The organism is Acidimicrobiales bacterium (assembly GCA_035512495.1).
Classification (GTDB): Bacteria; Actinomycetota; Acidimicrobiia; order Acidimicrobiales; family CADCSY01; genus DATKDW01.
This window is the reverse complement of the sequence record DATKDW010000034.1, coordinates 1-45984: the sequence shown is the minus strand read 5'-3', so window position 1 is coordinate 45984 and position 45984 is coordinate 1. Positions and strand designations below refer to the sequence as shown.

Genomic DNA, 45984 nt, shown 5'->3' with positions numbered 1-45984 from the left:
GAGCGGGTAGGGCACCCAGTGACGTCAACGGCCCCCGTCCATCGTCCGGCGGCGGATCCGGGCGTGGACGGGGACCGCGGCCGAGCGTAGGGCCGCCGCCGCAGCGGTGCGTGGACCCGCCCGCCGGTAGCGTCGCGACCGTGTGCGGCCGCTTCACCTCGACGACGCCGATCGACGACATCGTCGGGCACTTCGGCGTCGAGGAGGTGCGGGCCGACGACCTCGGCCCCCGCTACAACGTGGCGCCGACCGACCCCGTCTACGCCGTGGTGGAGGTCGACGACCGGCGGCGGCTCGGCGTCATGCGGTGGGGCCTGGTGCCGTCGTGGGCCGACGACCCGAGGATCGGGAGTCGCATGATCAACGCCCGGGCCGAGACCCTCGACACCAAGCCGGCCTTTCGCCGGCTCCTTGCCCGCAGGCGCTGCCTCGTACCGGCCGATGGGTTCTACGAGTGGCGCCCGGCCGTTGGCGGCGGGCGCAAGCAGCCGGTCCACGTCCGGCCACGGGGCGGGGGGCTCCTCGCCCTCGCCGGGCTCTGGGATGTCTGGCGTGGTGAGGGCGGAACGGACCGGTTGGTCAGCTGCACGATCATCACCACCGAGGCGAGTCCCGAGCTCGCCGAGCTGCACGACCGCATGCCGGTGGTGCTCGAGCAGGGGGCCTGGGACGCCTGGCTCGACCCGAGCCACGACGAGCCGGGCGCGCTCGGGGGACTGCTGCGGCCGAGTGGAGGCTTCGAGCAGGTGGAGGTCACCACGGCGGTGAACGACGTGCGCAACGACGGTCCGGAGCTGCTCGCACCCGCGGGGGCCCAGGGCACCGAGTCCTAGACTCCGACCATGGCGACACCCACTGGTGGACCGACCGAGCCCCTCGAGCCGGCCGCCCCGACCGTCGTCGCGGTGGCGGAGGGCGAGAGCCGGATCCTCACGGTCCCCAACGCCATCTCCGTGGTCCGGTTGCTGTGCATCCCGCTGTTCCTCCTCCTCCTGTTCGGTCGTGAGGAGCGCGTCCAGGCGGCGCTGCTGCTCGCCGCGCTCGGCGCCACCGACTGGGTCGACGGCTTCATCGCCCGCCGATGGGACCAGGTCTCCGAGCTCGGCAAGCTCCTCGACCCCATCGCCGACCGCATGCTGCTCGTCGTCGCGGTGGTGGCGATCCTCATCGACGGCTCGGTCCCGGTCGTGGTGGCGGTCCTGACCATCGCCCGTGAGTCGGTGGTCTTCGCCATCGCCAGCGTGCTCGCCCTGGCCCGGGCAAAGCCGATCCCGGTGAGCTGGTGGGGGAAGGCCGGCACCTTCGGCCTGATGTTCGCCTACCCGCTGTTCCTCGCCGGGGCATCGGAGGCAACGTGGGCGGGGGCGGCCACGGTGCTGGCGTGGGTGTGCGTGGTGCCGGGGCTCGTGCTCGGCTACCTCGCGGCCGCGCTCTACCTCCGTCCCGCGCGTGACGCGTGGCGGATCGCCCGCGTGGGCGACGACGCCCGCGGGGTAGGTTCGTCGGCATGAAGGCCGTGATCATGGCGGGCGGCGAGGGCACCCGTCTCCGACCCCTCACCTCGAACCAACCCAAGCCGATGATCCCCCTTGCGAACCGGCCGATGATGGAGCACATCGTCACGCTGCTCCAGCGGTACGACTTCGACGACATCGTCGTCACCGTCGCCTTCATGGCGAACAACATCAGCAACTACTTCGGCGACGGCTCCGAGTTCGGCGTGCGGATGGTCTATGCCACCGAGGAGTCACCCCTGGGCACGGCGGGCTCGGTCCGCAACGCCATGGACGAGCTCGACGAGCGCTTCCTGGTGATCTCCGGCGATGTGCTCACCGACATCGACCTGAGCCGCGTCGTCGAGTCCCACGAGGCCACCGGGGCGCTGGCCACCATCGGTCTCACCGCCGTCGAGAACCCCCTCGAGTTCGGGATCGTCATCACCAACGAGGACGGCTCCATCGAGCGGTTCCTCGAGAAGCCGACGTGGGGGCAGGTCTTCAGCGACACCGTCAACAACGGCATCTTCGTCCTCGAGCCGCGCATCTTCGACTACATCCCCGCCGACCGACCGGTCGACTTCTCCGGCGAGGTCTTCCCCGAGCTGCTCGCCAAGGGGGAGCCGATCTTCGGCCATGTGTCGGAGGGCTACTGGGAGGATGTGGGGACCCTGGAGGCCTACACCTCGGCCCACCGGGACGTGCTCGACGGCAAGGTCGACCTCGACATCGAGGGCTTCCGTCTCGACGGCGGGGTGTGGCTGGGGGAGGGGGCCGAGGTCCACCCAGACGCCCGGATCGAGGGGCCGGTCGTGATCGGGAGCCACACCCGCGTGGAGGCCGGTGCCCGCCTCGGCGAGTACAGCGTCCTCGGATCGAACGTCATGGTCCGCCACGACGCCGAGGTCGAGCGCAGCGTCATCCACGACGGCTCCTACCTCGGCAACGGCGTGCGGGTGCGCGGCGCGGTGATCGGGCGGTCCTGCGACCTCCGACCCGGCGCCCGGTGCGAGGAGGGCGTCGTGGTCGGCGACGAGTGCTTCGTCGGAGAGCGGGCGGTGCTCAGCTCGGCGGTGAAGGTCTACCCGTTCAAGACGGTCGAGGCTGGGGCGGTCGTGAACTCGTCGCTCATCTGGGAGAGCCGAGGGTCGCGGAGCCTCTTCGGGCGCGACGGGGTGTCGGGCCTCGCCAACGTCGACATCACGCCGGAGCTGGCCACCAGGGTGGCGATGGCCTACGCCACCACCCTCAAGAAGGGCGCCACCGTCACCACTTCCCGCGACTCGAGCCGCTCGGCGCGGATGCTCAAGCGAGCGGTGATGGCCGGGCTCAACGCCGCCGGCGTGTCGGTCGACGACCTTGAGGTGGCGCCGGTGCCGGCAACCCGGTTCCATGTCCGCTCCCAGCGCTCGCAAGGTGGGATCAGCGTCCGCCTCGTGGCCGGCGACGCCCAGTCGGTCGTGCTCCGCTTCCTCGACGAGTGGGGCACCGACCTCGACGAGAACGCCACCCGCAAGGTGGAGCGCCTCTTCGCCCGGGAGGACTTCCGGCGGGTCTTCCCCGGCGACATCGGCGACATCGGGTTCCCGCCCCGGACGATCGAGTACTACACCGCCGCGCTGACCAGCGTGGTCGACACCTCCGCCGTCCGGGCCAAGCGGTTCAAGGTCGTCATCGACTACTCGTACGGCACCACCGCGTTCGTGATGCCCAACGTCCTGGCCAAGCTTGGCGCCGAGGTGCTGGCGGTGAACCCCTACGCGTCCACGGCATCGGCGGCCAGCTTCGACCGGGACGCCCGGGCCGGCGAGGTCGCCGAGCTGGTCCGCTCGTCGGGCGCCCACATGGGCGTCATCATCGACGCCGGCGGTGAGCACCTCACGATCGTCGACGACGAAGGCCAGGTCCTGACCGACAGCGAGGCCCTCCTCACCTTCGTCCAGCTCGTCGGCCGGACCACGCCCGAAGGGTGCCGCGTGGCAGTGCCCGTCACCGCCACGTCGGCGGTGGAGCCGCTGGCAGCGGCAGTCAACGCCGAGGTCCTGCGGACAAAGCTGTCCACGTCCGCGCTCACCCATGCGGCCCTGGCGGACGGCGTGGCCTTCGCCGGGAGCCTCGATGGTGGGTTCGTCTTCCCCGAGTTCCTCCCGGCCTACGACGCCATGTTCTCGTTCGCCAAGCTGCTGGAGCTGTTGGCCCGCACCGGCTCCCGCCTCTCCGAGGTGGTCGCCGACCTGCCGCGCACCCACGTGATCCACGAGACGGTGTCGACTCCATGGGCGCAGAAGGGCGCGGTGATGCGAGGGCTGGTGGAGTCCGCGGAGGGCGAGGTCGAGCTCATCGACGGGATCAAGACGATCAGGGATGGGGGGTGGGTGCTCGCCCTGCCCGACCCGGAAGAGCCCGTCACCCACGTCTGGGCCGAGGCGGGGAGCAACGCCGCCGCCCGCCAGATGATCGAGGAGTGCGCCCGGCGCATCCGCATGCTGATCCGGTAGCGGTCGGCGCGCGGGCCCTCAGGCTCGACCCGAGGTCGAGCGTCACACCGACGCGGTAACGTCGTCGCCGATGGAGATCCCTGACGACCTGCGCTACTCGACCGATCACGAGTGGGTCCGCCTCGAGGGCGGCTCTGCCCGCATCGGCATCACCGACTACGCCCAAGACGCCCTCGGCGACGTCGTGTTCGTCCAGCTTCCCGACGTCGGCGCCAGCGTCACTGCTGGTGCCGCGGTCGGGGAGGTCGAATCCACCAAGTCGGTCTCCGACATCTACGCCCCGGTGGCCGGCACGGTCAGCGCCGTGAACGTCGACCTGGCCGATGCACCACAGCGCCTCAACGAGGACCCCTACGGTGAAGGCTGGATCTGCGTGATCGACTTGGCCGATGCCGCTGTCGTCGACGACCTGCTCGACGCTGCCGCCTACCGGACCCTGCTCGAAGGCTGATGCCCGGTCCCGCCGGCGAGGAGAACGATGCCTGAGGTCTTCTGCAACCAGTGCGGACACGCCAACCCGCAACACGCCAACTTCTGTTCGTCATGCGGACAGACCATGGCGAGCCGTGGCGAGGACCACACCCAATCGCAGTCGGTGCCCATCAGCGACGACCCCGGCAACGACCACGACGTCGCCGTTGCCCTCGACGAGCTCGAGAGCGGGCAGGGCCTCTTGGTGGTCCGGCGGGGTCCTGGGTCGGGGTCCCGCTTCGCGCTCGACCGCGACGTCGTCTCGGTGGGCCGCCACCCCCAGAGCGACATCTTCCTCGACGACGTGACCGTCTCGCGCCGCCACGCCGAGGTCGTGCGGGTCCCGGAGGGCTACGAGGTGCGCGATGTGGGCTCGCTCAACGGGACGTACCTCAACCGTGAGCGCATCGAGTCTGCGCCCATGTCCAACGGCGACGAGCTGCAGGTCGGGCGGTTCAAGCTGGTGTTCCTCGCCGCCGGCGACCCGCCTCCTTCGGACGAGGCGTGAGCGCCACCGAGAGCGGCGACGGGCCGGACGGCGCCGACCGCAGCTTCCTCTCGATCGGTGAGGTCCTCGACCTGCTCAAGGGCGAGTACCCCGACGTCACCATCTCCAAGATCCGCTTCCTCGAGAGCCAGGGCCTCATCGACCCCGAGCGGACGCCGTCGGGCTACCGGAAGTTCCACCAGCCCGACGTCGATCGCCTGCGCTGGATCCTCCGCCAGCAGCGCGACAACTTCCTGCCTCTGAAGGTGATCAAGGAGAAGCTCGAGACCAACGGTGACGGCGAGCCCGAGCCGGGCGGGCCGGCCACCGATGGCGACCAGCCGGGGTCGGATCGCGGCGTCGAGCCGCCGGCCGTGCCCAACCCGGCAACGTCCTCCGTAGGCGCGGCGACCGGGGCCTCGGCGTCGACGGGCCGGGGCGGGCCGCTCGAGCAGGACCTGACGTCCACGTCGCTCACCCGCGACGAGCTCCTCCACGCCAGCGGGCTCACCGAGGGCCACCTCGCCGAGCTCGAGCGCTACGACATGGTCGCCGGTCGGGCAGTCGCCGGCCAGGTGTACTTCGACGGCGACGCCCTCGTCGTCGCCCGGCTCGCGGGGTCCTTCGCCAAGCACGGGGTCGAGGCTCGGCACCTGCGGATGTTCAAGACCGCCACCGAGCGCGAGGCCGGCTTCTACGAGCAGCTCGTGGTCCCGCTCATGAAGCAGCGCAACCCGGTCGCCCGCAGCCAGGCCCGCCAGACCCTCGTCGAGCTGGCGCGCCTCGGTGAGTCGATGCGCGGGGCCATGCTCCGCCAGGCGCTCCGGGAGCACACCGAGGGCCACTGAGGGCGCGGTTGGGCGCCGTGTCGAGATCGGGGTGGGGCGGTAGGGTCGGTCCGTGGCGCAGATGGAGCTCCTCGGGGTCCGCCTCGAGCTGCCGGCGAACAACCCGGTGGTGCTGTTGCGGGAGCAGGGCGGGGACCGTCGCGTCCTCCCGATCTACATCGGGCCGGAGGAGGCCAAGGCCATCGCCCTGGCGCTCGAAGGGGTGACCCCGCCCCGGCCCATGACCCACGACCTTCTCCGCGACGTGATCGAGGCGCTCGGTGCCACCGTGGTGAGCGTCACCGTGACCGAGCTGCGCGACAGCACCTTCTACGCCGAGCTCGAGCTGCACCTCGCCGGTGCGGTGTACCGGGTGTCGAGCCGCCCGTCGGACGCGATCGCCTTGGCCGTGCGCGTCGACGCCGCCATCTTCGCCAGCGAGGAGGTGCTCGACGACGCCGCCGGCCCGGTGGCGAGCGACGAGCCCGAGGAGCAGGACCAGATCATCGACGAGTTCCGCGAGTTCATCGACCAGATCAGCCCCGAGGACTTCGAGAGCTGAGCGCCCCGCGCGACCGTTGAGGTGCGCGACCGTTGACGCGCGCGACCGTCGGCCGTATCATGACAAGGCTGTAACTACGGCGGTGTGGTCCGACAGCGACCAGGCCCGGGCAACGTGAGGGGATCCGGATGAGCGACGAGGGGTACCGCGGCCCGCAGGTCTGCGCCATCGTGGGGATCACGTACCGCCAGCTCGACTACTGGACCCGCACCGACCTCATCCGCCCGTCGGTGGCTGACGCCAAGGGGAGCGGGACCCAGCGCCGCTACTCGTACCGGGACCTCCTCGAGCTGAAGGTCATCAAGAGCCTCCTCGACGCCGGGGTGTCGCTGCAGTCGGCCCGCAAGGCGATCGACTACCTCCGGACGCACCTGGGAGAGGACGTGGCAACCGCCAACCTGGTGATCAACGGCTCGGGCTCCATCCTCGCCCGCAGCGGTGAGGAGATCGTCGACCTCGTCCGCAAGGGCCAGGGCGTGCTCAACATCGTCCCCCTCGCCGGGGTCAAGGAGGAGGTCGACGCCGCCATCCACGAGCTCCACCCCGAGGCGCCGGCCGGCGAGGACGGCTCGGCCGAGGGCCCGGACGCAGCCGCCGCCCGCTAACGGGTCCCCCCATCGCCGCCGGTAAGGTCGGGGGCGTGACGCTGGCCTCTCCCCTCGACGCCGTCCACCGCGGCCTGGGGGCCAAGATGGTTCCCTTCGGCGGGTGGGAGATGCCCCTGTCGTACCCCTCAGGGACCCTGGCCGAGCACCGGGCGTGCCGCGACGACGCCGCGGTCTTCGATGTGAGCCACCTCGGCACCGTGCGCTGCACGGGGCCCGGCGCCTTCGCCGCCCTGCAGGCCACCCTCTCGAACGACCTGACCAAGATCGGTCCCGGGCGTGCGCAGTACACCCATCTCCTCGACCCCGCCGACGCCTCGGTCGTCGACGACATCATCGTGTGGTGGGTCGACGAGGAGCGCTTCGACGTGGTGCCCAACGCCTCGAACACCGAGCGCGTGGTGGCAGCGCTCGGGGGGGTCGACGTCACGTCGGAGCGCGCCGTGCTCGCCGTACAGGGCCCCGGTGCCCGTCGACGGCTGGCCGGGATGTGGGAGGAGGCCGCCGGCGTCGGTCGCTTCCGGGTGGCCGAGGTCGCGTGGCGCGACGTCGGCTGCGTGGTGGCCGGCACGGGCTACACGGGGGAGGACGGCGTCGAGGTGGCGGTCCCTGCCGAGGCTGCCGGCGAGCTCTGGGCAGCCCTGGTCGATGCCGGCATCACACCGGCGGGCCTGGGCGCGCGCGACACACTGCGCCTCGAGGCCGGGTTGCCGCTCCACGGCCACGAGCTCGGCCCCGGGATCACGCCCCTGCAGGCTGGCCTCGGGTGGGTGGTCGGTTGGGACAAGGGAGACTTCCCAGGACGGGCACCGCTTGCGGCAGAGCGGGAGCGCGGTCCGGCCCGGATCCTGCGCGGCATCGAGCTCGACGGCCGGCGCCCACCCCGGGAAGGCCAGCACGTCATGGCCGGCGGCGCCATCGTGGGCGTGGTCACGAGCGGGAACTTCTCACCCGTGCTCGAGCGTGGGATCGCGCTGGCCTTCGTCCGTCCCGAGCTCGAGCTGGGCGCTGGGGTCCACGTCGACCTACGGGGCACCGCGGCCCCCGGTCGCATCGTGGCGCCTCCCTTCGTCCGCCGCCGCCAACCCAGCGAGGCCTGATGGCGCACTACGTCCCCCACACCGACGACGAGATCGCCACGATGCTGGCCTCGATGGGCCTGACATCGCTCGACGACCTCTTCGAGACCATCCCCGAGGCGCTGAGGCTGGTGGCCGACGAGGGGCCCGACGGCCGGGAGCGTCACCTCCGGATCGCCGACGGACGATCGGAGTTCGAGGTGGTCGACGAGCTCGGCCGGCTCGCCCGTCGCAATGCCGGGGGACTCGTCTGCTTCGCTGGGGCCGGGGCCTACGACCACGAGTCGCCCGCCGCTGTCCGCCGCCTTGCGTTCCGCTCCGAGTACGTCACGGCCTACACGCCCTACCAGCCCGAGGTGGCCCAGGGCGTCCTGCAGGCGCTCTTCGAGTACCAGACGATGATCGCCCGCCTCACCGGCCTCGCCGTGGCCAACGCCTCCCTCTACGACGGCGCCACCGCCTGTGTGGAGGCGGCCAACCTGGCGGTGGCGGTCACCGGTCGCCCGACCGTCTGGGTGAGCCGGGGCGTCCACCCCAGGTGGCGCGAGACGATGCGGACCTTTGCGGCCGGGACCGGTCACCGCGTGGTCGAGGTCGACCTGGCTGACGGCCGCACGGCGTGGCCGGACGGCGCCGACGGCGAGACGCCCGGCGCCGTGATGGTGGCCACCCCCAACCACCTCGGGTGCATCGAGGACCTCTCCGCCGCCCGCACCGTCGCCGACGAGCACGATGCCCTCCTCGTCGTGGTCGCCGACCCGGTCAGCGCCGGCCTGCTGCAGACCCCGGGCTCGCTCGGCGCCGACGTGGTGGTGGGGGAGGGGCAGCCGCTCGGCACCCCGCTCTCGTTCGGCGGCCCGTACCTCGGGCTGTTCACCTGCCGCCTCGACCTCGTACGGCGTCTTCCCGGCAGGCTCGTCGGCGAGACCGTCGATGTCGATGGCCGGCGGGCCTACGTCACGACGCTGCGCACGCGCGAGCAGGACATCCGGCGGGAGAAGGCGTCCTCCAACGTCTGCACCAACCAGACCCTGATCGCGGTCGTCTGCGCCATCCAGCTCGCCTGGCTCGGTCCTGCGGGTCTCCGGGAGCTGGCGCTGCGGTGCGCCCGCGCCACCCGCTACACCCGCGAGGCGCTGTGCGCCATCGACGGCGTCGAGCCGCTCGTCGACGCGCCGACCCTGCGAGAGTTCGCCGTACGCCTGCCCGTGGACCCGACCACCGTGGTCGACCGCCTGGCCGAAGAGGGCTTCCTCGCCGGGGTCCCTCTCGGCGACGAGTACGGGACCGGGCTCCTGGTGGCGGCCACCGAGCGCCGCACCCGGAGCGAGATCGACGCCTACGCCGCCGCCTTCGAGAAGGTGGTTCGCTGATGGCGGCGCCGGGCGGTCGGGCCACCAGCATCCCGCTGATGGGCCGCGACAACGAGGCGACGATCTTCGAGCTCTCGGTCACCGGCAGGGCGGCGTGGTCGTTCCGCGACCAGGACCTGCCGGAGTGGGAGGCCGCCGACCTGATCCCCGCCGAGCACCTCGCGCCTGAGCCCCCCCTCCTGCCTGAGGTCTCCGAGCGCGACCTGGTCGGCCACTTCACCCGCCTGTCACACCGGCAGTACTCGGTCGACCTCGGCGCCTACCCGCTCGGGTCGTGCACCATGAAGTACAACCCGAAGCTCTGCGACGACGTCGCCGAGCTCGTGGGGCTCACGTCCACCCACCCCGCGGCACCGGACCACCTCGTCCAGGGGTGGTTGGAGCTCTACCACTCGCTGGCGGCATCGCTCTGCGAGATCACGGGCATGCACGACGCCACCCTGCAGCCCCCGGCAGGAGCGTCCGGCGAGCTCACCGGCCTCCTGCTGATGCGGGCGTGGCACGCCGATCAGGGCCGCCAGCGCACCAAGGTGATCATCCCCGACTCGGCCCACGGCACCAACCCGGCATCGGTCACCCTCGGTGGCTACGAGACCGTGACCGTGCCGAGCGACGACCGGGGCTGCGTCGACGTGGCCGCCCTCCGTGCCGTGCTCGACGAGGACGTCGCCGGGATCATGCTCACCAACCCGAACACCCTCGGGCTCTTCGAGGAGGACATCGTCGAGATCGCCGCGGCCGTGCACGAGGTCGGTGGGCTCCTCTACTACGACGGCGCCAACCTCAACGCCATCCTCGGCGTGACCCGCCCGGGCGACATGGGGTTCGACATCGTGCACATGAACCTGCACAAGACCTTTGCCGTCCCCCACGGGGGCGGCGGGCCCGGCGCCGGCCCCGTGGCCGTCTCGGCCCGGCTGGCCCCGTACCTCCCTGGCCCGATCGCCGTCCAGGTGGAAGACGGCTCGTACGCCTGGGCGACACCGGAGCGTTCCATCGGGCGGGTGCACGGCTGGTACGGCAACGCCCTTGCCCTGGCCCGGGCGTACGCCTACCTCCTGGTGAACGGCGGCGACGGGCTCCGTCGGGTGGCCGAGGGAGCGGTGCTCAACGCCAACTGGATCCGTCATCGCCTGCGGGGGGCCTACGACATCCCCTTCGACCGGCCCTGCATGCACGAGTGCGTCGTCTCGGCGTCGAACCTCAAGAAGCGCGCGGGTGTGAAGGCGCTCGACGTGGCCAAGCGCCTCCTCGAGGAAGGCTTCCACTCGCCGACGGTGTACTTCCCCCTGATCGTCGACGAAGCCCTGATGATCGAGCCGACCGAGACCGAGTCACCCCAGACCCTCGCCGCTCTCGGCGACGCCCTGGTCGCCATCGCCGAGGGAGCCTCCGAGGACGATCGGGCCGCGCCCCGCACCGCGCCGGTCCGACGGGTCGACGAGGCCCGCGCCGCGCGGACCCTCGTCCCAACCTTCGACGCGCGGCCCGCGACCGAGGAGGAGCCATGAGCGACGTCCCGCCCCAGGAGCCACCCACCGGCGGCTACCCATCTCCCGGACCACAGGGGCCCCCGCCGGCCCAGGGCCAGCCGCCTGCCGCCACGCCGCCTCCGGGCTGGGGCCCGCCGCCGCCTCCCGACTACGGGGTCCCCGGCTACGCGACCTCGAACGCGGGGGACGCCGGGTTCTTCGGCTCGCTCTTCGACATGAGCTTCTCGAGCTTCGTGACCACCAAGCTGGTGAAGATCATCTACGTCCTGGCCATGGTCGTGATCGGCCTCATGGCACTCGCGCAGGTGATCGTCGCCGTGGCCTCAGGCGAATCGGGTGCCATCGTCGCCTCGCTGCTCTTCGTCCCGCTCTTCGCACTGCTGGCCCTGATCTGGACCCGGGTGGGCCTCGAGCTGGTGATCGTCGTGTTCCGCATCGGCGAGGACGCGAGGCGGACGGCCGACTCCCTCGCGCGGCGCTCCGGGTAGCGGGCCGGCCGTCCCCCGGTTCACTCGAGCAGGTCGGGCTGCTCCCTGACGATGCGTTCGTAGAGCGGCTGGAAGCTGAACCAACCGGCGATCTGGGAACCGACCTGGCCGGCGGTGATGGTCGCCTGCTCCTCGTCGATGAGCACGGGGGTCCCGGCCGCCTCGGCGAGGAGCTGCGCCTGGCAGGACCGCTCCATGGTGATGAACCACCAGACCGCCTCGTCGACCGACTGGCCCACCGTGAGCAGTCCGTGGTTACGGAGGATGACGGCCTTGTTGTCGCCGAGAGCGTGGGCGATCCGCTTTCCCTCCTCCACGTCGAGCACCACGCCGGTGTAGTCGTCGAAGAGGCTGTGGTCGCCGTAGAAGGCGCACACGTCCTGGGTGATCGGGTCGAGGAGTCGGCCGAGGGACGACCACGTCTTGCCGTACACGGAGTGGGAGTGCGCCGCGGCCACGGCCTCGGGCCGGGCGGCGTGGACCTGGGAGTGGATGGCGAAGGCCGCGGTGTTGACCGGACGGTCGCCCTGGACGACCTCTCCGTGGTGATTGACGAGGATCAGGTCCGACGCCCGGATGTGGCCGAAGTGCATGCCGAAGGGGTTGACCCAGAAGCAGTCGTCGTGCTCGGGGTCGCGGGCGGTGATGTGGCCGGCGACGCCTTCGTCGAACCCGAACCGGGAGAACAGCCGGAAGCCGGCGGCGAGGCGCTCCTTGCGATGCTGGCGCTCCTCCTCGACCGTCTCGAAGCTCGGTGGACGGTTCATCTTCAGCTCAGCCACGGGTTCCTCCGGCGCTCGACGTGGCGCCAAGCCTACCGTCGAAGGATGCGGTGGGCTCGTCTGCTCGGGGGCGCACCGCCCGCTCGGGGCGCGCCATCATGGCCCGGTGCTGACTCCCTCCGACGACCTGCCGATCCACCAGACACCGGCGCCGATCGCCACGCCGGCCACGGGTGATCCCAACGCCTACGACCGCTACTTCTTCGGCGGCCTCCACACCGACGGCGAGCGGTCGTTCGCGGCCGCCATGGGCCACTACCCCAACCGCGGGGTCGTCGACGCCGCCTTCAGCGTCGTGGCCGATGGGGTGCAGCGCTCGGTCTTCGCCTCCGGGACGATGAGCGCCGACCGCCGCACCGAGGTCGGACCGATCCGGGTGGAGGTCATCGAGCCCCTCAGGACCATCCGTCTCGTCGTGGGCCCGAACGACCACGGGATCGAAGCTGACCTCCTCTACCGGGCTCGCACCGGTGCGGTGGAGGAGCCGCGCACCATCCGCCACGCCGGCAGCCGGCTGGTCATGGACTACACCCGGCTCACCCAGTGGGGTCGGTGGGAGGGAGAGGTGGTCGTCGACGGCGAGCGGACCGTCGTGGATGCCGACACCACGGTCGGCACGAGGGACCGCTCGTGGGGGATCCGCCCCGTGGGTGAGGCCACTCCGACCAACCTGGCGCCCTCGGCGCCCCAGCTGTTCTGGCTCTGGGGCCCGGTGCACTTCGACGACCGCTGCAGCCACCTGGCGGTCTTCGAGGAGGCCGACGGCCAACGTTGGCTCGAGTCGGCCGTGGTCGTCCCGGTGCTGTCGAGCGGAGACGCACCCACGTGGGGGGTCGACCTCGGCATCGAGCGCATGGTCGGCCTCGACCATCGCCTCCAGTGGCGGCCCGGCACCCGTGAGATCGCGTCGGCTGAGATCACGATGCGACGCCGGGACGGGACCACGGTCGACCTCCGCTTCGAGCCCCTCTCCACCTTCCGGATGCGGGGCCTCGGCTACATGCACCCCCACTGGGGTCACGGTCGTGCCCATGGCGAGCTCGAGGTGGGGGGCGAGTCCCTCGTCCTGGCCGATCTCGACCCGGTCGACCTCCACAACATCCACGTGCAGACCGCCTGCCGGGTCACGATGGAGGGCCGCACCGGGATCGGGCTCCTGGAGCAGCTGGTGATCGGGGAGCACACCCCGAGCGGCCTGCACGGGATCCTCGACGGCCACCAGCCCGGGTGAGGGTCGCGCTCGATGGCCGGGTCATCTGGTTTGTTTCCCCAATTTTGATGAGGCTGAGCCGTTGTGACATGCCTACCGTCACCGCATTCGCGGCGGGCGTCGTCGCGCGACCGGACACGGAGTGACAGATGAACGTGCGCAGGGGAATGTGGGCGGCGGCGGCAGCGGTGACGCTCCTTGGCCTGGTGGGGTGCGGTGACGACGACGGTGAGACGACCGGGGCGAGCGACACCACCGTTGCCGGGGACGAGCACCAGGAGTACTGCGACGCCTCGGCTGCGCTCGACGAAGCGGACGGGCCGCCGACGGCAGATCAGGTGAACGACCTGGTGGAGATCGCCCCGGACGACATCCTCGACGACGTCGAGCTCGCCGCCGAGCGCTACTCAGAGCTCGGCATGGACGCCTTCGCCGACGGAGAGTTCAACCAGGCCATCGAGCGGGTGGAGGAGTGGGAGGCTGAGAACTGCGAGGGGCGCGAGGAGGACGAAGAGGAGGAAGCCGAGCCCCAGGAGCCCGAGGAGGGCGCCGCCCGAGTCGAGCTGACCGCCACCGAGTACGCCTTCGAGCTGTCCGGTCCGGTCGCGTCCGGTCGCACCGCGCTGGTGTTGACCAACGACGGCGAGGAGGACCACCACATCGACATCGTGCGCTTCAAGGAGGGCACGACCAAGGAGGAGGCCGAGGCCGCGGCCGAGGAGGGCCCATCTGCCCTCTTTGGCCTGATCGAAGAGGACACTGACTTCGGTGGACCCACCACGAGCACCGATGCCGGGCCGGGCGAGCAGGCTGTGCTCAACCTGGACCTCGAGCCTGGTCTGTACGGGATCGCTTGCTTCGTCAGCGCAGCCGACGGCCAGCCCCACTTCTTCAAGGGCATGTTCACCATCGTCGAGGTGTCGTAGGACCTGAGGGATGACCGAGCCGGCAGCGGTGGTGCACGACGAGGTCGTGTCACCGCTGCCGGACGTCCCTGCGGCCGAGCGAGACCGGCTTGCTCGGGCCTTCGGCGACGCCGCAGTGCACGCCCACGCCCTCCAGCACCTCGGCGCGTTGCGGGCCGTCGAGGTGCGCGGCGCCGAAGCCCCGGCGACGGCGGTGGAGCGGTTGCGGGTGGTCGCATGGAACGTGGAGCGGGGCCGGCACCCCGAGGCTGTCGCTGAGGTCATCGCCGGCACCGGTGCCCAGGTGGCGCTGCTCACCGAGCTCGACGTGGGGATGGCCCGCAGTGGGCAACGTCACACCCCTTCGGTCATCGCCGACGCCCTGGGCCACGGCTACGCCTTCGGCGTCGAGTTCGTCGAGCTCGGTCTCGGGGGCCGCGACGAGCGCGAGGAGCTGGCCGGTCAGCGCAACGAACGGGGCCTCCACGGTGCCGCGGTGCTCTCGGCGCTGGAGCTGCGGCGCCCCATCCTCGTGCGCTTCGACACTGGAGGGGCCTGGTTCACCGAGGCGTGGCGAGCCGAGCCGCGGGTGGGTGGGCGCATGGCGGTGGTGGCGACGGTGCCGTGGGGGACGGAGGAGCTGGTGGTGGTGTCGGTGCACCTCGAGAGCCACGGCGACCCCGACGGGCGAGCCGCCCAGATGGCGAGCCTGCTGACGGCCGTCGATGGCTATGCAGGCGATCGTCCGGTGGTGGTGGGCGGCGACCTCAACACGTTCTCGGCGGCGGCGCTGGAGATGTACAGCTCGGCCCTGCGTCGTGGGTTGGCAGTCGAGGCTCCTGACCGCTTCGTCGATCCCGTGTCCCACGAGCCCCTGTTCGGGGTCGCCGCCCGCCACGGCTATCGCTGGCAGGACGCCAACGTCCGGGCCACCACGCAGCGCACGGGGCCGTCGGGATCGCCGAAGCCGCCCCTCATGCACCTGGACTGGATCCTCGTGCGAGGGGTGGAGGTCGAGGCTCCTGCCATCGTGCCGGCGGTCGGGCCCGCCGGCACCGTGTTGTCCGACCACGACGCCGTGGCGGTGACGATCAGATCGGGCGGTCGCCCTTGACGGTGATGCGGCGCATGTGGCGTCGGTGGCCCTTGTAGTCGTGCAGCGCGTAGTGCTGGACGCTGCGGTTGTCCCACATGGCGAGGGAGCCGGGCTCCCAGCGGAAGCGGCAGGTGAAGGCCTCCCGGGTGGCATGGGTGAAGAGGAAGCGGAGCAGCGCCGCCGACTCCTCGTCCCGCATCCCCTTGATCCCGATCGTGAAGGCCCGGTTCACGTAGAGCGCCTTGCGTCCGGACTCCGGGTGGGTCCGGACCACCGGGTGCTCGACCACGCCATCGACGCCCTCGGCCTCCTTGGTGCGCATCGATCGGGACTGCGTCGAGTACCCGCCGGCGCGGTACTGCTGCCCGGCGGAGTGGAGGCCGACCAGGCCGTCGAGGATGTTCTTCATGGCGTCGGAGAGGGCCTCGTAGGCGGCGTGCTGGTCGGCGAAGAGCGTGTCGCCCCCCGCGGGCGGGACCTCCACGGCGTAGAGGATGGAGCCGAGGTCGGGCTCCTCCAGGAAGGTGACGTCGGTGTGCCAGCCACCTCCGAAGTTGGCTCGGTCGTCGGCTTCGGTGATGACCTCGATGACCTCGGGGTGGGCGTCCATGCCCTCCACGAAGGGGTGGGTGTCGAGCTCGCCGAAGTGGCGGCCGAAGGCGACTTGCTGGGTGGGGGAGAGGGACTGGTCGCGGAGGAACAGGACGTGGTGGTCGATCAGCGCCTTGCGCAGCTCGGCCACGACGGCCTCGTCGAGCGGCCCCGACGCGTCGACCCCCGTCACCTCGGCACCGAGGGTGCCGGTGGTGGGAGAGACGCCGATGCACTGGTAGGCCGATGTGGTCTGCACCGCGGTCATGGGGCCCACGCTAGCGTCGGGCTGGCAGGTCTCTCCTGCCCCGGACCGCCAGACGTGAGAGGCTACGAGCCGAGGCGAGGGACCCGTGACCGCCCGTTCGCGGGTAGGGGACCACAGGACGCGAGCCATGGAGGGGAGACCAGTGGAGCGAAGGTGGGGTGTGGTGGCACTTCTCGTGGCAGCAGTGCTGCTGACAGGCGTGGTCGCGGTCTACATCGTCAACCAGGACGACGAGGTCGAGGAGGTGGCGCCTCCACCTCCTCCTCCTCCCGACGAGCCGGGCTACTGGCTGGTGGACGCACAGGGCGGTGTCTTCGCCTCAGGGGCGGCGCAGTCCGCCGGCGATCGCGCCGGCGAGCCGCTTGCGGCGCCGATCGTCGACATCGCCGCCACCCCTGACGGTGACGGCTACTGGCTCGCGGCCGCCGACGGCGGCGTGTTCGCCTATGGCAACGCGACGGCGTTCCCGCCGCCCGCGCCGCTGCCGTTGGGTGCGCCGGTGGTCGCCGTGGTCGCCACCCCGACCGGTGACGGCTACTGGTTGGCGAGCGCCGACGGGGGGGTGTTCGCCGTCGGCGACGCGCAGTTCTTCGGCGGGCGGGCCGGCGAGCCCCTCGCCGGCCCGGTGGTCGACATCGCCGTCACCCCCGACGGTGACGGCTACTGGCTCGCGGCCGCCGACGGCGGCGTGTTCGCCTACGGCGACGCAGACGCCTTCCCGCCGGCCGTGCAACCGGGCGAGTCGGCGTCACCCATCGTCGCCATGGTCGCCGCTGCGATCCCGGCGCAGGTCGATGCTCCGGTCCACGACGGCACGTGACGACTCACCGCTCCGACGTCGCGGCCACGGTGGTCCCCTCCACTCGTTGAGGTGTCGACTCAGAGCCGGCCGAGCTCGCTGGCCAGCTGGTCGAGGCCCATGCCGCCGAGGTCGAGGGCAGCGCGGTGGAACTCCTTCAGGTCGAAGGCGGCACCGAGGCGCTGACGGGCGGCCTCCCGGCTGTCGAGCCACACGCGCTCGCCGACCTTGTAGGAGATGGCCTGGCCGGGCATGCCGAGGTACCGGTCGACCTCCGAGGCCATGAAGTCGCTGGGGAACCGCGAGCGCTCGATCACGAACGGCAGGGCGAGCTCGGGGGTCCACGTCTCTCCGGGGTGGTAGGGCTCGTCGTCGGGGATGGGGAGCTCGAGGTGCATGCCGATGTCGACGATCACCCGCACGGAGCGCATGGCCTGGCAGGTGAGCTGGCCGAGCTCGAAGACCGGGTCGTCGAGGAACCCGAGCTCCTGCATCAGGCGCTCGGCGTAGAGCGCCCAGCCCTCGGCGTGGCCCGACGTCCCGCTGGCCAGGCGCTGGAAGCGGGTGAGGGTGTCGGCGAGGTAGCGCACCTGGGCGATCTGCAGGTGGTGACCGGGGACGCCCTCGTGGTAGCAGATCGACACCTCCCGCCACAGCGGGAAGCGGGTCTTGCCAAGCGTCGGGTACCAGGTGCGTCCGGGACGGCTGAAGTCCTCGCTCGGGCCCGTGTAGTACATCGCCGCCGCGCCGCCCGGCGGCGCGATCATCGCCTCGCAGCGGCGAAGCGGCTCGGCGATCTCGAAGTGGACGCCGTCCATCGCCGCGATCGTCGAGTCGATCAGGTCCTGGTTCCAGCGCTGGAACTCCTCGACACCGTCGATGGCGTAGGACGGGTCGGCCTCGACGTGGGCGATCACCTCCTCGAGGGTGGCTCCGGGAAGGATCCGCCCCGCCACTTCGAGCATGCGGTCCTCGACTCGCCGGAGCTCGGCCCAGCCCCAGGCGTAGGTCTCGTCGAGGTCGAGGTCGGTCCCGTTCATGGCCCGCGCCCACGCCTGGTAGCGGTCGCGCCCGACCGGGTCGTGCGGGGTGGCACGCGGCGCGTACGACTCGCGGAGCCACTGCCCGAGGCGCCGGTACGCGTCGGCGGCCGCGGCGGCCTCGGCTGCGAGGGACTCCGAGGGGCTCCTCCGGCCAAGCGTCACCCAGAACCCGTCGTCGCCGTGGCCCCAGGCGTCGCACTGCAGGGCGCATGCGAGGGCCTGTCGGCGGGCGACGACGTGGTCGCGGTCGAGGCCGTCCTGGAGCAGCTCCTGGATCCCGGCGAGGGCTGCGGGCACCGCCGCCATCCGGGTCCGGCCCACCTCCCAGTCGGCCGCGGTCTCGAACCTCATCAGGTCGAAGGTGGATCGGACCTGAGCCAGGGGGCTGAACAGCACTCGTAGCGGGCGTGCCAGCTCGCCGGTCTCGTACTGGTCGAGCGCCGACCCCAACCGCTCGGCCATGACCTCCACGGCGACGCGGTCGAGGTCGTCGCCCTGGTCGACCTCGTCGAGCTCGGCGAGGGTGCGCCGCTGCAGATCGGCCCGCGCCGCGAGGCCCGCGGGGCTGAAGTCGGTCAGCTTGTCCTCGTGGCCGGGGACACCCCAGCTCGTGGCCGACAGGGGGTCGAGCGCTGCCATCGCCGTGATGTAGCGCTCCGAGATCTGGTCCACCGTGTCCACGCGCTGACCGTACTGCACCACGGTGTGCATGCGGCTGCGAGCCGTTCAGGAGGTATGCGTGGCTGGGAACCGTCAACAACGTGCCCTCGACGCCGATGGGACACGCATCGGATCGAACGACCGCAACCGTGCGCACCCCGCGCAACGCCCCATGGCGCGGCACGCGTCGCCGCTGCGCGCCCAAGAAGGGTTCTCGCTGGTGGAGGTGGCGGTGGTCCTCACGATCATCGGGATCATCCTCGCGATCGCCATCCCCACCTTCCTCAGTGCCTCCGGGAGGGCGGCCCAGCGTGCCGTCGAGGTCGACCTCCGCACGGCACTGACCTCGGCACTGGTCCTGGCCCAGGAGTCCTCCAGCTTCACCGTCGGAGACCGCCCGATCGAGGCTGCCGACCTGGCCGAGATGGAGCCCGCCCTGGCCTTCGGCGATGTCGCCACCACCGAGGTCATCGGCGTCGCCACCGACGACGACGATTTGACGCTGCGACTCGACAAGCTGAACGCGGCGGGGGAGCGGGTGACCCTCGTGGCCGTGATCGGGCGAGGCGTCCGGCTGTGCGTCGGCGACGACACCTGTGAGGCCGACGAGGTCGTGTGAGGCCCACGATACGCTACTTTACGTAACGAGGATTATCGGCGGGACGACTGGAACCGGCGATCGATGAGGGGCCGAGCGGCGTCGAGGAGCCAGTCCAGGGCCCGGCGGACCTCGTCGGGGTCGTCGCCCGCCATGGCGAGGTCGCGCTCGACGTCCTCGACAGCGCACTCGAGCACGTACAGACGGTCATGCAGGTCGTCGAGCTCGGCGCGGGCGACGACGAGCTCTGACTCGCTCAGGCCCAGCTCGGCCGAGCGCCGCCGGGCGGCGTAGTCCATCTGCCGGCACGAGGGCCTGCAGTACCGCCTCGGCCGACCCGGTCCGGGCGTCCGGGTGAAGCCCCGGCCACACCACCCGCATCGGTCGTCGCGCTCCTCGCCCATGCCCCTGCCACCCCCCGTCATAACGTCAACTTGACGAAATGGTAGCGCTCCGTCCGCGCCGGGCCCCGCGATGGCGTGGGGCACGAAGACGTTCGCCTGGCCCTCCTCCCGATGACCGCCAACCCGGTTCTGAGCGGCGGCCGGGCGCGGGTAGCGTTGTCGCCCTATGTCCCGCCGGATCGAAGTCGAGCTCACCAGTGCGAGGGACGACGGCACCTGGACGTGGCGAGCCGCCGGCGCCCGCCAGCCCAAGGGCGTCCTCGACGGCGGGCTGCTCTACTCCGACGCCAAGGTCGGCGACGTGGTGCGGGCCGACGCCGACTTCGACGTCGACGGCATCACCGTCACGGCGGTGCTGCCACCCAAGGGCGCTCGGCCGGAGCCGGAGCGCCTCGAGGTCATCGGTCCCGAGCGCGAGTTCACCCCCGTCACCTCCACCCTGGCCAAGGGGGGCAGGGACGACCGCGGTGACCGCGGCGACCGCCGTCCGCGCCGTGAGGGCGACCGAGACCGCCGTCCCGGACCCCGTTCCGGCCCCGGAGGGCGTCCCGGTGCCGGCCGGCCCGACCGCGGCCCCCGGGCCGAAGGCGACCGCGGCCCCCGGGCCGAAGGCGACCGCGGTCCCCGGGCCGAAGGCGAGCGCGGGGCCCGCCCCGACCGTCCACGCCGTGAGCGCCCGGCCCCGCCGCCCCCTCGGCCCAAGGCCAAGAAGCTGCGGCCCCGACGCACCCACCGCGACGCCCTCCTCGCCGCCCTCCCGCCCGAGCAGCACCCGATCGCCGAGCAGGTCCTGCGTGGTGGGATGCCGGCGGTGCGCACCGCGCTGAACGAGCAGAACACCAAGGCCAAAGCCGAAGGCAAGCCCGAGGTGCCGGTCCCGGCCGTGCTCGCCATCGCCGAGGACCTCCTCCCCCGCTTCCGCCTGGCCGAGTGGCTCGACCGTGCCGAGGCCGCCGCCGCCGACGCCGAGGAGCTGTCGCTGAGCGACCTGCGCTCCGTGGTCGTGAGCGCCGACGACGTCAGCCGGGACGAGCGGGTGCGCGCCATGGCCGACTCGCTGAAGGCCGTCCTCGACCGGCGGGCCCCCGCCGAGCTGCAGCAGTGGATCGATGACGTGCGGGGCTCCGTGACCTCGGGGCGAGTGGTGCGGGCCCTGCGCCTCGCCGCCCGGCCGCCGCGGCCCAACGAGGTGCTGCCCGCCGACCTCGTGACCGCCCTGGTCGAGGCGGCCGGCGCCGCCCTCACCGCCGAGATCGAGCCCGACCGCTGGGCCACGGTGCTCGATGCCGTGGCCTACTCGCCGGTGCGGCGCGACGTGATGCCCGCAGGCATTCCGGCCGAGCCTGGTGAGGAGCTCCTCGTCGTGGTCCGCAAGCACGCCGGCCGCTCGCCCGCCATCGCCGCGCTGTTCGGCGTGGACGCGCCTGCCCCCAAGGGCAAGGGGCGACCCGGCAAGGGACGGACTCGCTCGGGCGGTGCCCCGGCAAGACCGGCGCCGGCAGGCCCACCCGTCCTCGGTCCCGGTGGCCGCCGCATCCCCCCTCCCCCACCCCGCCGCCCCGAGCCCGCGACCTCCGCGACCTCAGCGGCCGAGGCGCCGTCCGCGCCGCCAGAGGCGCGGACACCCGAGGCCGCAGCGGAGCCTGCGGCGCCCGCGGCGCCCGCGGCGCCCGAAGCCATCGTCGAAGGAACAGCGGCAGCCGAGGCTCATCCGGAGTCGCCGGTGGACACCCCGGCGGCCGTTCCCGCCGAGCAGGCACCCACCCAGCAGGCGCCCCTTGCCGACGAACCACCGGCCAGTGCAGCTTCGGCCCCGGCTGCAGCCCCGGCCCCGACACCAGCTGAGCCGGTCGAACCCCCGGCGGGGACGGCGGTCGACGCAGCGACGACCGAGGCGACGCCCCGTGGTGACGACCCCCGGGCCCACGGCGACCAGCTGCTGGCACCCGACGGACCACCGCCCTCGTCGCCCGGCGACGGCGACGACGGGGCGGCGTCCTCCTCCTAGCGCTCGGAGGCAGGCCGGGGGCTGAGGACCGACGAGCTCGAACCCCGACCGGCGTAGTCGCCGCTCCCCCGGTGCTCGTCCCACCGTGCGCCGCAGGCTTGGCACACGCAGGCGTCGAGGTCGAGCGACCCCAGGTAGAGCCGGTCGACCTCGTAGCTCTCGCAGAAGGGACACCGGAGGTGCCCGTCGTCGGTGCTCACCGACGACGAGGCTAGCGACGCCGACGGCCCTCGCCGGGGCATTCGTCGGTGACGGGACCATCAGTGGGGTCACCGGGCACCCACTAGGGTGCCCGGCCATGGTCGACTACACCCAGCACGGACGCGTCGCCGTCCTCACCATCAACCGCCCCGAGGCCCGCAACGCCGTCAACGGCGAGGTCGCCGCAGCCATGGAGGCGGGCATCGACCGTCTGGAGGCCGACGACGACACCTGGGTCGGCGTCATCGCCGGTGAGGGCACGGTGTTCTCCGCCGGCGCCGACCTGAAGGCCATCGCCAGCGGTCAGGCGGCCGCCCTCCAGACCGAGCGGGGCGGCTTCGCCGGCATTGCCCGTCGCGAGCGCACCAAGCCACTGATCGCCGCGGTCGACGGCCCTGCCCTCGCTGGAGGCTGCGAGATCGTGCTGTCGTGCGACCTCGTGGTGGCCTCCACGCGCGCCGCCTTTGGCATCCCCGAGGTCAAGCGCTCCCTGATCGCCGCGGCCGGCGGCCTCTTTCGCCTCCCGCGGGTGCTTCCAGCGAAGGTCGCGATGGAGATGGCTCTCACGGGAGACCCGATCGATGCCGAGCGGGCCCACGCCCTCGGCATGGTCAACGAGCTGGTCGAGGACGGCAAGGCCGTCGAGGCCGCCATCGCCCTCGCCGAGCGGATCTGCGTCAACGCCCCCGTCGCGGTGCGCGAGAGCATGGCCGTGGTCCGCGCCGGGGCTCTCATCGACGACGAGTCGGCATGGCGCCTCACCAACGAGGGCTTCGGCCGCGTCGTCGCCACCGAGGACTTCAGCGAGGGCCCCAAGGCCTTCATCGAGAAGCGCGCCCCGGAGTGGAAGGGCCGCTAGTTAAAGGATCGTGGGGATGACGCCGTGGTCGTGGAGGAACTCCGCGAGCCCCCCGACCAGGCCCATCTCCCCCACGTCGGGGAGGGGCACCCAGGCAGCCTCTGAGGCGTCGTCGCCGGCAACCGGCTCTTGAGGCTCGAGCAGGTGCACGGTGAAGTCGAGGATGACCAAGTGGCGGTCGTCGTCGAAGCGCTCCACCACCCCGAGGAGCGCCCCGCACACACCCTCGATGCCGGTTTCCTCCGTCAGCTCGCGCACGACGGCCTCGGCGAGGGTCTCACCGGCTTCGACACGACCGCCGGGGACCGACCAGTCCCCCTGGGCGGGTCCGTGGCCCCGGCGGATGAGGAGGAGCCTGCCGTCGTCGACCGCCACCGCTCCCACGCAGAGCTCGGGTGGCCTCATGCCCCTGCCTCCCCGGTGAGGCTGCGGTGGACGATGATGGCACGGGCGGTGAACCCGAACGTCTCGAAGAAGTTCTTGGTGCTGCGGTTGCCCGGGAGGGCCAGGGCGTCGACGCCGGAGCAACCGCGGCCGCGGCACCAGTCGAGGACCTCGTTGATCATGGCCTCCCCCACCCCGACGCCTCGGGCGTCGGCCTCGGTGTAGATGTCGGTGACGACACCGAGGAGCTCAGCGTTGCGCAGCTCCTCGACGTGAGCGGCGGCGAAGCCGACCACAACGTCGTTGATGGTACCGACGACGACGAAGCGGTCCGGGTCAGCGACCGCCTCCTCCAGGGAAGCTGCCGCCGGCACCCCCCGGGCCTCGCGCTGGGACCAGACCGGTCCGCCCCGACCAGTGGCCTGCTCGGCGATGGCCTCGACGACGAGGTCGGCCAGGCGGGCCACGTCGTCACGGGTGGCGAGGCGAGCGCCCTCCACGCCGCTCAGGCACCGGCCTGGAGCTGCGCCACCTTGTTGAGGATGGTCTTGCGGCCGCGGTGGGCGCCCTCGTAGGCACGCACGGCCTCGAGCTCGGTAGCGCCGAGCCCAGAGAGCCTCGGCACGACCTGGGAGGCCGACAACGAGTCGTAGTCGGGGATGGCCAGCGCGGCGGCCCCGGGCCCACTGGTCGGGGTGGGCGACGGTGCCGGGGCGGCAGGCGCAGGTGCCGTGGTGGCCGGTGCCGTCGCGGTGGTGGCGCTGCTCCCGTTGCTCGAGCTGGCATCGCCCAGCAGGCCGAGCTGCTCGAGGGCGGTGGCGGCCTGATGGCGGGCGTCGTCAAGGGCCTTGGTGGCCTGCACCTGCCCCTGCTGGACGGCGAACTGTCCGACCATCTTGGCCATGGTCGCCTGGTTGGTCAGCTGCTGACGACCACGGTCGGCCAGGTCGGGCAGCAACTCCCGGGCGGCGAGGGCGAGGCCGACGGGGGCGAAGAGCACCACATCGAGGGCACGGTCGAGGGGCGTCTTGTCGTTGCTCACGACCCGATGTTCCCCGATCGGGACGACAGATGAAAGTCGAGGGTGCCGTGCCGGCCGTGGTCAGTCGCAGTCGCGGCAGAGCTGGGCGGTGGGATCGGCGAGCTGACTCGGGTGCTTCACGAGGAAGCAGGACTGGCAGACGAACTCGCCGGGCGCCCTGGGGCGGACCTTGGTGCCCTCGACCTTCTCGTCGGTGTCGGGGACCTCGTCCTCGTCGTCGTCATCGTCCTCGTCGTCGGCCACCACGAGGCGGTCCTTCAAGATGGTGTCGAGGTCGGCCTCGACGTCGTCGGGGTCGGGCTCCTCCTCCTCCTCCTCCTCGTCGGTGTCGTCGTCCTTGGCGGCCTTGTTGCCCTTGGCCTTGACGGGGACGACCTCGTCCTCTTCGTCGGCCGCGTCGGCCGCGTCGTCCTCTTCGTCGTCCGTGTCGGCATCGACCGCGAGGTCGTCGGTCTCGAGGTCCTCGACGAAGGCGTCGTCGTCGAGGTCGTCGTCGTCGAGGTCGTCCTCGTCGTCGATCTCTTCGTCGAGATCGTCGGTCACATCGTCGTCGAGGTCGTCGGCCATGCCAGTCCTTGGAGGAGGGGGGGGTTCGCTGCGCGATCGGGTCGAGGCGCGGGCGACTCTATCCACTCCCGCGCTGCGTGCAACCTGCGGGAGGCGGGCCGGGCACAGGGAGGGTGGGCCCGGCGAGCCGTTGGGGCCATCGGGGGACGCCGGTCCGGCGCGCCCGCGACGTTTGCTACTGAGCTCGTCGGACCCTCCCGGTCCCTGTGTGCCACCACCCTCTCGGGCGGAGTGCCCCGCCTTCATGCCACGCGGCGCCGGCGACTGTCAAGGTGCTGACCCGATCCGAAACACCCCTCCTCACCTGCGCAGACGCGCGTCGCGGCTGGTCAGGAGGGTGGAGAAAAGAGCAATCGACTCGGGACCCTGGTCGCCGCCGAGCGCCAGCCTGACCCCAGCGCCCTACCGGCTGCTGCGTCGCTGTTCGGCGCGCCGCTCGGCGTCGAGGCGCTCGAGCTCGGTCTCGCCGTGGTCGACGAAGCTCATCATCCGTGCCAGGGCGTGGTGACCCGCCTCCTCGGCGATGAGGCGGTGCATCTCCTGGCAGACACGGCGGTAGGCGGGGTGACCCTGGGGCGTGGTGCGCAGCTCCAGGAGGTGCATGGCCTCCCGGGCGTTCATCTGCATGCTGTAGCGAACCCGGTAGGCGAGGCTGACGGCGTAGCTGGCCTGGGACGGGAAGCGCTCGACGAGGGTGTCGTGGAGCTGGCCCGATCGGTCCATGGCCTCATGGAACTGCTCCGCCGCTCCCGCCGCCTCCACCGCCTCTGGCACGGCGTAGCCGTGCCTCGGGCTCAGGGCCTGCCACTCGATGGTCAGCATGCGGTGGCGCTGCAGGTCGCGAAAGGCCCCGTAGTCGGAGCAGATGTCAAAGCGGTACGCCACCCGCTCGAGCGCCCGACCGGGCTTGTGACGGCGGTTCGACCGGTCGCCGGCGTAGGCGTCGACGAGCGCCACCCGCTCCCCCGCGCTCATCCGGGCGACCCGCTCGGCGATCTGGCTCTCGGGAAGCGAGAGGTGCGGGTAGAGCATGGCGGCGAGCACCTTTTCCTCGCCCTCCGGGTCGAAGTCGACGAGGCTGACCTCGGGCGCCGGCCCGGGCTCGACTCCCTCGAAGAGGCGATCGGCTGCCACCTCGACCTCCTCGCGGGTGGCCCGGAGGTAGTCGGACCAGGCGCCGCCTCGCTCGGGGAGGTCGACGCGCTTGAGGAAGCTCGGGATCACCTTGCGGAGCTCGGTGAGCATCATGTCGGCGTAGCGGCGGGCCTCGGGCAGCGGGGACGCCCGCATGCGGAGCAGCAGCGCCTCGTAGCCCTGTCCGGTGCCGTAGATGCCCACGTTGGAGAGCGACCCCGCCGGGAGGATCCCTCGTACCGCATCGAGCGCCTTGGCCTTGATCGAGGTCCGGTACACGAAGTCGGAGTCACCGGGCTCCTTGGGGTAGCGCTCCTTGCACCACTCCCCCACCAGCGGCACGAGCTCGGCGTAGGCATCGAAGAGCCGGTCCATGTCGCCGACGTAGCGGGTGCCGAGGGGCGAGGCCAGCACGTCGGGGTCGCGGAAGTACCGGTAGCGGCCGCCGAGACGGGCGTCATAGGCGATGTAGCGGGTCGACTGCTCGAGGTAGGCCATCAGCCGGCCCCACTCGAGCACCTTGGTCAAGACGTTGGAGGCCTGCTCGCAGGCCAGGTGCACCCCACCGAGCTGGGCGACGGAGTCGTCGCCGTACTCGAAGAAGACCCGGTCGTAGAGCTCTTCGGCCCGGCGGAGGCCCACGGTGGCGTCGATCGAGGCGTCACCCTCGATGTCGAGCTCGCCGACGAACTCGTCGAGGAACAGCCTGCGGAGGCTCTTGTGGGTGCGGCTGTAGCGGGCGAACAAGGCGCCCTTGACCACCTCAGGCAGGTTGACCAGGGCGAACACCGGCCCGTCGAGGTTGGTGACGTAGCGCCGCAGGACGTCGGCCTCCTCGTCGGTGAACTCCTCGACGACGTACGTGGGGGCGAGCGCGAGCGACACGACCGGGAGCCTACGGGTGCACCCCGGCCGCGCGGTGGAGGCTCGGTCGGGTGCGCCCGGCGCCCGCTACGACGGAGGCGGGGTCAGGATCTCCACGCCGCCATCGGTGACGAGGAGGGTGTGCTCGAACTGGGCGGTGCGACGGAGGTCGGCCGTCACCGAGGTCCACCCGTCGTCCCACATCACCTGGCGCCACGTGCCCATGGAGATCATGGGCTCGATGGTGAAGGTCATGCCGGGCTCCATGACGGTGTCGGCGGCGGAGGTGTAGTAGTGCGGGATGTGCAGGTCCGTGTGGAACTGCTCGCCGATGCCGTGGCCCACGAAGTCGCGGATCACGCCGTAGCCGTGGGCGGTGGCGTGGTCCTCGATCGCCCGGCCGATGTCGGAGATCGGACGGCCCGGCCGCACCGCCCCGATGCCGAGGTCGGTGCACTCCCGGGTGACGTCGATCAGGCGCCGGGACGCCTGGTCGATCTGGCCGACGGCGAAGGTGGCGTTGGTGTCGCCGTGGACACCGTCGAGGTAGAGGGTGACGTCGAGGTTGACGATGTCGCCGTCGCGCAGGGCCCGGCTGTCGGGGATGCCGTGGCAGACGACCTCGTTGACCGAGGTGCACAGCGACTTCGGGTAGGGGTTGTCGGGACCGCCGTACCCCAGCGGACTCGGGTAGGCCCCCTTGGCGATGGCCATCTCGTGGGCCATCTCGTCGATCTCGTCGGTCGTCATGCCAGGGACGATGGCGGCACCGACGGTGTGGAGGACGTCGGCCGCCTCCATGCCCGCGCGGCGCATGCGCTCGATGACGTCTGCGCTCTTGACCAGGGGCTCAGGGTGGTGCCGGACGTAGCCGAGTGTCACGTACTCGGGTCGGGCGATCTCCTCGGGGACGGGGCGCATCGGGCTGATCACCCCTGGGCGCACGGCGTCGATCGCCTCTTTGTGGCAGCGCTTGAACTTCTTGCCGCTGCCGCACCAGCACGGGTCGTTGGCCTTCATCTTGGTCATGCTCATCTGCGTCGGTCGTCTCCGTCGGCGGCGCCGAGAGGGGTGAAGCCGGCGCGCACCCCGTCGAGGGCACCGGGGCGGGCCCAGAGGTCGGCGATCGTCATGGCCATCGCCTTGGCCCCGTCGACGACGGCACGGTCGCCTTCGGGGCCGCCGGCGAAGCGCGCGAAGTCGTCAGTGTGGATGGAGACCCCCCGGGGGGCGACCTGCAACATCGGGTGGATCGAGGGCACCACCTTGCTCACGTTGCCCATGTCGGTGCTGCCAACCACACGGGTGCCGGAGGTCCGGGGGTCGGTCAGGTGCCGGCCCACCGAGGCGGCGTTGGCGGCGAAGAGGGCGCCCAGCGCCGGGTTGTCGACCATCTCGTCGTAGGGACGGTAGGCGACCCGGTGCTCGCACCGGCACCCCGTGGCCGTCGCGCCGGCCTCGAAGCAGGCGACCACTCGCTCCTGGAGGGGCGCCAGGCCGTCCGCGCCCGCGGAGCGGACCATCCACTCCATGGCGGCGTGGCTGGGCACGATGTTCGGCTTGCGCCCACCGTCGGTGAAGATCCCGTGGACCCGGTCGGTGGCCTCGATGTGCTGGCGCAGCGCCCCGATGTTGACGTAGGCGAGGACCGCGGCGTCGAGGGCGTTGCGGCCCAGGTGCGGGTAGGCGGCTGCGTGGGCGCCCTCGCCGAACCACTCGACCTCCATGGTCACCGCGGCGATCGCGTCCATCGAGAGCAGGTCGGCATCCGCGGGGTGGACCATCATCGCCGCATCGACGCCGTCGAGCGCTCCCCGGTCGATCATGTACGCCTTCCCGGCGCCGCCCTCCTCAGCGGGGGTCCCAAGGATGCGAACCCGGCCGCCGGCGTCGCTGGCGAGGGCGGCGGCAGCGAGACCGGCCCCCAGTCCAGCGGCGGCGATGACGTTGTGGCCGCAAGCGTGGCCGACGCCCGGCAGGGCGTCGTACTCGAGGCACACGGCGATCGTCGGCCCCTCGGCGCCGACCACGGCGTCGAACGCGGTGTCGAGCCCGAACGCCCCGGGGGTCACGTCCACGCCGGCGTCGCCGAGCGCGGCAGTGAGCACCGAGTGGGCGTGGTGCTCCTCGTAGCGGAGCTCCGGATGGGCGTGGATGTCGCGGGAGATCTCGATCAGGGTGGGGGCAAGGGCGTCGACGCGCGCCACCATCTCCGACCGCAGGTCCTCGACATCCACGGCATCCACCCTATTGCCTGACCCCGTCGACCAAGCCAGCGGAGACGATCAGACGACGACCGTGAGGGCGTCGGGCTCGACCCGCAGGGACAGGTCGCGGGCGCGGCCCACGACCTCACCGTCGAGCCGAACGGTGAGCGGACGCTCGAGGCGCACCTGGGTCGCTGGGCGACGCGTCCCGGTGATCGCCGGGTGCGGGAGGTGAGAGCCAGTGGGCAGTCGGGCCCGGACCTTGAGGACCTCGACGAGGGGGACGCGGGCGTCGTACGCGTCGAGGAGGCCGTCACCGGGGTGGGCCCGTGGCCCCACGTTCCACCCTCCGATCCAGGCGGCGTTCATGGCCACGAAGGCGCGACCCCGCCACCATGGCCCTCGGGCGACGAGGTGGGCAACGAACCAGTGCAGCCGTCCGTCGAGCATGGCGGCGCCGAGGTCACAGGGGAAGGTGGCGGCCGACTGCGAGCGGAGGCGGGCCTCGTCACCGCGGCCGCCGAGCGTGCGGCACAGGTCGCCGCCGAGCAGGCCCAGGGGTGGGACCGGCCTCCCCGACCGCCGGGCATCGGTGACCACAGCGCGCGCTTCGGCGTCGGAGCGCACCACCACGCCGTGCGGAGGGAGGGGCCGGCCGACCTCGCCCCACGCCTCACCCTTGCGGATCATCGCTCCCCTCCGCTGCCATCGTCGTCGACCCCCAGGCTCGACGAGGCCGAGACGACCCCACGGAAGAGTGCGTCGGCGGCCTCCCTCGCGGCCGTCGCGGTGGCCGCCACCGGCGCCACGTCGCCGACCTGGCGGAGGAGGTCGATGAGCTGCTTGACGTTGCGGACGAAGTCGCCGCCCGAGAGCTCCTCGTCCTCGAGGATCGCCGACAGCCCGTCACCGGCCGCCCACGCGTAGGCCAGCGCCACGAAGCCCGGGTCGAGCGGGCGGGTCGTCGGGAGCCCCGCCGCCTCCTCGGCGTCGACGAGGCGAGCGTGCATGGCGACCAGACGCGCCCACCGGGTCCGGACCTCGCCCGAGGGGAACCACGGAACTGGCGGCTCACCCGGCCCACGCGCCTCGAAGGTGAAGGTGGAGACGAGGCCGGCGAGCGAGGGCGGGTCGAGGCCGTCGAGGAGCCCGGTCCCGATCGACTCGGCGAGGAGGAGGTCGGCCTCGTGGTAGATCCGACACAGGCGGACGCCGGCGTCCGTGAGCGACCAGCCGTCGACGCATCCCCAGCGCTCGAGGACCTCCAGGACCCGCTCCAGCTGGTGGACCAGGGATGCCCGGCCGGCGCCGGCCTCCCGGTGGAGGCGCTCCCGCTCTCGCTCGAGGCGCTCCACCTGGACCGCCGCCCGACGGTGGGCGACCAGGTCGGGACAGGCGGCGACCGGGTGGTCGGCAACAGCCTTGGTGAGGGCCTCGAGGGTGGCGTCAGCACGCCGGTCGGCGTGGCGCGACCTGGTACCCGAGCCCAGCTTCGCACGAGCCAGGCGCCCGGCGACCTCCCGCTGGAAGGCCGTGGAGTTGGGTTGGTACGGCTCGGGCAGGGCGACGCGCCCAAGGCGACGGGGCGCTTCGGGGAAGTCGTCGGGTCCGAGGCTGAGGCGCCGACGCGTGGCGGTGAGGACCCTCAGCTTCACGTTGCCGTGGCGCCGGGTGGCGGTGAGGACCACCGCCGGACCCCCCGACTTCCCGCCAGGCACCCGCACGACGTCACCGGGGGTGAGGCGCGCCAAGGCCTCGTCGACCTCCCGGGCCTGCGAGGGCCGGTTGCGCCGAGTCTCGGCGAGGCGGCGCTCGAGGTCGACCAGCTCGGCGGCGTCCCCGAGGCGGCACTCCACCCCCTCCCGTTCCCGGGCCAGGCGCCCAGCGCTGCGGTCGAGGGCTGCCTCGATCCGGACGACGTCGCGGTCGGCCTGGTACTGGGCGAAGGAGAGACCGAGCAGGTGCTGCGCCGTCTCGGGGTCATAGCGACGGATGAGGTTGGCTGCCATGTTGTACGTGGGGCGGAAGGCGGAGGAGATGGCGAACGTGCGGGTCGACACCAGCGCTGCCACCTGCTCGAAGGTCACGAAGGGCGACCAGAGCACCACCGCGTAGCCGACCTCGTCGATCCCGCGGCGCCCGGCTCGCCCGGTCAGCTGTGTGTACTGGCCCGGTGTGAGCATCTCGTGGCGCTCGCCGGTGAACTTCGAGAGCTTCTCGATCACCACCGCCCGTGCCGGCATGTTGATGCCCAGCGCCAGCGTCTCGGTGGCGAAGACCACCTTCACCAGACCGGCGGTGAAGCAGGCCTCCACCGCCTCCTTGAACGGCGGCACCATCCCCGCGTGGTGGGCGGCGATGCCGGCCTCCATGCCCAGCATCCAGTGCTGCCAGCGGAGGACCTCGAGGTCGGCTCCGGACAGACCTGCCAGGCGGTCGCCGCAGATGGCGCGGATCTGGTCGCGCTCCTCGCGGCTGGTCAGGCGCACCCCCGCCTCGCGGAGCTGGGTCACGGCGTCGTCGCAGGCGGCCCGGCTGAAGATGAAGTAGATGGCAGGGAGCATCCCCTCGTCGTCGAGGCGGTCGATCACCTCGGCCCGGCGAGGGGTGTGGAGCCTCCTGCCTCCGGGGCGCTCGTCGGTCCGGCGACGCGGTCCACGGATGGCCTCGGCGTCGAGGCGGGAGGCCTGCGGGTTGGGGCGGGCCTGGACGAGGGTCGGGAGGAGGTGCGGTCGCTCGGCCGACCGGTCTCCGACCAGGTACAGGTTGTGCAGCTCGACCGGCCGGCGTTCCTCGATGATCGTCGCCGTCGGCCCTCGGACGGTGCTGATCCAGTCGCTGAGCTCCTCGGCGTTGGAGGCAGTTGCCGAGAGGCAGATCAGGCCGACGCCGGGGTCGAGGTGGATGATCACCTCCTCCCAGACCGGGCCTCGATACGGGTCCTGGAGGTAGTGGACCTCGTCGAGCACCACCCATCGCAGCCCACCGAGGGCGCCGGACCCGGCGTAGATCATGTTCCGGAGCACCTCGGTCGTCATCACGACCACCGGTGCGTCCCCGTTGATGCTGTTGTCACCGGTGAGGAGGCCGACCCGGTCGGCACCGTGGCGACGGGCGAGGTCGGCATACTTCTGGTTCGAGAGCGCCTTGATCGGGGTGGTGTAGAAGGCCTTCCCGCCCCTGGCAAGGGCGTCGGCGACGGCATGTTCCGCGACGACGGTCTTGCCGGAGCCCGTGGGCGCGGCCACGAGCACGCTGCGGCCTTCGTCGACGGCGTCCATGGCCCGGCGCTGGAAGTCGTCGAGGGGGAAGTCGTAGGGCGGGGTGTGGGTCACGGTCGCTTCAGGATGAACCGGCCGATCTGGATGTTCGCCTCGTAGAACAGGCAGAGCGGGATCGCCAGCGTGAGCAGGGTGAAGGGGTCGCCAGACGGGGTGATGACCGCGGTCGCCACGAAGATGATGACGATGGCGTAGCGGCGCCACGACGCCAGCTTGCGCCAGTGGAGGACCCCGGCGATCTGCAGGAACATGAGGACCACTGGGAACTCGAAGCCCACACCGAAGGCCAGCATCATGAAGGTGACCAGGCTGAGGTAGCGGCCTGGTGTGTAGAACGGCTCGAGATCTTGCCCGCCGATCTGGACGAGGAACTCGAGTGCCCGGGGGAACGACCAGAGGGCGAGGGCGGCACCGAGTAGGAACAGCACGATCGAGGACAGGACGAAGGGGATGGCGTAGCGCTTCTCCTTGGCGTAGAGCCCGGGGGTGATGAAGCGCCACAGCTGCCAGAGCACCACCGGCGACGCCAGCACCAGTCCCACGTACGCCGCGAGCTTGATCCGGATCGAGAACCCCTCGAGCGGGTCGGTGACGATCAGGCGGCACTCACGGTCGGCAGGGAGGATCTCGCAGTAGGGGTCGATGAGGATGTCGAGGATCTGCGGGTAGAGGATCCACCCCACGGCCGCCCCGGCGGCGATGGCCACGGCCGACTTGATGACCCGGGAGCGCAGCTCGGTGAGGTGTTCGGCGAGGGACATCTGCCCACCGTCGCCCGACCCGGGCGCGGCGTCCGGATCGTCCTCCCCGCCGCCGAGGCCGCGGCGCGAGCGCAGCGCCATCAGTCCGACCGACGGGCGTCGCGGTCCGTGGCTCCTGCCGACGACGGGTCGGCCTCGCCATCGGCGTCGTCGCCGTGACCGTCGTCGACGACGGGCTCAGGCGGGGCGAGGGTGGGATCGGCGGCATCACGCTCGGACCCCGCGACCGGCGGCGGCGTCGCCATCGGGGTGGGGCTCCGCTCGATCGTGGGGTTGCCCTGGACTGGCTCCTTCATGGCGTCGCGGAGCTCGGCCTGGAACCCGGAGCTGACCTTGCGCACCTCGGAGACGACCTGGCCCACCTTCCGGGCGGCCTGGGGGAGCTTGTCGGGGCCGAGGACCACCAGGGCGACGAACAGGACGACGAGGAGCTCTCCGGTACCGACGTTGAGCACGGTTCGAGCCTACCGGGGGGTGTGGGAGGCGACGGTGGCACCGGAGCGCCGACCGCGTCGCTCAACCGTGGCCATCGCAGCGGAGATCTCGCTGAGCCTGGCCAGCTCGGTGGCAAGCTCGCCGGCGGCCGAGGCCGCTTGCCGGACGAGGGCAGCGATCACGAGCCCGCCGAGCACGGCGACGAGGGCCGGGACCATCCAGATCGGCGACATCTCAGCCCGCTCCCGGCACGGGAGCGACCCTACCCGTCGACGACCATCGACGAGAGGTCCTCGAACCAGCTGTCGCCCGCCAGCAGGTCGTGGAACGCCAGGAGGTCGTCGTGGCTGAGGGGCGGGCCGGTGTGGACCTCGCTCAGCTCGGCGGGGAGGTGCCACACCTCGGCGGTCACGCCGGAGGTGATGAGCAGGTCGACGATGCGGCGCTCGGCTGCCTTGGTCACCGCCATGGTGCAGCTCGGGCACCTGAAGGCGTAGGAGCCGGCGTCGTCTGCGGCACAGACCCGGACCGTGACGTCACGGATGGAGAGCTCGACGTCGCCGCAGTCGGGGCAGCTGGCTCGGATGGTGGCCATCGGGGGTCTCCTTCGCGTCTTCCTTCCGCTTTTCATCGGCGCTCTGGTGTGCGACTTGAGTGACGATCTCGCGAGGATGTCGGGCATGGCCCCGCGCATCGCCCCCCTCCTGGACCCGCCCATCGGCTTCGCTCACCGGGGAGCCCGTGCCCACGCCCCGGAGAACACCCTCGAAGCCTTCACCCTGGCGGTGAGGCTGGGGGCGACGGGCCTCGAGAGCGACGCCTGGCTCACCACCGACGGCGAGGTCGTCCTCGACCACGACGGGTTGGTCCGCACCGGGTTGCGGCGCCGCCCGATCAGCGAGGTCCATCGCCGCGACCTCCCCTCGCACATCCCAACGCTGGCCGAGCTGTACGAGGAGTGCGGGACGGCGTTGCCCCTCTCCCTCGACGTCAAGGACCCCGACGCCGCCCCCGGGATCGTGGCGGTGGCGCGCGAGGCCGGCCAGGAGGCGCTGGGCAACCTCTGGCTGTGCTCCTGGAACTGGCGCCACGCAGCCGAGTGGCGCGCCCTCGACGACGACATCCGCCTGGTCGACTCGACCCGGATGAAGTTCCTCCGCAAGAAGGGCCCCGAGCGACGGGCGGCCACGCTGGCCGACGCCGGCATCGACGCCGTGAACCTCCACCGGGACGACTGGACGGGAGGCCTCACCACCCTCTTCCACCGCTTCGGGCGCTACGCCCTCGGCTGGGACGCCCAGCACCGCCGCCAGCTCGACGAGCTCATCGACATGGGCATCGACGGCGTCTTCAGCGACCACGTCGATCGAATGGTCGCCGCCCTCCAAGGACTCCCCGACCCCGGCGACCCCATCTGAGAAAGAGGCCTCTCAACTGGAAGCGAGCGGGTGGCACCGAGGGGAGGGGCCCGCCGCCGGAGCTTGCGGAGGCGGTGGGAAGGCCCCGCTCGGTGACGGGCCCCGTGAGCCCCGCTCGGTGACGGGCCCCGTTGGCCGCCGCCCCTAGAGGAGCGATAGGTCGGTGAGGGGCCACACCTTGATGAAGGCGCGGCCGACGATGAGGTCCTCGTCGATCGGCCCGAAGAACCGGCTGTCGCTAGAGTTGCCCCGGTTGTCGCCCATCACGAACACGTGACCCTCGGGGATGCGCACCGGTTCCATGTCCGCCGTGGTCGTCCCCTTGAGGTAGGGCTCGTCGAGGGGGCGTCCGTCGATGAGCACCACGCCGTCGACGACCGAGATCTCCTCACCGCCGAGGCCCACCACCCGCTTCACCAGGTCGTTGATGGTCGATGCCATCTCCTCGGGCGGACGCTCGAACACCACGAGGTCGCCCCGGTTCACGTCGTGGAGCTGGTAGGAGAGCTTGTTGACCAGCACCCGGTCCTGGTCCCGGAGGGTGGGGAACATCGACGCAGACGGGATGAAGAAGGCCTGGATGAGAAAGGTCTTCACCACCATCGCCACGGCGAGGGCACCGACGATGATCGCCACCCACTCCACGATGTTGCGGAGGCGGCCGTCGTCCTCCAGCCTGTCGTCGTCGTCGACGTCGTCGACGTCGTCGAGCTCGTTGACGCCGAGGTGGTCGACGGTGAGCGCGGTGGCGCGAGTGGGGTCGTACGGGGGCATCGGGTCGACGCCGGGGCGGTGTGGCACGTGGTGCTCGATCGGTCGAGGCTACCTGGAGGTGTAGCGATCCAGGACTCGCGCGGCGGCTGCAGCGGCGGTTCCCGATGCGCCGGACACCACCGTCGCTGAGGGCCCGAGTCGCAGGAGCAGGCGCTCGAGCCAGGCCCGCTCGCTGACGGCCAGCGTGACCCTGGTTCGCCCGCCGGATCGCTCTTCGACCGACTCCACCGGGTACTGCTCGACGACCCAGCGGGCGGCGGGGGCGAGGTCGAGCACCACCCGCGGGTCGTCGGCACGGGGGTCGTAGACGGCGAGGTCCGGTGCCGTGGCCGGCGGGTCGAAGCCCTGGTCGAGCAGGTCGAGGCCCCGGATGCGGTCCACGCGGAAGCGTCGGGGGGCCGTGGCGAGGTGGCACCAGGCGTGGAGGTACCACTCGCCGTCGGCCGCGAAGACCCCGTGGGGGTCCACCACCCGTCGCGTCCTCGTGTCACGGCCGTAGGCGTAGTAGTCGATCTCGACCTGCCGGTTTTCGGCGACGGCCTGGCGGAGGAGCTCGAGGACGCCGGCGGGAGCGACGCCGAGCTCGACGTCGAGGGCGTCGGCGGTGTCGATGCCGAGGACGGCAGCCACCTTCTCGAGCGCCCGTGCGAGCGGTCCTTCCGCCTCCGCACCCGGCACCGCCAGGAGGGCCGTCCCCGCGGCTACGAGCGCCAGGCCGTCCTCCGGGGTGAGTCGCAGCGGCTGGTCGAAGTAGTCGGCATAGCGGATCCAGACCCGCCCGTCACCGACATCGACCTCCATGAGGCTGTCCGGCGTGAAGGGGTGGACCCCGCAGAGGAACACCAGGTCGAGCTCGGCGATGAGCTCGGCCTCGGTGAGGTCGAACCGGGTGCAGACCTCCTCGATGGACGGCCCGTCGTTGGCCACCACCCACGGGACGAGGGCGAGGAGACGTCGCAGCCGGTCGTCGGCGCTGGGGCGACCCATCAGGACACCAGCGCTCGGAGCCACGCCACCATGTCGTCCCGCAGCTCGGCTGGTTCGAGCACCTCGGCGTGGTCGAGGAAGCCGAGGGCGAAGGATCGGAAGGCGTCGCGGTTCGTCACGGTGAGGGTGACCTCGACCGACCCGTCGTCGAGGTGGTCGACCAGCGCGTCGGGGCCGATGTGGTCCACCGCCCAGCCCGCCTGGTCGACATCGATGCGCAGCCGGGCGGCGACGGGCGCCTCGTCGCCCATCTGCCAGGGTTGCGGCGTCCCGTCGACCGGGCGGTCGGGCCGGTCGAAGACGCCGGGCTCGCCGGCCTCCACCTCCCCGTCGATGCGGTCGAGGCGGAAGCGCCGCTCCCCCACCCGGTCATGGTCGAAGCCATCGAGGTACCAGCGACCGCGGGCGTACGAGAGTCGGTAGGGGTCGACGACTCGGTGCCGGTCGCGGTAGCCGAACGTGACGGTCCGACGCTCGGCCACCGCCGAGAACAGCGGGGTCAGTGCCGGGATGGCGGGGATCGCGGCCACGGCGGCCGATGTCGGAGCGGGGGTGGCCGGTGCCCCGCCGAGCTTCCAGATCGCCTCATTGCCCCGCAGTCCCTCGAGGCGGACGGCGGCGGTGGCGAGGTGGAGGGCGGCCAGCTCGTCGGTGTCGAGGCCGGGGTTGCGCAGGGCGTACTGATCGCGCCGGATCGTGTAACCCTCCACTCGCGGGTCGCTGTCGGTGATCTCCTCGAGCTCCAGGGGGATCCCCATGTCCTTGAGGGCGTCTTTGTCCCGCTCGAAAGCCCGTCGGAAGGCGGATCGGTCCTCATAGTCCGGGTAGCCCGGCACGCGGGCCTGGAGCTCGGCCGCCGTCAGCGGCCTGGAGGCGTTCAGGAGCGCGGCGGTCAGGTTGAGGAGGCGCTCCAGGCGGGACACGGCCCGATCGTACCGGTGGCCCCGTGAGGGTCTAGAGGACGAGGGCAGCCGCCGCGGTCCCGGCCGCGCCGGCCACCGCGAAGAACCCCGGGTCGTCGTCGGGCGTGCGCCCCATGGAGGTCACGCGCAGCCGCATCAGGGCGAGGAGCGATGCCACGTCGACGTCCTCGACGGTGAGGAGCCGGTGACGGTCTGTCAGGCCGGCAGCGTCGAGGTCCGCCCGGACCCGTCCCTCGTGGGCACCCGCGGGCACGCCGATGGTGGCCCGTGCACGGGTGGCCAGAGCCAGTGCCGTCAGGGAGTGGTGGCTGACCCCCTGGTGGCGAAGGCGCGGGTCGGCGAGCGAGTACCGGACCGCGGCGACGGGCTGGCCCCCCAGCGTCTCGGTCAGGTCCAGGGCGGGACCCACCTCGAGCGCCGAGTAGCCGAGGCGGGTGGCGGTGCCGACCACGCCGGGGCCCATGGCCACGATGATCAGATCGGCCTCGAGGAGGTGGCGGGCCACGAGGAGCCCCGAGGCGACGTTGACCGCCTCGTGGTCACCACCGAAGGCGTGCCCGGCGGTGACGGTGCCGTCGACCAGGCCGACGTCCACCATGGCCGCCACCAGGTCGGACAGGGCCAGCGGGAGGGCCGCGCCATCGGTCATGAGGTAGACGACGCGGCTGTCGGGTCGTTGGTGCTTGAACGCCGAAGCGACGCACGGGACCTGGCTGTGGAGGCCGCAGACCACGACCGGCACGCCATCGAGGTCGTCGGCCTCCGCGAGCACGCCGGCGTGGAGCTCCTCGGCGGCGCCCGTGTCGACCTGGAGGCTCGTGTAGCGGAGCTTCATGATGTGGCCCGGCCCCGGCAGCTGGAGGGTGTCGCATGCCAGGTTCCAGTGGACGACGTGCCAGCCACCGGTCCCGAGCCCGAGCTCCACGGCGGTGGTGTTGACGATCACCTCGTCGCCGACCTCCACGGGGCCGGTGAGCTGGGTGAGGACGTAGGCCCTCGAGCGGGCGCCGGCATCATCACCGGAGAAGTCGACCTCGACCCGCTGGAGGCCAGGGCGTTCAGCGAGGAGCACCGAGACGGTGGCGGTGCGGAACGTCGGCACGAGGGGAGCCCGTCAGAGCGAGGCGATGAGCCGCTCGACCCGCTCGTCCTTGGCCTTGAAGGGGTCCTTGCAGAGCACGGTGCGCTGGGCCTGGTCGTTGAGCTTCAGGTGGACCCAGTCCACCGTGTAGTCCCGCTTGCGCTCCTTGGCCTTGCGGATGAACTCACCACGAAGGCGGGCCCGCGTGGTCTGAGGTGGCTCGAGGCCCCCGGGTCCGGCCCGGTCGATGGCCTCGTCGGTGCAGACGCGGTCGACCAGGCCGCGAGCTTCCATGCGGTAGTACAGCCCCCGATCGCGGTTCACGTCGTGGTACTGGAGGTCCATGAGGGCGACCTGTGGCGAGGTGAGAGGAAGGTCGTGGCGCTCGCGGTAGCGCTCGATCAGGTTGTGCTTGATGACCCAGTCGCACTCGCGGTCGAGGGTGAGCGGGTCCTTGGCCAGAGCGGTGAGGCAGTGCTCCCACATGGAGAGGGCCTGTTCCTCGAGCGGGCTCACGCCCTTGGTCTCGGCGTAGCGCAGCGCCCGGGTGAGGTACTCCGACTGGATGTCGAGGGCGCTGGCCTCGCGCCCGTTGGCCAGCCGGACGCGCTTGCGGCAGGTGGTGTCGTGGCTGATCTCACGGATGGCGCGGATGGGGTTCTCCAGGGTCATGTCGCGCAGGACCACCGACGGGTCCTCGAGCATGCGGAGGAGGACCGACGCCGCACCCACCTTCAAGAAGGTGGCGTACTCGCTCATGTTGGAGTCGCCGACGATCACGTGGAGGCGCCGGTAGCGCTCGGCGTCGGCATGGGGCTCGTCGCGGGTGTTGATGATGGGCCGGCTCCGCGTGGTGGCGCTCGAGACGCCCTCCCAGATGTGCTCCGCCCGCTGCGAGATGCAGTACATGGCGCCTCGCGCCGTCTGGAGGACCTTGCCGGCCCCCGCGTAGATCTGGCGGGAGACGAGGAAGGGGATGAGGACCTCGGCGTAGTGACCGAAGTCGTCCCGCCGGCTGGTGAGGTAGTTCTCGTGGCAGCCGTAGGAGTTGCCGGCCGAGTCGGTGTTGTTCTTGAAGAGGTGGATCGTGCCGCGGATCCCCTCCTCCCGCAGGCGCTGCTCGGCGAAGGTCAGCAGCTGCTCGAGGATGCGTTCGCCCGCCTTGTCGTGGACCACGAGGTCGTAGATGGAGTCGCACTCCGGCGTGGCGTACTCCGGGTGGCTGCCGACGTCGAGGTAGAGCCGAGCGCCGTTCTCGAGGAAGACGTTGGAGCTGCGCCCCCAGGACACCACCCGGCGGAACAGGTACCGGGCCACCTCGTCGGGGCTGAGACGGCGCTGCCCGCGCTGGGTGCAGGTGACGCCGTACTCGTTCTCCAAGCCGAAGATGCGCCGATCCACGGGGCCACGCTACCGGCGCCGACCGCCGCGCCCGTGCCAGTGGTCCGGTTCAGCCGAGGAGGCTGGTGAGCTCGTCGCCCTCGATGCGACGGAAGGCCCGCCCAACGATCGACCGCTCGAGCACGGCAACCTCGAGCTCGTCGGCGCCGAGTGCGCGATCGGGCCCGGCAAGGGCCCCGACGCTGGCCCGCAGCGTCGCCTGGAGGTCGCCGCCATCGATGTAGCCCTCACCGAGCCGGGTGGCGATGGCCTCCGCCTCCCCCCCGAGGACCACGAATCGGGTCTCGTCGACGACGCTGCCGTCGTAGAGGAGGTGGAAGAGCTGGTCACCCGCCGGTTCCGCGCCGACCTCGGCGATGAGGATCTCCACCTCCATGGGCTTCATCTCGTGGGTGAAGATGTTGCCGAGGATCTGGGCGTACTGGTTGGTGAGGCTCCGGGCGTCGACGTCCTCGCGGCTGTAGCTGTAGCCCTTGAGGTCGGCGGCGCGGACGCCTGCCCTCCGGAGCTGGTCGAACTCGTTGTAGCGACCCACGCCGGCGAACGCGATGCGGTCGTAGATCTCGCTGATCTTGCGCAGGTTGTTCGAGGTGTTCTCGGCGCAGACGAGGATGCCCCCGCCGTAGGTCGCGCCGACCAGGCTGCGGCCCCGGGCGATGCCCTTCCGGGCGTAGTCGGCCCGGTCCTTCATCACCTGCTCGGGCGCCACGTAGAACGGCATGCTCATCGGCCCGACCTCCCGATCGACGGTGCCGCACCCGAGCTGGAGGTGCTCTCGGGGGTCGACATCGAGTCGACCAGCGACCGGAACCGATCGCTGACCTCGTCGTCGGTCACCCTGGTGAAGCCCTCGGCGGTGATGGTGGCCATCGTGGGGAATATGCCCCGGACCAGGTCCGGGCCGCCGGTGGCGGAGTCCTCGTCGGCCGCCTGGAACAGGGCCCGGATGGCGAGGTCCAAGGTGGTGCCCCGGTCGGCGTCGATGCTGTAGCCGGTCTTGATCACCATGCCGGCGTGGAGGCTCCCGGAGCCTGTGGCGGCGAACTCCCCCTCCTCGTAGCGCCCGCCGGTCACGTCGTACTGGAAGAGCCGGCCCGAGCCACGGCGGGTGTCGTAACCGGCGAAGAGGGGGACCACCGCCAGGCCCTGCATGGCGGCGGGCAGGTGGTTGCGGACCATGCCCGACAGCTGGTTTGCCTTGCCCTCGAGGCTGAGGTGGGTGCCCTCCACCTTCTCGTAGTGCTCGAGCTGCAGCTGGAAGAGCTTCACCATGTCCATGGCCGGGCCGGCGGCACCGGCGATGGCGACGCCGGAGTGGCGGTCGGCCGGGTAGACCTTCTCCATCGTGCGGTGGCTGATGAGGTTGCCCGACGTGGCGCGGCGGTCGCCCGCCATCACCACGCCGTCGGCGTACCTCACGGCGACCACGGTGGTGCCGTGGGTGACGCCCTCGAGGGGGCCGGTCGGGGTGGGGGCCACGTTGCCGGTGCGGCGGAGGAGCTCGGCGAAGCTGGGCCCCGGGTCGTCGCCAGGCGAGAAGGTCGGGAACGTCATACCCCGCGGAGGCTACCGCCTGCCGTCGGCCAGCAGGCCCCTCGGTCAGAGCCCGAGCCACCCCTGCGGGGAGACGGTGGCCAGGTCGGTGGCGAGGATGCCCGCCTCGGACAGGGTGTAGAGGGTGTCGCCGATCACGAGTGACCTGCTGATGGCCGCGTGGCGGTCGGCCGGGGCGTGGCCCTGGTGGCTGATCCGGCCCCGCTCGGAGAGCGACCCATTGCCGCCCACATCGACGGCGACGGCGCCGGAGAACGGTGCGCCCGTCGGTTCACCACTCTCGCGGTCGTGTAGGTACATCTCCATGGGCACGATCGCCACTCGGTCAGCCGCCCACCACAGGAATGCCCGGTGCTCGTGCTCCACGGGCGACCAGCCCCCGGGGAAGGAGATGCGGTCCTCCTCCACCGGCGCCGCGAGGTTGGTGACGTCGAACGTGGAGACCTGCGAGCCCAGGGTGCGCCCCTCGTTGGTGGCGTCCTGGCCCACCCCGATGAGGCGGCCATCCTCGGCGGGGTGGAGGTAGGCGGAGTAGCCGGGGATCTTCAGCTTGCCGAGCAACCTCGGCGCGTCGGGGTCCGACAGGTCGATGGTGTAGAGCGGGTCGGTCTGGCGGAACGTCACCACGTAGCCGATGTCGCCCTGGTAGCGCACAGCGTAGATCTGCTCCGTGGTGCCGAGGCCGGCGAGGCGTCCCTTCTGCACCAGCTCCCCACCCTCCTCGGCCAGGGTGACGACGACGCTCTCGCTCGGCGTGCGGCCGTCGAAGGAGTCGATGGTGGTGGCGACGCGGAGCGTCCCCTCGTGCTCCGACAGGGAGAAGCTGTTCAGCAAGCGACCCTCGACCCGGCCCGAGCCCAGGTACGGCGTGGTGGCACCGGTGGTGTCGAAGGCGTGCAGGTCGGTGGTGACCCGCTGGGGTTCGGGCGCGATGTCTCTCGTCGTTGCGCCACCATCTGCGGGGACGGCGACCTCGCAGCAGCCCGACCAGTTCGCGGTGGAGACGTAGAGGCGGTCGGTGGACGCGTACACGGTCTCGGCGTTGGCGACCACCGCGGTGGCGTCCTGCGGCTCCAGCGACGCGGTGACGTCGATGGTGAGGACGGTGATCATGGCCGTGCCGGCGGGCTCGGCCGGCCGCGCCACTGCGTCGCAGGCGACGACGGGGCCGTCGTCGTCGCTCGGGAGCCACGCGTCGAGCGGTGCATCATCCACCGCCTGCTCCGTCCAGGCGTCGAGCTCGCCCTGCTCGTAGACAGCCGGGGTGGGCTGGCCCAGGTCGGGGTGGGTCCGAAGCACCACGCGGGCGAGCGTCCCGGTCATGCGCGCGCTGGCGTAGTCGCCCTCGAACGTCTTGGTCTCCACCACCACCGGGTTCGACGGCTCGCTGATGTCGACGGTGGTGAGGATGGTGACCGGCTGGCCCACCACCATCATGTCGCTGTGGCTGTTGATCCCGCGGCCGGCCAACGGCTGCGGGCTCGCTGTGTCACGGTAGGAGCGGCTGAGGACGGTCACCCGGTTGCCGGTGAGGAGGAGCTCCGACGACGCGTTCTCGGGCAGGGCGGCCACGCCGAGGAGCCGGGGGCCGTCGTCCGCTGGCTCGACGAGATGGAGCTCGCCGCCCGCCACGGCCACGATGAGATCACCGTTGGTCTTCACCACGTCCGGCTCGTCGACATCGACCTCCTGGAGGTTGGTGCCCGAGAAGGAGTCGTCGCCGTCGGCACCGACATCGCCGGTGGTGGCAGGAGCCGGTGCGGCGAGGTCGCCGGGGGCCGCCTCGGCCCGTGCGCCGGCCGCGGACTGTCCGGCTGTGGGGCCGCCGACGGCGACGGCGTCGCCTCCCATGCCGAAGCCCTGGTTCGCCGTCGCGAGGGTCTCCTCCCGGAAGAAGGCGAGCAGCTCGTCGCAGTCCCCGAAGGGCTGCAGCGACGCCGCTGACGCAAACTCGACGCCGTCGACGGCGAAGGCTCGGCCGGCACCCGGCGGCGATGCCGGGTGCCGGTCGAGGCCCTCGAGGCCGACAGCGGCCCCGACGAGCAGGACGATGGCGGTGCACCAGGCGAGGATCTTCACGACGGGCCTCCAAGAGGTCGGATGTGCCAGAGATCGGATGTGGAGGTGGGACGCTCCTCCGGTGGCTCTGGTTCCCGGGCCCGGGTTGGGTCTTCAGGCCGTACGCACGTGGGGCGCTACTCCCCGCCCTTCTGCACGTATCCCTTGACGAAGTCCTCCGCATTCGACTCGAGCACCTCGTCGATCTCGTCGAGGAGGTCATCGATCTCGTCCTTGATCTTCTCGCCGGTCTCGGAGCCCGCGGGCGCTTCCTCGACGACCTCCTCGGACTCCCGCTTGGGGGTCTGACGCTTGATCTGCTCACGTTCGGCCATCGGGGGTCACCTCGTTGCTAGGCGTCCATCCGAGCGAAGAGCTCAGCTGGTGTCGCACATCCATCCAGTAGTTCGTCGACGATCGCCGCGGTGCCGCGGAGGGGCTCCATCATGGGTACCCGGCGGAGCGGTTCTCCACCGGTATCGAAGACCAGCGAGTCCCAGTTGGCGGCCACGACCTGGTCGGGCCAGCGCTGCAGGCATCGCCCACGGAAGTAGGCGCGGGTGGTGGTGGGCGGCTCGGTCATGGCCGAGGTCACCTCGTCGTCGGTGGTGAGGCGCTCGACCCCGAGCCGGGCGAAGAGTGAGCGGTCGGGCCGGAGGTCGTGGTACTGCAGCGCCAGCGCGGCAAGGCGCGGGTCGCCCCACGCGAGGCCGTGGCGCTCGGCGTAGGCGTCGAGCAGCTTGCGCTTGGCCACCCAGTCGAGCTGGTCGGCGAGCGACATGGGGTCGGTCTCGAGGGCGGTGAGCACCGCCTCCCATCGCCGCAGGATGTCGGTCCCGACGTCCTCGCCGACGGCGTCGAGGCCCCGCACCTCGGCCCACTTGCGGGCGTGGTCGAGGTAGAGCCACTGGAGCTCGAGCGCGGTGGCTCGGGTCCCGTCGGTCAGGTCCAGGGTGGCTGTCAGGTCGGTGTCGTAGGACACTCGGCGCAGGGCCTGCACGGGCGCGACGAGGGCGAGCTCGCGGGGAACTTCCTCGTCCTCGATCATGGCGAGGACGATCGCCGTGGTCCCGACCTTGAGGTAGGTGGCCACCTCGGAGAGGTTGGCGTCGCCGATGATGACGTGGAGCCGGCGGTACTTCGAGGCGTCGCAGTGCGGCTCGTCGCGGGTGTTGACGATGGGCCGCTTGAGGGTGGTCTCGAGGCCGACCTCCTCCTCGAAGAAGTCGGCACGCTGCGACAGCTGGAACGGGACGTCACGCGACGAGGTGCCCGGCGCCTCGCACCCCACCTTGCCGGCGCCGGTGAAGATCTGGCGGGTGACGAAGAACGGGATGATGCCGGCGACGATGCGACCGAAGGGCACCGCCCGGTCCATCAGGTAGTTCTCGTGGCAGCCGTAGCTGTTGCCCTTGCCGTCGCTGTTGTTCTTGTGGACGACGATCTCCTCGTCCGGCGCCAGGCTGGCCCGGGCGACGGCCATGGACTCGATCAGGATCCGCTCGGCGGCCCGGTCCCACACGACGACCTCGCGGGCGTCGATGCACTCCGGTGTGGAGAGCTCGGGGTGGGCGTGGTCGACGTAGTAGCGCGCCCCGTTGGTGAGCACGGTGTTGACCAGGTTGGTCTCGACCTCGGGCGGGAGGGCGCCGGCGGCGGTGTCGCCTCGGGCGTCGTTGCCCGGCGACTCGTCCTCGAAGTCCCACGCCACCCGGCGCTGCAGAGACGACACGTAGGCATTGATCAGCAGCGACGATGCCGCGATCGGGTTGGACTCGCCGCCACCCCGGAGCACGATGCCGTACTCCGTCTCGATGCCGCAGACCTTCCGGATCGCCACGGGTCGACCCTACCGTCGCATCATGGGGGTGCGGGCGTCATGGACGCCCCCTCGCGCTCACAGGTACTGCCCCGTCGCCACCCGTTCGATCGAGCGCCCGCCGGTGGGCTCCTCGCTGTGCTCCCTGCTGACGAGGGTGCGGACGTAGACGATGCGCTCGCCCTTCTTGCCGGAGATCTTCGCCCAGTCGTCCGGGTTGGTGGTGTTGGGTAGGTCCTCGTGCTCCTTGTACTCCTGGGTGATCGAGGCGAGGAGGTCGGCGGTGCAGATGCCCCGCTCGCCGCCGCGGATCACCCGCTTGATCGCCAGCTTCTTGGCCCGCCGCACGATGTTCTCGATCATGGCGCCACTCGCGAAGTCCTTGTAGTAGAGGATCTCCTTGTCGCCGTTCTGGTAAGTGACCTCGAGGAATCGGTTGGTGTCGTCCTCGCGGTACATCTCGTCGACGGTGTGGGCGATCATGTCGGGCA

The 45984-nt window shown here is 71.5% G+C and carries 49 protein-coding genes; 20 read left to right on the top strand and 29 right to left on the bottom strand.

Annotated elements, in window-relative coordinates; all coding sequences use genetic code 11:
* Window positions 1-140 precede the first annotated feature (140 nt).
* The 12 genes from VMN58_04230 to VMN58_04175 all read left to right on the top strand — a co-directional run bounded on the left by VMN58_04230 (window position 141) and on the right by VMN58_04175 (window position 11379).
* Entirely contained in the window at window positions 141-833 is a 693-nt protein-coding gene (locus tag VMN58_04230) for an SOS response-associated peptidase (GenBank protein ID HUF32400.1), read from the top strand.
* Between the two features lie 9 nt (window positions 834-842).
* A complete protein-coding gene (locus tag VMN58_04225) occupies window positions 843-1511 on the top strand; it encodes a CDP-alcohol phosphatidyltransferase family protein (GenBank protein ID HUF32399.1) in 669 nt (222 codons plus the stop codon).
* Complete coding sequence (locus VMN58_04220) at window positions 1508-3994, top strand: mannose-1-phosphate guanyltransferase (protein ID HUF32398.1); 2487 nt, start codon at window positions 1508-1510, stop codon at window positions 3992-3994. Before VMN58_04225 ends, VMN58_04220 begins: the two co-directional genes overlap by 4 nt.
* Before the next feature lie 70 nt (window positions 3995-4064).
* Window positions 4065-4445, top strand: coding sequence for a glycine cleavage system protein GcvH (gene gcvH, locus VMN58_04215; GenBank protein ID HUF32397.1), 381 nt, complete (start codon window positions 4065-4067; stop codon window positions 4443-4445).
* Window positions 4446-4472: 27 nt separating this feature from the next.
* Window positions 4473-4973 carry an FHA domain-containing protein gene (locus tag VMN58_04210; GenBank protein ID HUF32396.1) on the top strand — a complete coding sequence of 167 codons (501 nt, stop codon included), beginning with the start codon at window positions 4473-4475 and terminating at the stop codon, window positions 4971-4973.
* Window positions 4970-5800 carry a MerR family transcriptional regulator gene (locus tag VMN58_04205; GenBank protein HUF32395.1) on the top strand — a complete coding sequence of 277 codons (831 nt, stop codon included), beginning with the start codon at window positions 4970-4972 and terminating at the stop codon, window positions 5798-5800. The genes VMN58_04210 and VMN58_04205 overlap by 4 nt, the downstream gene beginning before the upstream one ends.
* A 61-nt stretch (window positions 5801-5861) precedes the next feature.
* A complete protein-coding gene (locus tag VMN58_04200; GenBank protein ID HUF32394.1) occupies window positions 5862-6341 on the top strand; it encodes a bifunctional nuclease family protein in 480 nt (159 codons plus the stop codon).
* 128 nt (window positions 6342-6469) lie between these two features.
* Window positions 6470-6946, top strand: a complete 477-nt coding sequence (locus tag VMN58_04195) for a MerR family transcriptional regulator (GenBank protein HUF32393.1) — start codon at window positions 6470-6472, stop codon at window positions 6944-6946.
* A gap of 35 nt (window positions 6947-6981) precedes the next feature.
* Window positions 6982-8046 carry a glycine cleavage system aminomethyltransferase GcvT gene (gene gcvT / locus VMN58_04190; GenBank protein ID HUF32392.1) on the top strand — a complete coding sequence of 355 codons (1065 nt, stop codon included), beginning with the start codon at window positions 6982-6984 and terminating at the stop codon, window positions 8044-8046.
* Window positions 8046-9398: an aminomethyl-transferring glycine dehydrogenase subunit GcvPA gene (gene gcvPA, locus VMN58_04185; GenBank protein ID HUF32391.1), complete on the top strand. Its 1353-nt coding sequence runs from the start codon at window positions 8046-8048 to the stop codon at window positions 9396-9398. The genes gcvT and gcvPA overlap by 1 nt, the downstream gene beginning before the upstream one ends.
* Window positions 9398-10909 (top strand): aminomethyl-transferring glycine dehydrogenase subunit GcvPB, encoded by a 1512-nt coding sequence (gene gcvPB / locus VMN58_04180; protein ID HUF32390.1) that lies wholly within the window; start codon window positions 9398-9400, stop codon window positions 10907-10909. The genes gcvPA and gcvPB overlap by 1 nt, the downstream gene beginning before the upstream one ends.
* Window positions 10906-11379, top strand: a complete 474-nt coding sequence (locus tag VMN58_04175; GenBank protein HUF32389.1) for a DUF4282 domain-containing protein — start codon at window positions 10906-10908, stop codon at window positions 11377-11379. Before gcvPB ends, VMN58_04175 begins: the two co-directional genes overlap by 4 nt.
* Before the next feature lie 20 nt (window positions 11380-11399).
* On the opposite strand, the gene VMN58_04170 is transcribed toward VMN58_04175, so the two are convergent.
* Complete coding sequence (locus tag VMN58_04170) at window positions 11400-12191, bottom strand: class II aldolase/adducin family protein (protein ID HUF32388.1); 792 nt, start codon at window positions 12189-12191, stop codon at window positions 11400-11402.
* Between the two features lie 76 nt (window positions 12192-12267).
* Here VMN58_04170 and VMN58_04165 point away from each other — a divergent pair, with 76 nt between their 5' ends.
* From VMN58_04165 to VMN58_04155, 3 genes are all read left to right on the top strand, one after another.
* Window positions 12268-13392 (top strand): hypothetical protein, encoded by a 1125-nt coding sequence (locus tag VMN58_04165; GenBank protein HUF32387.1) that lies wholly within the window; start codon window positions 12268-12270, stop codon window positions 13390-13392.
* A 128-nt stretch (window positions 13393-13520) separates the two neighbouring features.
* Entirely contained in the window at window positions 13521-14297 is a 777-nt protein-coding gene (locus tag VMN58_04160; protein ID HUF32386.1) for a hypothetical protein, read from the top strand.
* A gap of 10 nt (window positions 14298-14307) precedes the next feature.
* Window positions 14308-15390 carry an endonuclease/exonuclease/phosphatase family protein gene (locus VMN58_04155; protein HUF32385.1) on the top strand — a complete coding sequence of 361 codons (1083 nt, stop codon included), beginning with the start codon at window positions 14308-14310 and terminating at the stop codon, window positions 15388-15390.
* Here the strand turns inward: VMN58_04155 and VMN58_04150 are convergent.
* Complete coding sequence (locus tag VMN58_04150; protein HUF32384.1) at window positions 15368-16231, bottom strand: TauD/TfdA family dioxygenase; 864 nt, start codon at window positions 16229-16231, stop codon at window positions 15368-15370. The two genes, VMN58_04155 and VMN58_04150, sit on opposite strands and share 23 nt — an antisense overlap.
* Window positions 16232-16394: 163 nt before the next feature.
* On the opposite strand from VMN58_04150, the gene VMN58_04145 reads away from it, so the two are divergent.
* A complete protein-coding gene (locus tag VMN58_04145; protein ID HUF32383.1) occupies window positions 16395-17051 on the top strand; it encodes a hypothetical protein in 657 nt (218 codons plus the stop codon).
* A gap of 59 nt (window positions 17052-17110) precedes the next feature.
* Here VMN58_04145 and VMN58_04140 read toward each other — a convergent pair whose 3' ends face one another.
* Complete coding sequence (locus tag VMN58_04140; protein ID HUF32382.1) at window positions 17111-18754, bottom strand: DUF885 domain-containing protein; 1644 nt, start codon at window positions 18752-18754, stop codon at window positions 17111-17113.
* Window positions 18755-18905: 151 nt separating this feature from the next.
* Between VMN58_04140 and VMN58_04135 the strand changes: the two genes are divergently transcribed.
* Entirely contained in the window at window positions 18906-19352 is a 447-nt protein-coding gene (locus VMN58_04135) for a prepilin-type N-terminal cleavage/methylation domain-containing protein (GenBank protein ID HUF32381.1), read from the top strand.
* A 32-nt stretch (window positions 19353-19384) separates the two neighbouring features.
* Here the strand turns inward: VMN58_04135 and VMN58_04130 are convergent, their stop codons facing one another.
* The gene (locus VMN58_04130; protein HUF32380.1) at window positions 19385-19630 is read right to left on the bottom strand and encodes a hypothetical protein; all 246 of its coding nucleotides are present in this window, start codon (window positions 19628-19630) and stop codon (window positions 19385-19387) included.
* A 271-nt stretch (window positions 19631-19901) separates the two neighbouring features.
* Between VMN58_04130 and VMN58_04125 the strand changes: the two genes are divergently transcribed.
* Window positions 19902-21743, top strand: coding sequence for a hypothetical protein (locus tag VMN58_04125; protein HUF32379.1), 1842 nt, complete (start codon window positions 19902-19904; stop codon window positions 21741-21743).
* Here VMN58_04125 and VMN58_04120 read toward each other — a convergent pair.
* Window positions 21740-21943 (bottom strand): hypothetical protein, encoded by a 204-nt coding sequence (locus VMN58_04120; GenBank protein HUF32378.1) that lies wholly within the window; start codon window positions 21941-21943, stop codon window positions 21740-21742. The genes VMN58_04125 and VMN58_04120 overlap by 4 nt on opposite strands.
* Window positions 21944-22041: 98 nt before the next feature.
* Between VMN58_04120 and VMN58_04115 the strand changes: the two genes are divergently transcribed.
* Window positions 22042-22803, top strand: coding sequence for a crotonase/enoyl-CoA hydratase family protein (locus tag VMN58_04115; protein HUF32377.1), 762 nt, complete (start codon window positions 22042-22044; stop codon window positions 22801-22803).
* Here VMN58_04115 and VMN58_04110 read toward each other — a convergent pair whose 3' ends face one another.
* From VMN58_04110 to VMN58_04050, 13 genes are all read right to left on the bottom strand, one after another.
* A complete protein-coding gene (locus VMN58_04110) occupies window positions 22804-23208 on the bottom strand; it encodes an NUDIX domain-containing protein (protein ID HUF32376.1) in 405 nt (134 codons plus the stop codon).
* Window positions 23205-23687 carry a GNAT family N-acetyltransferase gene (locus VMN58_04105; GenBank protein HUF32375.1) on the bottom strand — a complete coding sequence of 161 codons (483 nt, stop codon included), beginning with the start codon at window positions 23685-23687 and terminating at the stop codon, window positions 23205-23207. The genes VMN58_04110 and VMN58_04105 overlap by 4 nt, the downstream gene beginning before the upstream one ends.
* Before the next feature lie 5 nt (window positions 23688-23692).
* A complete protein-coding gene (locus VMN58_04100) occupies window positions 23693-24229 on the bottom strand; it encodes a hypothetical protein (GenBank protein HUF32374.1) in 537 nt (178 codons plus the stop codon).
* A gap of 60 nt (window positions 24230-24289) precedes the next feature.
* The gene (locus tag VMN58_04095; GenBank protein HUF32373.1) at window positions 24290-24796 is read right to left on the bottom strand and encodes a DUF4193 family protein; all 507 of its coding nucleotides are present in this window, start codon (window positions 24794-24796) and stop codon (window positions 24290-24292) included.
* Between the two features lie 402 nt (window positions 24797-25198).
* Window positions 25199-26815 carry an FAD-dependent thymidylate synthase gene (locus tag VMN58_04090; GenBank protein HUF32372.1) on the bottom strand — a complete coding sequence of 539 codons (1617 nt, stop codon included), beginning with the start codon at window positions 26813-26815 and terminating at the stop codon, window positions 25199-25201.
* Window positions 26816-26881: 66 nt separating this feature from the next.
* On the bottom strand, window positions 26882-27829 hold the full coding sequence (gene map / locus VMN58_04085; protein HUF32371.1) for a type I methionyl aminopeptidase: 948 nt from the start codon (window positions 27827-27829) through the stop codon (window positions 26882-26884).
* On the bottom strand, window positions 27826-29031 hold the full coding sequence (locus VMN58_04080; GenBank protein ID HUF32370.1) for a M20 family metallopeptidase: 1206 nt from the start codon (window positions 29029-29031) through the stop codon (window positions 27826-27828). Before VMN58_04080 ends, map begins: the two co-directional genes overlap by 4 nt.
* A gap of 48 nt (window positions 29032-29079) precedes the next feature.
* Complete coding sequence (locus VMN58_04075; GenBank protein HUF32369.1) at window positions 29080-29691, bottom strand: hypothetical protein; 612 nt, start codon at window positions 29689-29691, stop codon at window positions 29080-29082.
* Window positions 29688-32336: a DEAD/DEAH box helicase gene (locus VMN58_04070; GenBank protein ID HUF32368.1), complete on the bottom strand. Its 2649-nt coding sequence runs from the start codon at window positions 32334-32336 to the stop codon at window positions 29688-29690. The genes VMN58_04075 and VMN58_04070 overlap by 4 nt, the downstream gene beginning before the upstream one ends.
* Complete coding sequence (tatC, locus tag VMN58_04065; protein ID HUF32367.1) at window positions 32333-33124, bottom strand: twin-arginine translocase subunit TatC; 792 nt, start codon at window positions 33122-33124, stop codon at window positions 32333-32335. Before tatC ends, VMN58_04070 begins: the two co-directional genes overlap by 4 nt.
* The gene (gene tatB, locus VMN58_04060) at window positions 33124-33498 is read right to left on the bottom strand and encodes a Sec-independent protein translocase protein TatB (GenBank protein ID HUF32366.1); all 375 of its coding nucleotides are present in this window, start codon (window positions 33496-33498) and stop codon (window positions 33124-33126) included. Before tatB ends, tatC begins: the two co-directional genes overlap by 1 nt.
* A gap of 9 nt (window positions 33499-33507) precedes the next feature.
* Complete coding sequence (locus VMN58_04055; GenBank protein ID HUF32365.1) at window positions 33508-33711, bottom strand: hypothetical protein; 204 nt, start codon at window positions 33709-33711, stop codon at window positions 33508-33510.
* A gap of 29 nt (window positions 33712-33740) precedes the next feature.
* Window positions 33741-34073, bottom strand: a complete 333-nt coding sequence (locus tag VMN58_04050) for a hypothetical protein (protein ID HUF32364.1) — start codon at window positions 34071-34073, stop codon at window positions 33741-33743.
* 85 nt (window positions 34074-34158) lie between these two features.
* On the opposite strand from VMN58_04050, the gene VMN58_04045 reads away from it, so the two are divergent.
* Complete coding sequence (locus VMN58_04045; protein ID HUF32363.1) at window positions 34159-34896, top strand: glycerophosphodiester phosphodiesterase; 738 nt, start codon at window positions 34159-34161, stop codon at window positions 34894-34896.
* 144 nt (window positions 34897-35040) lie between these two features.
* Here VMN58_04045 and lepB read toward each other — a convergent pair whose 3' ends face one another.
* The 11 genes from lepB to VMN58_03990 form a co-directional block, all read right to left on the bottom strand.
* Entirely contained in the window at window positions 35041-35697 is a 657-nt protein-coding gene (gene lepB, locus VMN58_04040; GenBank protein ID HUF32362.1) for a signal peptidase I, read from the bottom strand.
* A gap of 21 nt (window positions 35698-35718) precedes the next feature.
* A complete protein-coding gene (locus VMN58_04035; GenBank protein HUF32361.1) occupies window positions 35719-36657 on the bottom strand; it encodes a WYL domain-containing protein in 939 nt (312 codons plus the stop codon).
* The gene (locus VMN58_04030; GenBank protein HUF32360.1) at window positions 36657-37580 is read right to left on the bottom strand and encodes a WYL domain-containing protein; all 924 of its coding nucleotides are present in this window, start codon (window positions 37578-37580) and stop codon (window positions 36657-36659) included. The genes VMN58_04035 and VMN58_04030 overlap by 1 nt, the downstream gene beginning before the upstream one ends.
* A gap of 31 nt (window positions 37581-37611) precedes the next feature.
* Window positions 37612-38682: a DUF3866 family protein gene (locus VMN58_04025; GenBank protein ID HUF32359.1), complete on the bottom strand. Its 1071-nt coding sequence runs from the start codon at window positions 38680-38682 to the stop codon at window positions 37612-37614.
* A 12-nt stretch (window positions 38683-38694) separates the two neighbouring features.
* Window positions 38695-40062, bottom strand: coding sequence for a Pup--protein ligase (gene pafA, locus VMN58_04020; GenBank protein ID HUF32358.1), 1368 nt, complete (start codon window positions 40060-40062; stop codon window positions 38695-38697).
* A gap of 49 nt (window positions 40063-40111) precedes the next feature.
* Entirely contained in the window at window positions 40112-40789 is a 678-nt protein-coding gene (gene prcA / locus VMN58_04015; protein ID HUF32357.1) for a proteasome subunit alpha, read from the bottom strand.
* A complete protein-coding gene (prcB, locus tag VMN58_04010; GenBank protein ID HUF32356.1) occupies window positions 40786-41616 on the bottom strand; it encodes a proteasome subunit beta in 831 nt (276 codons plus the stop codon). Before prcB ends, prcA begins: the two co-directional genes overlap by 4 nt.
* A 45-nt stretch (window positions 41617-41661) precedes the next feature.
* Window positions 41662-43695, bottom strand: a complete 2034-nt coding sequence (locus VMN58_04005) for a beta-propeller domain-containing protein (GenBank protein HUF32355.1) — start codon at window positions 43693-43695, stop codon at window positions 41662-41664.
* 116 nt (window positions 43696-43811) lie between these two features.
* Window positions 43812-44009, bottom strand: a complete 198-nt coding sequence (locus VMN58_04000; protein ID HUF32354.1) for a ubiquitin-like protein Pup — start codon at window positions 44007-44009, stop codon at window positions 43812-43814.
* Window positions 44010-44026: 17 nt separating this feature from the next.
* Window positions 44027-45514, bottom strand: a complete 1488-nt coding sequence (dop, locus tag VMN58_03995) for a depupylase/deamidase Dop (protein ID HUF32353.1) — start codon at window positions 45512-45514, stop codon at window positions 44027-44029.
* 57 nt (window positions 45515-45571) lie between these two features.
* A partial coding sequence (locus VMN58_03990; protein ID HUF32352.1) for a proteasome ATPase occupies window positions 45572-45984 on the bottom strand: 413 nt, incomplete at its 5' end.

Excerpts from the sequence above, each read along its gene's own strand:
- VMN58_04160 (HUF32386.1), top strand. The coding sequence starts at position 13,521 with ATGAACGTGCGCAGGGGAATGTGGGCGGCGGCGGCAGCGGTGACGCTC.
- VMN58_04055 (HUF32365.1), bottom strand. The coding sequence starts at position 33,711 with ATGTCGCCGATCTGGATGGTCCCGGCCCTCGTCGCCGTGCTCGGCGGG.
- VMN58_04130 (HUF32380.1), bottom strand. The coding sequence starts at position 19,630 with ATGGACTACGCCGCCCGGCGGCGCTCGGCCGAGCTGGGCCTGAGCGAG.
- prcA (HUF32357.1), bottom strand. The coding sequence starts at position 40,789 with ATGAGCATGCCGTTCTACGTGGCGCCCGAGCAGGTGATGAAGGACCGG.
- gcvPB (HUF32390.1), top strand. The coding sequence starts at position 9,398 with ATGGCGGCGCCGGGCGGTCGGGCCACCAGCATCCCGCTGATGGGCCGC.
- VMN58_04095 (HUF32373.1), bottom strand. The coding sequence starts at position 24,796 with ATGGCCGACGACCTCGACGACGATGTGACCGACGATCTCGACGAAGAG.
- VMN58_04115 (HUF32377.1), top strand. The coding sequence starts at position 22,042 with ATGGTCGACTACACCCAGCACGGACGCGTCGCCGTCCTCACCATCAAC.
- VMN58_04225 (HUF32399.1), top strand. The coding sequence starts at position 843 with ATGGCGACACCCACTGGTGGACCGACCGAGCCCCTCGAGCCGGCCGCC.
- VMN58_04135 (HUF32381.1), top strand. The coding sequence starts at position 18,906 with ATGGCGCGGCACGCGTCGCCGCTGCGCGCCCAAGAAGGGTTCTCGCTG.
- VMN58_04075 (HUF32369.1), bottom strand. The coding sequence starts at position 29,691 with ATGATCCGCAAGGGTGAGGCGTGGGGCGAGGTCGGCCGGCCCCTCCCT.
- tatC (HUF32367.1), bottom strand. The coding sequence starts at position 33,124 with ATGGCGCTGCGCTCGCGCCGCGGCCTCGGCGGCGGGGAGGACGATCCG.
- VMN58_04035 (HUF32361.1), bottom strand. The coding sequence starts at position 36,657 with ATGGGTCGCCCCAGCGCCGACGACCGGCTGCGACGTCTCCTCGCCCTC.
- VMN58_04045 (HUF32363.1), top strand. The coding sequence starts at position 34,159 with ATGGCCCCGCGCATCGCCCCCCTCCTGGACCCGCCCATCGGCTTCGCT.
- VMN58_04220 (HUF32398.1), top strand. The coding sequence starts at position 1,508 with ATGAAGGCCGTGATCATGGCGGGCGGCGAGGGCACCCGTCTCCGACCC.
- VMN58_04175 (HUF32389.1), top strand. The coding sequence starts at position 10,906 with ATGAGCGACGTCCCGCCCCAGGAGCCACCCACCGGCGGCTACCCATCT.
- VMN58_04150 (HUF32384.1), bottom strand. The coding sequence starts at position 16,231 with ATGACCGCGGTGCAGACCACATCGGCCTACCAGTGCATCGGCGTCTCT.
- gcvH (HUF32397.1), top strand. The coding sequence starts at position 4,065 with ATGGAGATCCCTGACGACCTGCGCTACTCGACCGATCACGAGTGGGTC.
- prcB (HUF32356.1), bottom strand. The coding sequence starts at position 41,616 with ATGACGTTCCCGACCTTCTCGCCTGGCGACGACCCGGGGCCCAGCTTC.
- VMN58_04050 (HUF32364.1), bottom strand. The coding sequence starts at position 34,073 with ATGGCCACCATCCGAGCCAGCTGCCCCGACTGCGGCGACGTCGAGCTC.
- VMN58_04000 (HUF32354.1), bottom strand. The coding sequence starts at position 44,009 with ATGGCCGAACGTGAGCAGATCAAGCGTCAGACCCCCAAGCGGGAGTCC.
- VMN58_04200 (HUF32394.1), top strand. The coding sequence starts at position 5,862 with ATGGAGCTCCTCGGGGTCCGCCTCGAGCTGCCGGCGAACAACCCGGTG.
- VMN58_04125 (HUF32379.1), top strand. The coding sequence starts at position 19,902 with ATGTCCCGCCGGATCGAAGTCGAGCTCACCAGTGCGAGGGACGACGGC.
- VMN58_04155 (HUF32385.1), top strand. The coding sequence starts at position 14,308 with ATGACCGAGCCGGCAGCGGTGGTGCACGACGAGGTCGTGTCACCGCTG.
- VMN58_04210 (HUF32396.1), top strand. The coding sequence starts at position 4,473 with ATGCCTGAGGTCTTCTGCAACCAGTGCGGACACGCCAACCCGCAACAC.
- map (HUF32371.1), bottom strand. The coding sequence starts at position 27,829 with ATGAGCATGACCAAGATGAAGGCCAACGACCCGTGCTGGTGCGGCAGC.
- VMN58_04110 (HUF32376.1), bottom strand. The coding sequence starts at position 23,208 with ATGAGGCCACCCGAGCTCTGCGTGGGAGCGGTGGCGGTCGACGACGGC.
- gcvPA (HUF32391.1), top strand. The coding sequence starts at position 8,046 with ATGGCGCACTACGTCCCCCACACCGACGACGAGATCGCCACGATGCTG.
- VMN58_04195 (HUF32393.1), top strand. The coding sequence starts at position 6,470 with ATGAGCGACGAGGGGTACCGCGGCCCGCAGGTCTGCGCCATCGTGGGG.